The following is a 57671-nucleotide window of genomic DNA, read 5'->3' as shown; positions in this document are numbered from 1 at the left end:
ATCCCCATCGCTTTCAACTCATCCCCATGTGTCTGTACCCAGGTCACGGTCTTCTGCCAGGCATCGGCAATAACCTCCCCGCTCACTTTGTCCCGATCTTCGGTTTCTTTTTCAGTCTTCCAGGTCATCACAGTAACTTCCGGCAAATGGAAATACCCTTCCGTATCGTTCCTGATCCCCAAAGCAACCAATTGCCGGGCTTGCAGCTGTTCCCATTCCGGATCCCGGCTGACCTTATAGAAAGCATAGCGGTCTCCTTCCGTATATAATTCCACCAAAGCTTTCCGGGACGACCAGCCGGGAATATATTGATTACCGTATTTATATTCCATCACCAGGACCGGCATGCCGAGTATATCGCGTTCAAGTGACAGGAAGGCCTGTTTTTCTACTTCCCGGACGATCACGTCGAAACCTTGTACCTCGATCTCTTCATGCCGTACATTTTTCAGGATAAAACGCCGGAAATAGATACTTTCGTTTGCCTTGGGGATCATAATCTCCCTTTTCTGCAAAAAAGGTTGCAAACGCTGCCCGTCGAAATCTTCCGGGAAACGGAATAGCTGCCTGCCTGAAACCACCCGGCAAGGCCGCCGGGTCAGCACCTTCAACGCGTAATCACTGGGATAAAAGGTCTTTTCTCCATCTGTCAAACGCAAAATATAACGGGTAAACTCCCCTGTCCTTTCGAATTTCAACAATGCCCGCAAAGGAACGGATTTAAGCATCAGGCGCTGATTCTTATAAAAATTATCTAAACGACTGGTTTTCAAAAACAAAGGACAACCCGCTTCGGTCAGTTCATCCAGTACCTGTGCGACATACTTATCGATATAAGGCCGGATATCTTCACGGATATACGCTTCCTCCACTTTTTGCAGAAACATACGTTCATCCTTAAATTTTTTCCGGCCAAACTGTTTGAAAAGCATAGGGGTATCGTACTTACGGATCGTTTCCGTAATCTTTCTGACTACAGGCCATACTTCCAGGTCTTCATCCCCGATATACCGACCTATACTTTGAAAAAAATCACCGGCATCTATTGCCCGGTTGGCATACACCATCCAGCAATCCCAACGCTTCTCATATGATAAGATAAAAATAATCCGCTCCATCGCTTAAAAAAGAGAGCGCAAAGATACAAAATTATGTGCCAAACCATACTCCCGTCAACCGCCGAATTCCTCCGACCGCATCACCACCGCTTCGTATGGCCGTAAAGATACTACCTTATCTAACTGAGGCAGATCGCCATAGTTGCACATTAAAATTTCCGCTCCCTGCATATCGATTCCCGGATAAGCCTCAGCCTGTTTGGAAGAGAAATTCAGTACAACAAGATAGTGATATTTTTCTCCTTTACGGAGATAAGTATAGGTCCGGGGATTTTTTGCATCCAACAAGGTATAGCCGGCATAAACAAGATCCGGAGAACTTTTCCGTAAAGCGATCAATTGCCGGAAATAGTTCAATACCGACCAGGGATCTTTTTCCTGGGCCGCGACATTGATTTTCCGATAGTCGGGGTTCACTCCGATCCAGGGCATTCCGGTTGTAAAACCGGCTTGTCCCGAGTTATCCCATTGAAAGGGTGTCCGCGCATTATCCCGGGAAGTCTGTTGCTGCATCTGAAGAAACCATTGCGTATCTCCTTTGCGTTTTTCTATCTGTTTGTATTGGTTCAAAGTCGCAATATCCCGATAATCCCCGATCCGGTCGAACTTCGGATTACACATCCCGATTTCATCACCTGCCAACCAATAAGGAGTGCCCCGCATCGTCAGTAAAAAAGTCGCCAGCATCTTAGCGGCATATACTCTGAATTGCGGGCGGTCATCTCCAAAACGACTCAACATCCGGGGCTGATCGTGATTTCCCAGATAAATGGCAGGCCATCCCTTCCCGACCGCTTTATCCCAACCGGAGAACATTTTTTTCAAAGCGATCAGGCTATAGCCGATACCTGAATCGGGACAATCGGCCGTTGTATAATTCCGGACTTCCGAAGGGCCGAATCCATATAACATATCCAATTCCTGCCGCTCGGGCCCGACAAATTTTTCCACTTCTTTATAAGTAACGGCCGAACCTTCTCCAACGGTCATTATATCGTATTTACTCAATACTTCGCGGTTCATTTCGTGCAAATATTCGTGCAAATGAGGTCCATGTGCATAAGAAGAAAACAAATCCGGATACTTCTTCCGGTCGATAGGCGGGAAAGCCGGGTCTTTAGCGATCAAAGGAATAGAATCCATCCGAAAACCATCGATTCCTTTATCGAACCAAAAACGCATCATATCATACACCGCTTCTCTCACCTCCCGGTTTTCCCAATTGAGATCGGGCTGTTTCCGCGAAAAATAGTGTAAATACCAGGCCCGGGTATGAGGGTCGTAAGTCCAGGCCGACTCCTCGAAATAACTCGGACGCAAGGGAGGAGTTTCCTGTTCCACCGGCCACCAGTGATAATAGGTATAATACGGATTCTTCCGCGACTTGCGGGCTTCCTGAAACCAGGGATGCTCGTCACTGGTATGATTTACGACCAAATCCAGTATCAGTTTTAAATTCCGGGCATGCACTTCCCGAAGTAACAAATCGAAATCTTCCATCGTTCCGAACTCTTTCATAATAGCCCGGTAATCACTGATATCGTATCCATTATCATCATTAGGCGAAGCATAAATCGGATTCAGCCAAATCACATCGACTCCCAGGCTTTTGATGTAATCCAAACAGGAAATGATTCCGCATAAATCTCCGATTCCATCACCATTACTGTCTTTAAAACTACGGGGATATATCTGATAAACCACCGCTTCTTTCCACCAAATTCTGTTATTCTGTTCCATATCTGTTTCGGTTAAAACGAACGGGTTAAATTAATTTATAAAGTTATATACCCTACGAACACTTTTTTACGGCCACAAAATGGCCGATCATGGAGTCCGGTATGAAACTGTCGAATGACACGCCGTTCGATACTCTTTTAACGTCAGAAAAGATCAGAAGTTTCTAAATAATCTTATCATAAGAACTTTATGGCGTAAAATTTCGTTTTAAACAGGAAACCAATACAAAAAAATATGGAAAACGGAGTCATGATGCAATATTTCGAGTGGAATATGCCCAACGATGGGGATTTGTGGAATCAGTTGAAACGGGATGCCTCTCATTTACATGCGATCGGAATTACGGCTGTCTGGATTCCCCCAGCCTACAAAGCCCTGAAACAAGACGATGAAGGATATGGTACTTATGATCTTTATGATCTGGGAGAATTCGATCAAAAAGAAACCATCCGGACAAAATACGGTACCAAACAGCAACTACAGGAAATGATCGACGAGCTGCACAAAAATCAGGTCGGTGTCTATCTGGATGCCGTGATGAACCACAAAGCCGGAGCGGACTATACCGAAAAATTCATGGCCCGGGAAGTAAACCCCGACCAAAGAACAGAACAACTCGGTGAGCCCTATGAAATCGAAGGATGGACCGGTTTCAATTTTCCGGGCCGGGGAAATAAATACTCGGATTTCAAATGGCACTGGTATCATTTTTCAGGCATCGACTGCGACGTAGCTACCGGTAAAAAAGGAATTTTTCAGATTGTCGGTGAAGGAAAAACCTGGAGTGAGGGGGTAGACGACGAAAACGGCAACTACGATTTCCTGATGTTTGCCGATATCGACTTCGATCACCCGGAAGTAGTGGAAGAAATGAAGAAATGGGGGATCTGGGTCAGCCAGGAATTACACCTCGACGGGATGCGTCTCGATGCCATCAAACACATCAACGATCAATTTATCGCACATTTCCTCGAAGCCGTCAGAGCTAAACAAGGACAACAATTTTATGCCGTAGGGGAATATTGGAAAAACGATAAAGACTCGTTGGACAAATACCTTTCCGAGGTTAAATATAAGATAGACTTATTCGATGTCCCTTTACATTATCATTTTTTCCAGGCTTCACAAAAAGGCAGGGACTACGATTTACAAGAACTTTTCAACGACACCCTGGTCAACGACCATCCCGACTTAGCGGTCACTTTTGTAGACAATCACGATTCCCAGAAAAACAGTTCCCTGGAATCTCAAGTCAAAGACTGGTTCAAACCTCTGGCCTATGGCTTGATCTTATTGAGAAAAGACGGGTATCCCTGTATTTTCTACGGCGATTATTATAGCATTAAAAGAAAGCAATCTCCTCACCGTCCGATCCTGGATATTTTATTGGACGCCCGTAAAAAATATGCCCACGGCGAACAGCTAGACTATTTCGATCACCCCAATACAATCGGCTTCACCCGTAAAGGGGATGAAGCCCATCCGCATTCCGGCCTGGCCCTTCTGATCTCGAACGGTGAAGACGGAGATAAAATTATGCAGGTAGGCACAGAACACCAAGGAGAAATATGGCACGAAATTACCGGTAACCGCCAGGAAGAAGTAACCATAGATGAAGAGGGAAACGGTAAGTTTACAGTATCCGGTAGTAAACTGGCTGTTTGGGTCGTAAAGATCTGATCCGGCAGGATAGGCCGGCAATCTCTTTCCTCCGGTATGAGTACAAGACAAACTGTCTGTAAACGATAGCATGCCTTGTACTCTTTTCTCTAGTCATTCCCTGTCCGCCCAACCCCGCCTCCCCCGGTATTGTTATCCCACCGATTTTTTCATCCGATATCCCCGGATATACAGGGAAAAATTTTAATAATTTTTCCTATTTTTGCAATGGTAATTTTACCGGATTTTAAAGGTAGATATCATTCCACGGTTTTCAATGAATACTTCTTTTGCAGACATAGAAAAAAAGGAGAACCGGAAGGACCTGATTATTTCAATATGTGTATTCTTATCGGGGTTCTCCTGTTTTGCCCAGCTCTACTATTTCCAGCCTTTGTTACCGGATTTAGCCAAAGATTTTATTCTCTCGGCCAGCGAAAGCAGTTTCGCTATTTCTTTTTCGACTTTGGGAATGGTCTTCGGTCTTTTTACCACCATGTTCGTGGCCGACCGCATTCCCCGGAAAAAAATGATCGGTACCGGTTTACTCAGTTCGTCGATCTTTTCCGTTGCGGCCTCTTTCTCCCCGACCTTTCTTCCGCTGATTTTGCTCAGTGCTGCCAAAGGTTTTCTATTATCCGGAGCCACATCCGTATCCATGGCTTACATTGCGGAAGAGGTATCGTCCCGCAACAAAGGGAAAATCATGGGCCTGTATATCGCCGGAAACGCATTGGGAGGTATGGCCGGACGAGTCATTTCATCCTGGATCGGAGCCCTTTACACCTGGCGGATCGCATCGGTCAGCATCGGTTTGATCTGCGCCTTATTCGCCATACTGTTCTTACTGTTCAGCCCCCGCTCCACCAACTTTATGCCCCGCAAGGAAAGCTTCCATACCCTCATCATAGCAAATCTCCAACTGATCACCTCAAAAGCATTGATCCCTTTCTACCTGACCGGAGGATTGATCCTGGGGGTTTTCGTCAGTTTATACAATTACCTGGGATTCTATCTGACCAAAGCACCTTTCAATTTCCCGGAACATTATATCCACTATATTTATTTAATGTATATATTCGGTATTTTCGGGTCGATTGCGACAGCCGGACTCACCCGGTACTTCACTCATTTTAAGGTATTAAAAGCCATGTTTTTAGTTTCAGCTGCCGGCATTTTACTATTATACATTACCGACTTCCGGGTCGTGACTTTAGGACTGGCTGTATTTACTTTCAATTTTTTCGTCGTACATGTTTTATGCAACCGTATTGTCAGCGATTACAATCTCTCCAAGCGTTCGGTCACTATCTCTATTTATCTGCTCACCTACTACCTGGGATCCAGTTTGCTGGGTTGGGGTACGGGTGTGATCCTGGACACCTGGGGATGGCAATATTTCCTGGGGAGTCTGATCCTGATCCTCCTGATAAATTACGGTATTGTTATCGGAGGTATAAAGCGCATGCGAGCCGATCTTTCTTAGGCTTCCGGCCCTTCTGCCAAAAGCCGGTTATATATATTGAAGTCCTCCGGCCCGAAACAGACGACAATCACCTGTTCAAAACCGGGATAAACAGCCAAAAAACGAGTGATCTCCCGGAACGCGATCCGGGCAGCCTCAAGTTTGGGATAACGATATACTCCGGTACTGATACAGGGGAAAGCGATGGTTTTCAACCCGTTCTCTACTGCCAGCCGCAAACTGTTACGATAACAGGAGGCTAACAATTCCGGTTCATGATGCCCGCCGTCCCGATAAACCGGTCCTACCGTATGTATCACATGAGCCGCCGGCAAACGATACCCTTTCGTAATCTTCGCTTCTCCTGTCGGGCAACCGTTCAATTTCCGGCATTCCTCCAGCAATTCAGGTCCGGCCGCCCGATGAATAGCCCCATCGACACCTCCTCCGCCCAACAACGAAGAATTCGCAGCATTCACAATCGCATCTACCTTTAAATGTGTAATGTCATCCAAAAGAATTTCCAAACGTTTCATAATCCGATTTAGTTTATAAACTTCACAAACTAAAATTTATCGTACCGATAAATTTTCAGCCCTGTTTCAGGTATCGTGGTGAAAATATCCGCTGTCCCCAAAGTGTTTGCAGGATACCACGCAATGAAAGATATACCAGAAATGCCAACCACAGGATATGATTATCGGTTCCTCCCGCAAAACAGTAATAAATCAGGAAAAAAGCCTCTGCTGCGACTGCCATAGCCCACAGCATCTGGCGGGTAGCCGTAGCTCCGATCAGGATACCGTCCCATAAAAAAGCACTGAAACCTGCTAAAGGAATGGCCAATACCCAATAATAATAATCTCCTGCCACCCGGATCACCTGTTGATCATTGGTCAATAAACTTAAAAAATTTTTCCCTCCTACGCCATACAACAAGGTAAATAAAAGTGACATCCCGACTCCCCAACCGAATAAATTGCGCACCGCATGCCGGAGCTGTTTCAGATCACAAGCCCCGATATACCGCCCGGCCAGCGCTTCAGCAGCATAGGCAAAACCATCCATAATATAGGAAAAAAGGGTAAAAAGCTGCATCAGCAAAGTATTCACTGCGAGAATAGTATCGCCCTGACGTGCACCGGTAGAAGTGAAAAAAGTAGTGACGGCGATTAAGCAAACAGTCCTTAAAAAAATATCCCGGTTAACGGCAAAAAAACGGCGCATAGCCACCGATTGTAAACTATTGCGCAAAACGATCCGGGAACGCAACCACCCGTAACGCTTTCTCCACAATAACAAAGCCATAGCCAATCCCGACCATTCGGCCACCACGGTTCCCAAAGCCACCCCTTCCACCTTCATGCCCAGGACGAACACAAAACAGAGGCTACAGACAATATTGATGATATTGACCGCGATAGCGATATACATGGGGAAACGGGAATTCTGCATTCCGATAAACCATCCCTTGAAACCATACATCGCCAATACAGCCGGAGCCCCCCAAATACACACCCGGAAATAGGTGACGGCATATTGTTCTACCTCCGGGCTGGTATCCAATAAATAAAAGGCCAGCCGTTCGACAGGATATTGCAGGATCAGAATAGCGGCAGCAGAAATCAAACCGACACTGACCGCTTGTACCAATACTTTTACCTCTGCATCGGCATCCTTACGTCCATAGGCCTGAGAAGTCAACCCACTGGTACCCATACGCAGGAAACCGAAATTCCAGTAGAGGATGTTGAACAACAATCCTCCCACCGCAATTGCACCGATATAGGCCGCCGATCCGAGATGCCCGACAATCGTGACATCCACCAAACCGAGTAAAGGGACTGTGATATTAGATACAATAGAAGGTATCGCCAGTTGTAAAATCCGTCGGTTCATCCCATCAATTATTTTCGTATACCGTAGCTCCCCAATCCAAAGTATAATAATAGGTATTCATATCAGACCATTCCGAAAAAGGAATATATGAAGTCAGGCCGCTAAACTTATCGGCAGGCACCTCATCACCGAACAATTTTTCGGTAGCTGCCTTGTAGATCACAACCCGGTCTAGTTGTTTCTTAAACGAGTTATATTCCTCTTCGGTTGTCATCTTCCGGATATAGTCGCCGAAATCGAAAAATACCATAGGCAATCCCCCCTTACTCAGCGGATAATGCCAGGCTCTCACATAGTCGGTCTTCCCGGCTAAAAGAGTGCGTACCTTCGCTACCAAAGGTTCTAATTCTTCGGTCTTTACCAGCCCGACCACCGCCGAACGCCACAGGGAATTAACCTGATATTTATTGTAATGGTTATAATATTCCCGGCAAATCTGTTTCATAGCCTCTTCTCCTCCCCAAAGCAAAGGCATCATTTTTTCATAGGGAAACCCGTCGGAAATCACCTCTGCCGGAGAGGCGATCATATAATCGGTTTTATTTCTCAATTCGTAAGCCACCTCGATACCTCCCATAAAACATACATCCCAAAGGATAAAACTGAAATGTCCGGGCAAGCGGGCAGCCATCTCCCGGATATCCATATAAGCCTTCCCCGTTGTTCCGGGATGTTCGTCTTCGGCATAATATTTCGTCCTCGGCATATCCGAATCAGGCAACCGCATCGCATATCCCCCCGGGAAGGAATATTCCGGCGGCACCCACCCCAGACCATGCGACCACAATACCAACCCATAGGAAGAGGCCGGATATCTTTTTTGCACTTCCTTTACCACCCTTGCCAACACTTCGGGTGAAGCCGAATTTTCTTCTGTATAAGTCTCCAAGGTATCCAGACGGCACCCTTTCCCCCCTTTAACGGTCAGCAGACGAGGCACATCATACCGGGGATCGATATAAATCACCAGCCGTCCTGCCGTTTGTTCCATCCCTTTCAGGATAGACTCTATATTGGTTTCACCGTCTTTATTCAGATCATTATCGGCTGCCATATAAATCAATACGGTACGTTCGCCGTATTCCGGCTCGATCTTATCGGAATCATGGCAAGCGCTAAAGATCATAACGCTATATATCAGAAAGAAAAAACGAATTTTACTAAATACCTTGAACTTCATCGGGCTTTATGCTTTAATCGATATCATTATTTTGCGTGTAAAGATACAAAAAAAAACGATAAAGCATTATATTTGTTCCGTGGAATCGATCGGCACAGAAGTCACCGGCTCCTTGCTTCCCATCGATAAAACCCTATATTTTCAAATTGTAAAAAAATGCAACCTGTCATTTACCCTATCGAGAAAAAGAAGCTTATCGCCGAGCTGACTGAAGAACATTTTATGCGGAAGACGAATAAAGGCGGTAATGAAATATATACCTTCGATGCTCATTCTGCTCCAAACCTGATGCAGGAAGTCGGGCGTATCCGCGAGCTTACGTTCCGTAGTGCCGGAGGTGGTACCGGGAAAGAAACCGACATCGACGAATTCGATGTCGATCCACAAACTCCTTATCAGCAACTGATCGTCTGGGATCCCCAGGAACAGGAAATTATCGGAGGCTACCGTTATATTCTTTGTGACCATCTATCGCTCAATGCCGAAGGAGAACCGAACCTGGCGACAACCGAACTTTTCCGTTTTTCAGATCAATTCAAATCCGATTACCTGCCGAAAATGATCGAACTCGGACGTTCTTTCGTACACCCGATCTACCAGTCGACCCGCATGGGACGAAAATCTGTTTTCGCTCTGGACAATCTCTGGGACGGATTGGGAGCCCTCACGGTAGAACATCCCCAGATAGAATATTTTTTCGGGAAAGTGACGATGTATACCAGTTTTAATATTCAGGCCCGGAATATGATCCTCTATTTTATAGATAAATATTTCAAGGATACAGTAGGTTTAGTGGTTCCCATCCATCCCCTGGATATTCAAATCGACGAGGAGCAGATGAAAAAAATCTTTATCGGTAATAATTATAATGAAGATTACAAGATATTGTCCCATTATGTCCGGGAATTGGGAGAAAACATTCCTCCCCTGGTAAATGCTTATATGAGTCTGTCCCCTTCGATGAAGATGTTCGGAACAGCCATCAACCCCGGTTTCGGCGGAGTGGAGGAATCTGCGATATTGATAAAAATTGCAGATGTATACGAAGCCAAAAAGAAACGGCACATTTCTACTTACATCCCCCGTATTCTCGGAAGACTGAAAGGGAAAAAATGACCGAAAGCGGGACATTCAATAATAACATAAAGCTAGCCAACTGATTCATATTTAAAACATTGTGGATCAGCTGGCTTTTTTGTATCTTTAGATATTCCCCCAAAAATAAGATTCGGTAGCCCAAACGGAAGAAATATCCGGACTAGGATATGGCTAAGATACGGAATACTACAATAAATGGCGTATGAAATAATATCCCGTTCTAGTTTCTCTCTCACTACAAAACTAAATTTACGATACCGAGCAATTCAAGAACCGGAACATACGAAAAATGGAGAGCCTGTTACCTAAAAAATACTCTTCGGGTATATTATAGAATATTAGAATTTTTTTTCTTAAAATAATTTATTTTACTTTATTCCGTTAATACAATGTTTAACCTAGAGAAAATAGGACGATCGACAGACCAACTTTTGACAGAGACAATCTGTCGTCGTCCCACCACTCCCCTAAAAAAGAAAGAGAGGCCGCAATGTACTGATTTTTTCGTATAGTTTCGCTGCAAGGCAGGGAGAATTATAAATCCAATTAAAAATCAAATTGATCCAATTACTTAAAATTTAATATTTAAAAGAATATGAAAAGAAAATTAATTTTTGGAAGTTGCATATGTATTATGTTAACAATTTTCAATTTCATAAACATGTTAAATGTAGATAACTCAAAATTAGAACTTCTCTTCGATAAAGTAGAAGCATTTGCAGCAGGAGAGACTTTACCTCCTGTTGACGTTAATTGTAGCGGCAAAGGATGGGGACGTTGTTATGAACCAATAGGTTCTGCCCACTATTGGTGGTGTAAAGAGACAGGTTTTCTAAGTGATTATTGCGATAAACCTTTCGATTATATGTAAAATGAAAAAGGAATTTGTTTTCATCATGTTTCAACAAAATTTGAAAACAAATTCCTCAAATTATTTATTTAATAACTACCATTGAAATGAAAAATACCATTCTTATATTAGTTCTCTGCCTATTTATCGGCAGCTGTAAAGACTCACTCACCGTTAACGAAGAAGTAGATACTATCACCGCTTCTATCGAACAGGAAGACGAGATATCCCTGTTCGATTTCGTTTCCCAGGTCCGTCTGATTCCTTTGGAAACGACAGATTCTTCATTAGTCGCCCATATTACTAAAATTATTACCTCTAAAGACAAGATTTTTATTTACGATCGTATCCAGAATCAAATTTTCATTTTCAACCGAGAAGGACAGTTTATTTCTAAAATAAACCGAAAAGGGAGAGGACCCGAAGAATATATGTCTATTTCAGATTTAGCCATAAATCCTTTCAACGGATGCCTGGAGATACTCGATCCCTGGGGAAAACTGCTTGCTTTTGATTTAAACGGTAAATATCTCCATTCTTTCAGGTTACCCAAAGACCTGCATGCATACGATGAATTCATTCCTTTGAGCCGAGACAGTATTGCCTTTTATAGTCTATCAGAACCTTCTACATTAAATATTTATTCCCGGACTACTTCAAAAATCGTTTACAGTGGTTTTAAAAGTTCAAAAAAATTATCCATAAACTCGCCCTTGAGCAGTTTTTACCGTTTCCGAGACACCGTATATTTTTCCCGTTATTTATACGATGATGTATTCGCCATTACCCCGACAAACATAGCTCCTGCCTATCGATGGTTTTTCCCGGGACACAAATACGACCCGAACGAAGTGATTCCCGAATACGACCGAAATAATAGAAAAGATTATTTTGCCATACAGGAATTACTCCCCTATACGCATGTCAATAACCTGGAAACCGATTTATACCGTTATACTTGTCTCTCTATCCGATCCGGCAAAAAATATGTAAATGTTCTACACAATAAAAAGACACAGCGGAATATTGTATTTCACAAAACCAAAGAAGGAGTCATCTTCACTCCCTATGTTCTAAACGATTCCATTGCTCTCGGTCCCATCGAACCCTGGAGAAAAAAAGAAGAATATCTGAATGAACAAGTACTCGACGACGAAAACAATCAAATATTAAATCAGCTGACAGAAGATAGTAATCCTATTCTAATCGAATATATTTTAAAAAAGGAATAGTTATGAAAATGAAATATATTATTATTCCCACAATCGTTTTCAACTTAGTATGTTTATCCATATTTATATCTCGACAATATAAGAAATATCATACTCGGAAATCCAATTATATACACTATATTGAAACAATCAAAGCAAAAATAATCAAAGAAATAGAAAATACCCCCTTCTATACTAGTACAGATCCAGAGATAAATATATCTGCAAAAAATATCTTAGTTTTCCATTTCTCAATGGAAGCTTGTCAACCGTGTCTCGAGGAAATAAGTGAAACCATCAAATCAGAGTTTCCCAACTATACAAAAAATAAATATATTATATTTTTTTCAAATGATATTGAAAACAGATTAAGAAAAAACTTTTTAGGAAAACAAATAACTACTTCATTAAAAAAAGAAAAAATTCCACTAAGCAAATATACTACTCCATTATTGTTTACAATAGATTCAAACAATACTGTACAAAATATTTTCATTCCAGACAAAGACGACACAGAGTCATTGAGAAATTATTTAAAAAAATAAAGAACAATTATTTCAGTAAAATGTAAATACTCAAATTAAATTCAAATTTCCATGAAGGAACTCCTCAAAACCCTTTTCCAATACCTGATGGTAATCGTCCTCTCACTGACAATCACATTGTCGCTGAGGCTTTTGTCGTAGATTTCTATTCGATTTCCGCCTGAATTGGAATATTCGGAAAATGGGACTGCTACATACCCCGACAAGGAAACTATATCGCTCTCGATACGACAGCATGCCGCAAAAATACTCTTCGGGTATATCATAGAATATTAGAAATTTTTTTTCTTAAAATAATTTATTTTACTTTATTCCGTTAATAAATGTTTAAACTATAGAGAACAGGGACGATCGACAGACCAACTTTTGAAAAGACAATCTGTCATCGTCCCCTCACTCTTCTAAAAAAGAAAGAGAGGTCGCAATGTACTGATTTTTTCGTATAGTTTCGCTGCAAGGCAGGGGATTATACAAATTAGATTAAGAAAAATTCATTTTTTATTAAACAACTAGAATTTATAATGATATGAAAAAAAGAACTGTAAAAATAGGTATATTACTTTTCTTTGTAGTATTAGCTACTATCGGGACAAAACTGGCTGACAATGATAAAATTTCGTCCTTTGGATTAATGTTTTCGAACTTGGAGGCATTAGCAAGTGCAGAAGGAGGTTATGATCAAAAAATTTGGGAAAGATTCTATAGACCTGATGGAACGGGATATAACTGTGCACAGCCAGGTAATGAAACTTGTACAGGAAGATAATCAATAAATCTAAGAGGGTGTTAATACCCTCTAAATAAAATCACTATGAAATATTTTTATTTATTATTTTTAATTCTATTGCTCGGGAATTGTACTCCTAAAGAGCAATCACAAGGTACTGTTGTGGATTTTGGAGCATTTACCAAAATTTCCGATAATCAATTATTAGAACAGTATCGTTTTGTTAAGTTGGAAACGAATGAAAGCTGCCTTTTAGGAGCGATAGATCAAATCGAGGTATTCGCAAATAAAATCTATATTTTAGATTCCTATCAAACCAAAAGCATATATGTATTTGACAAAGAAGGAAAATACCTCAATCGTTTGGAAGGCAACCGTCGTGGTCCCGGAGAGTTTTTAATGCCTTTATGTTTTGCCATAGATCCTACAGACAGCGCCCTGATAGTTAAAGATCACCAACAATCGGCCTTATTACGCTATGCTTTAAATGACTTGTCTTTTATCGATAAAATAAAAACGGAAGAGTATCCGATTTCTTTTGGTGTAATACCTGAACAGGAAGCTTTGGCATTTTATTATCCCGACCGAGGAAACAATGACTATCAATTACGGATCACTGACAAAAATGGACAATTTATCAAAGAATTATTACCAGTAGATCCCAAAAGCAAGGTTCTTCATGGTTTGGGACAGAATTTTTATGTATATGATGGAAAACTGAATGTATTTCCGCATTTTTCCAATACTATTTTTTCGATAACTCCCGATAGCACAACACAACGTTACCACTTTTACTTCGGAGATTATCATTTCCCGGACGACGAAATTTTCCAAAAAAAGGAATACAACTCTCAGGCTATCATGAGTGAAATAATGAATAATTCTTATGTAAGATTGATGGCACCCTACGAAACTGACGAGCATCTGTTAGTAAAATATTACGTAAAACGACAAGTTTTGTTAGGAATATACAACAAAAAAAAACATACAGCCATCAATTTGGATCCTGAAATGGTGATAGACTCTCTTCATCTCGGGACCTTCCCTGTGCCCATCGGTTTCAATCATAATGAATTCATCGGTCAGCTTACCTTGGATATACAACAAAAAAATAGAATCATGATTCCAGAACTTCAAAAATTAATGGCAGATTACTCCGAAGACTCTAACCCTATATTAATTTTTTATTCTCTAAGATCATGAAATTTGTCTGTATAATTTTGTTATATATTTTTGTTCTCATATCCTGTAATACACGAAGACAAGCGTTAAAAAAAAATCAATTCCCAACTTATCCTTATCCATTACATACTTTTTTATTAGACCGTAATAATAAAGTATTAGCTATTGGAAATCCAATAAATAATGAATCTATTCGCAATATTTTTGATAAAATTATCAAAAGAGAATAAATATTCAACTAATTAATTTTTTAGAATAGAAAGAAATAATTATTTTATGAGAGAGAGTATATCTCCCTTTATATAAATATGCTGAAAATGAAAATTCTATATATATTATTATTTTTTATTCTTTTATTTTCTTGTAAACAGGAGGCAGACAACGGCATAAAAATCGACCTGACACAAAAGAAGACCAAGATACGCTACTCGGAATTCGTAGATTCCGTAAGTTATCTTACATTATATTCGAACGATTCATGCATCGTTTCCCAAATCCGGCAATTATATGTAGACAGTAGTTACATTATCCTTTCGGATCGAAACGGAAACGGTATATGTGTCTTTCAGAACAATAAACTACTCTGCAACATTGCCCATTATGGACGCGGACCACAAGAATTCATCACTATCACTGGCTTTTGCCTGGATAAAAGTAATAAACACATCTGTATATATGATAACGAGAGCAGAAAATTAGTAAAATACACTTACAACGGAGCGTTTGTCGGCAAATATCCTTTGCCGGATTTAATGCGGTCGTTTACTAACGTTAAAGGAAAATTCATTTGTATCCAACCTGCATATTTACGTAAAATGCGATCCGGGATATGGACTACCGATTCCGAAGGAAAATTCGGGAAAGTACTGGTACCCGAGAACAGCGATAACGTATACGAAGCCCTTTATCCGCATTATTTCAATTATAATGACGAAGGTATTTCTTATTACGACAGGTATGATAACAGGCTCTTTTTTATTACTCCCGATTCCGCCTATCTGAAATACCGGTTCAATTTGATTCCCGCAATGCCGAGAGCTCTGAAAAGAAATGAAGATAAAGGAGTACAGGATTATTTTATGTTGGCTACATGCTACGATTTTGAAAAGTATATACTACTTTTTTATGGCTCGACGAAAGAGTTTTACCAGGTGCTATACAATAAAGCGGATTCCACTTACCGGGTAACGGAAGATCTTGTCAATGATCTGTTACCTGACGACAAGAATGAAGTATCTGAACATTATATCGATCCATATACACTTGCAGTGGAAATGAGCGCTGAGGAAAACGATTATAATCTACATCTACAAATTTTACATATAAAGAAATAAAACCATGAAGTATGTCCTTTTTATATGTCTAACTATCTTATTATTCAATTGCAAAAACACCGACCAAGCATACATACAAACAATCATTCAAGAATGGACCAACAAAAAAATCATTTTCCCTGACGATATTCAAGCAAAAATAGTAGGACGGGATACAAATTGCAATTATTTATTGTTAAAACCGATTAAAATATTGGTCTATGTAGATTCAATAGGGTGTACTGCTTGTAAACTAAATTTTTATGACTGGTATCAAAAAATAAACTCTTTAGGCAAAATAACAGATTTAGCTTTCCTATTTTATGTCAATACAAAAAATTTTAAAATACTTATACACCAGATAATATAATCATTTTCATAACTAGCTATGTAGGGACACTCGGTAAATAAATGGCATATGAAATGATTACAACCGATCATTTTCATATGCCATCTTACTTTATTTAGGTATTTACAGAATCCTCGCTAATCAGCGTCAAAACTTGGGAGTGTATTATTCCATCTCTTTTTCAATTCCGGCAATCTGCTCGACATTCAAATCGCTTTCGTTACTATTGGAAGCGATGTCGTAATGTCTCAGGGGATTCTGGGCTAACTCGGCATTCATCTGCCGGTTATTATACACATCGATAGCCAGATAAAGTGCATTACGCATACCCGATTCATCCGCTATACCCTGTCCGGTAATATCATACGCCATACCATGCACCGTAGAGGTATATACAATAGGCAATCCTGCCAATAACACCGCTCCTTCATTACCCTCTATCGTTTTGAAAGGAATCATCCCCTGGTCGTGATACATGGCCAGAATAACATCGAATTTTTCAAATTCTACACCACTGAACAATCCGTCCGGCGCATAAGGTCCCAAAGCCATGATCCCATTATCCCGGGCTCGTTCGATCGCCGGAATAATCACATTCCTCTCTTCTTCCCCATACATACAGTTCTCGCCGGAATGGGGATTGAGTCCCAATACGGCAATCCGGGGCTTCCGGATGGTAAAATCTTTCTTCAGACAAGCATCCAGCAACTTCAGTTTATAGTAAATATTGTTGACCGTAATATTTCCGGCAATATCCCGGAACGGCAGATGATTGGTAACGAATCCCATCTTCATCTTTTCACCCACCAACAGCGGCATGACATTACGGGTTTCATATCTTTCGCTAAAAAATACCGGACAACTCGCTGCGGGCTTAAAGGAATTGCACCCTTGAGGAGCTCCTACCAGGACATCGATCTCATTCCGGTCCAAAGCAGTCAGAGCAGCCTTCAATGCCAGCACCGCCGCATCGTCCGATTCCGGCGTCTCCTGGCCCAAATCCACTTTGATCGCATCGTCGACACAATTGACGATATTACACCTTTTCGGATTCGCATCACGGGCATTCTGAATACTATTCAAACTGAAATTTTCTATATTTAAAGCTTTCCGATGATAAGCAGCCACCTTCGAGGATCCGAACAATACCGGGGTACATACTTCGCAGATCCGGTTTTCTGCCATCATTTTAATGATCAACTCATAGCCAATACCATTGACATCTCCATGAGTAAATCCCACTGTAAGTCTATTCTCCATATCATACTCTGTTTGTAGCTTACAAATATAATAATAACTGGGCAAACCCGATCGTAGTAATTCCATTTATTTTTGTTTTGTTACAGCGTTCATTCAGGAATGAGTTATTCTCTGAAAAACAACCACCGAATTCAGACATATTGCTTAACTTAGCCCATCGATAAATAAACCTTTTCAGTAACCGGATTTATGGAAATTACAGATAAACACATTGAACAATTCCTGGCAGCTGCACATCAAACCGGCGAACGGCGGTTGACCCGTTGCAGCAGTGGTAATCTATCCTGGCGTATCGGCGAATTCGCCCTGATCTCGGCAACAGGCTCCTGGCTTCCCGAACTGCAAGCCGGCCAAATCTCCATTTGCCGGGTCGCGACCGGTGAAATCACAAACGGTATCCACCCTTCTATGGAAAGCGGCTTTCATTTACAAATCCTGCAAAACCGCTCTGATGTAAATGTCGTATTGCATTGTCAAAGTATTTATGCCACGACGATTGCCTGCATGAAAAAGAAACCCGATAATTTCAATGTCAGTATAGAAATCCCCTGTTATTGCGGGAGAGAAATAGCCATCGTCCCCTACTATCGTCCCGGTTCGGCCGAATTAGCGAAGGCTGTCAGCGAAGCCCTGCTCAATCACGATGCTGCACTTCTGGAAAAACACGGACAAGTATACGCCGGAAAAGATTTGAAAAGTACGATTGAAAAAGCTGAATTTCTGGAAATGGCCTGTGAAATCATGATCCATAGCGGCATGAATTACAACCCGCTCACTTTGCCGGAAATCGAAGAACTGGAGCAATACCTCCGCGGCAAACACCGATAAAAAAACCCGGAACCGAGACTGGTTCCGGGCGATAAATCACTTCGTATCCATTATTCCTCACTACCGGTTTCCTGATTGTCTTCTGTTCTTTCAGGCCGTGATTCACGACGTTCGGGACGTTCACGTCTTTCGCCACGATCGTGTCTTTCCGGACGTTCCCGTCTTTCACCCCGGTCATTTCTATCACCACGCGGACGCTCTGATCTTTCCTGATAACCTTCCGGTTTCGGCAGCAATGCCTTGTGTGACAAACGTAATTTTCCGGTTTTAGGATCCACTTCCAGTAATTTCACCTGAATATGATCGCCTTCTTTCAATACATCCTCTACTTTCTCGATCCGTTTGTAATCAATTTCAGAGACATGCAACAAACCGTCTTTTCCCGGCAGGATTTCAATAAAAGCACCGAAAGGCATAATCGATTTTACAATACCGTCGTACACCTCACCAACTTCCGGTTTAGCGACGATAGCCCGAATCCGTGCCAGCGCCTTATCGATCGATTCCTTATTGGTAGCCGAAACGTCGACAATACCTTTATTACCAACTTCTTCAATATTGATGGTAGCACCTGATTTTTCCTGAATATCCTGGATAATCTTTCCTCCGGGACCAATCAGCGCACCGATCTGATCTTTGTCGATAGTAACGGTAACAATACGGGGAGCGTGCGGTTTCAGGTCTTCACGCGGAGCCGGCATGGTTTCGGTGATGATATCCATGATATGCATCCGTCCTCGTTTCGCTTGTTCCAAAGCCTGTTCCATAATTTCATAAGAAAGTCCGTCTACCTTGATATCCATCTGGGTAGCGGTAATACCGTCACGGGTTCCTGTTACTTTGAAGTCCATATCGCCCAGGTGATCCTCGTCGCCCAGGATATCGGACAATACAGCATATTTAGCACACCCTTTATCGGTAATCAATCCCATAGCGATACCTGTCACCGGTTTTTTCATCGGTACACCGGCATCCATCAAAGCCAGCGTTCCGGCACATACGGTAGCCATGGAAGACGAACCGTTGGATTCCAGAATATCGGATACCACGCGGACCGTATAAGGGAAATCTTCCGGAATCATCCGTTTCAATGCCCGTAAAGCCAGGTTCCCGTGACCGATCTCACGACGTCCTACTCCCCGTGAAGCTTTAGCCTCTCCGGTTGAGAACGGCGGGAAATTATAGTGCAATAAAAATCTTTCTTTTCCCTGAATAGTAGCCTCATCGATAATTTTCTCATCCAGTTTCGTTCCCAGGGTAACAGACGACAAAGACTGTGTCTCACCGCGGGTAAAGATCGAAGATCCGTGAGGTCCGGGCAGATAACCTACTTCACACCAGATCGGCCGGATCTGTTCGGTAGTACGTCCATCCAGACGTACCCCTTCGTCCAAAATCATCCGGCGCATCGCTTCTTTTTCCACATCGTGGTAATAACGTCCCACCAACATGGCTTTTTCGATCTGCTCTTCTTCAGGCAGAGAAGCCAGGTATTCGGCCCGTACATTGTCCAACAATTCGCCACGCAGGTGTTTGTTTGCATTACACTGCCGTGCCACATCATAGGCTTTTTGGTAACACTTGTCCCAAATATCCTTACGCAGTTCCTCATCGTTCACTTCGTGACAATACGTCCGTTTCTCTTTTCCGACAGCAGCAGCCAGTTCTTGCTGAGCTACACACTGTTCTTTAATAGCTGCATGTGCAAACTTGATGGCGTCCAGCATTTCTTTTTCAGAAACTTCGTTCATCTCGCCCTCTACCATCATAATATTTTCATAGGTAGCTCCGACCATGATATCCAGATCGGCCTCTTTCAGAGCGGAAGCCGTCGGATTGATCACAAATTCTCCCTGGATACGGGCAACCCGTACCTCGGAGATCGGACCATGGAAAGGGATATCGCTGACAGCCAAAGCTGCCGATGCAGCGAGTCCGGCCAATGCATCCGGCATCGATTCTTCATCGGCCGAATACAGGGTCACCTGTACAAAAGTCTCTGCATGATAATCGTCCGGGAACAGAGGACGCAATGCCCGGTCGACTAAACGGGATACCAATATTTCGTAATCCGAAGATTTTCCTTCTCTCCGTGTAAAACCTCCCGGGAAACGTCCGACAGAGGCGAATTTTTCTTTATAATCTACAGACAAGGGCATAAAATCTACATCAGGACCTGCATCCTGAGCAGAAACCACAGTCGCGAGCAACATCGTATTGCCCATTTTCAGCATCACAGCACCATCTGCCTGTTTTGCCAATTTGCCGGTTTCCAGCGTAATTACTCTTCCGTCAGCCAGAGTAATGTTCTTTTCAATAACGTTCATAATAACTTAACGGTTAAAAATAAAATGTTTTAACGGAATTCTTTTTCGGAGGGAGGAGGGAGGATAGAAACAAGCCCGGTTGTCGCCGGGCTTGGGAAAACGTATTTTTATTTACGTATATTCAAAGCTTTAATGATAGCACGATATCTTTCAATGTCGCGGTCTTTCAAATAGTCAAGCAATGCCCGGCGTTTTCCAACTAATTTGATCAATGCTTTCTGAGTACCGAAATCTTTGTGATTGGCTTTCAGATGCTCGGTCAAATGATTGATACGGTAGGAAAATAAAGCTATCTGAGATTCCGCAGAACCCGTATCTTTATTAGACTTCCCGTATTGAGAAAAAAGTTCTTCTTTTTTTTCTGCTGATAAATACATGGTTTTTAATTCTTTAAATGATTAATATCGTTAAAACGCCGCAAAGATAGGCTTTATTCCCGGAATTACAAAGAAATGCGACAGTAATTCGTAATAAAAATATAGGTGTTTAGATCATAGAAAGGAATTCTCAAAACGGGGTTGGTACAACTTGAAAATTATTTTTACATTTGTAGGTTTTTATAGCCTATAGGGAAAATCTTCCCTATTTATTGTGTATGAAATTTAGAAGATGATATAAAATTACGACGGATGAAAAGATTTATTTTTTTGTTGGTGGCCCTAATGCCTGTTTTGGTTTTTGCTCAGAAAGCTAAAATCGATTTTACAACAACCTCTCACAATTTCGGTACGATCAATGAAAATGCCGGTAAAGCGACTTTTGATTTTTCATTTAAAAACACAGGAAATGTTCCTTTGATCCTGACCAACGTACGGGCCGGATGTGGTTGTACAACACCGGTATGGAGCAGAGAACCGGTAGCTCCCGGTCAAACAGGCAGCATCAAAGTGGCTTTCGATCCACGCAACCGTCCGGGTGCTTTCGTTAAAAGCATTACAGTCAATTCCAATGCTTCCAATTCGGTCGTATCGTTAACGATACGGGGTAATGTCACCCGGAAACCGTTAGGCCCGTACGATCAGTATAAATTCAATATAGGGGCATTAAAATTAACGAGCAACACGATCAATCTGGGGGCGATCAATAACAACCAGGTACTGGAACGGAAGATAGAGATGATCAATAGTGAAAATAAACCCGCCCGACTTCAGGTAATCAGTGAACATCCCCATCTGACAGTAAGTGTCAGTCCTACGACCCTGACTAAAGATCAAAAAGCCACGATTTCGATCAAATACGATGCCACCAAGAAGAACGACTGGGGATTTGTTACCGATAAAATTCAACTGCAGGTAAACGATAAAACAACCGGAGACATTACCGTTGCAGCAACGATCAGCGAAGATTTCTCCCACTATAACGGTGATTTTGAAAAGGCTCCTGCAATTTCTTTATCGGAAACGGAATACACCCTGAACGATCTGGATAAAAACAGTACCTACACCCATGAATTCACCATTCAAAACATCGGAAAATCGGAACTGGTCATTCGTAAAATAAAAACTTCAGATTCCAATCTTTCGGTCACAGCTTCCAGAGATACGGTCAAACCAGGAAAAAAAATCAAAGTTAATCTGAGTGTAAAAACCGGAAATGCCCAAAAATTAATTAAAATCATCCAGTTCACGACCAACGATCCTCACAATCCGATTATGACTTATAAATTGATCGGTAATCTGAAATAAGAATACTAAAAATCCGAAGTCATGAAATATTTTATTTCACTTATATCCGCTTTATTATTCACGTTTACCGTATTTGCCCAGGGAGTTCTTGAAATAAAGCAATCCCGGCAAACTTTAAAAAACCTTCTGGCAGACGATCAGCCGATGACAGTGGTTTATACGGCTCAAAACACAGGTACTCAACCGGTCATCATTACCCGCGTCACTCCCATGACCAGTTTACTGAAAGCCGATTGGCCCAAAAGTCCGCTTCTCCCCGGTAAAAGTTGTGATATAAAAATCACGTTTATTCCGATGCAATTACTGGAAAATTTCAACATGCGGATTCTGGTTTATTCCAATGCAAATCCAGCACGTAAAGAATTGATTCTGACAGGAAATCTGGTCGATAATCCTTCCAAACCGGAATTATTGTATAAATATAATATGAATGGTTTGAAATTCAAAAACAACAATATCAACTTCAAGAAAGTATATACCTGGCAAGTCGCTACAGATACGCTGGAATATTACAATACCCTCAAAGACGCTGTCAGCTTAGGAGTCATTTATAAATCCAACCATTTGCAGGCCACTTTCGAACCCGCACAAGTAGCTCCGGGCAAAAAAGGAAAGATTATCGTCACTTTCGATGCTCCCAAAGCCAATGACTACGGTTATGTTTACGAAAGCCTCATCTTGTCCGTCAACGGTTCTAAAGAATATAGCAACCGTTTATCCGTTACCGCGGAACTTAGTGAAGATTTCAGTAAACTGAGCCCAAAAGACAAAGCCAATGCGCCGATAGCACAATTCGATAAAAAAGAATGTAATTTCGGAGAAATCAAACAGGGAGAAAAAACCAGTTGTGATTTTACTTTAACGAATGCAGGGAAAAGTATCCTGTTCATCCGGAAAACGAAAGCCAGCTGTGGGTGTACTGCCGTTACCCTGGGACAAAAAGAAATTCAGCCCGGCCAATCGACAACCATCCGGGCCACTTTCGACTCTACCGGCAAATCCGGACGTCAGTATAAATCGATCACAGTCATCACCAACGATCCCTCTCAACCGGAAAACACCTTGACAATAAGCGGAAACGTTAAATAAAGAATAAAATGCACAAAATGGTTTATCCGGAAAATTTCGAAAGCAAGATTAAGTTTGATAAGATCAGGCAATTCGTTCAAAAAAACTGTCTGAGCGATATGGGCAGAGATTTGGTAGAAGCGATGAAATTTTCTACTGAACCGACAGAAATCCGGGAACGCCTGGAAGAGACGCAGGAATTTATGTCTATTCTGGAAGAAGAAGACCAATTTCCCGGTGATCATTTCAGCGACGCCCGTCCCTTTTTGAACAAAGTACGGGTGGAAGGCTTATTTCTGGAAGTGGCTGAAATGGTCGCTCTCAAGCAATCGCTGGAATCCCTGACGGCTATAGTCCGTTTTTTCCACGGCAAAGACGAACGGTATCCGCGTTTAACGGCCCAGGCCGGAGATATCCAATTATTTCCTTATATTCTGCAACGCCTCGATTCCATCGTATCCCGCCATGGGAGCATAAAAGACACGGCTTCCCCTGAATTGGGAGATATCCGCCATCGTCTTCAACGAAAACAAAACGGTATCTCCCGGCGTATGCAGGCTTTATTACAACAGGCTCAGACAGAAGGGTGGGCAGAAAAAGACACTTCCATCGCTATCCGGGACGGTCGTATGGTCATCCCCGTGCCTTCTGCCTATAAACGAAAAATAAACGGTATCGTCCACGACGAATCGGCTACGGGTAAAACCTCTTATATCGAACCGGCCGAGATCGTCGAAACCAACAATGAAATCCGGGAACTGGAATTGGAAGAGAAACGGGAGATCACCCGGATCCTCCGTCGGTTTGCCGAAGACCTGCGTCCCTACGTCGATGATTTGATTCCGGCCTACGATTTTCTGGCTTACATCGATTTTGTCCGGGCTAAAGCAGCTTTTTCACTCTATATCGAAGCAACCGTACCGGCTTTCAGCGAACGTCCGGAAATGTTCTGGTACAGCGCCCGGCATCCTCTTTTATGGCTCAGCCTGAAAAATAGCGATAAAAATATCGTCCCGCTAAAAATAGAGATTGATGAAACCCAACGGATTATCCTGATATCGGGTCCCAATGCAGGTGGAAAATCCGTATGCCTGCAAACCGCCGGTTTATTGCAATATATGTTTCAATGTGGCCTGCCGGTACCGGTCAGTGAAGCAAGCCGGTTCGGTATTTTCAAAAAAATACTCATCGACATGGGTGACGAGCAATCCATTGAAAACGATCTGAGTACCTATAGCTCACACCTCATCAACATGAAAAACTTTCTCCGCTACGGAGATGAAAATACCCTGATCCTGATCGATGAATTCGGCACCGGTACAGAACCCATGCTGGGAGGGGCTATAGCCGAAGCAATCCTGAAAACCCTCAATCAAAAACAGGTGAAAGGGGTAATCACGACCCACTACACCAACCTGAAACATTTTGCAGCGGAAACTACCGGTATTGAAAATGGAGCCATGCTTTACGACAGTCACCGGATGTTGCCTTTATTCGAATTATGCATCGGAAAACCGGGTTCTTCTTTTGCCTTCGAAATTGCCAAAAAGATTGGCCTTCCTAAAGAAATACTGGAAGATGCCGCCTCGAAAATCGGTGAAGATCATATCAATTATGACAAACATCTGAAAGACATCGCCCGGGACAAACGCTATTGGGAGGAGAAACGCAGACGCATTCACGAAAATGAGAAACGACTCGATGAAGTAGTCGAAAAATATCGTCAGGAATTGACCGAAGCTTCCCGTTTACGCAAAGAAATCATCAAAGAAGCCCAACAAAAAGCTCAGGAAATCATCCATTCGGCCAATAAAACCATCGAACAGACTATCCGGGATATCCGCGAAAATCAAGCAGAAAAAGAAAAGACCAAAGAAATCCGGCAAAAAATGGAGGCCGAAAAAGAACGGTTACTCTCCGAACAAGCCAGCGCTGAAGAAGAACGGATTCGGAAAAAAATGGAAAAACTGCAAAACCGGGAAAAAAATAAAAAGACCAAAAATAAAGCCTCCGCTTCAACTCCGGCTTCCGAGGGCACCACAACCGAACTCCCTTTACAGAAAGGGGATTTTGTCAGTCTGCCCAACAAAGCCATCGGAGAAATTCTTGAAATCAACGACAAAACTGCGGTTATCGCTTTAGGGAATCTGAGAACGACGGCTAAACTTTCCCAACTGAAAAGAGCATCGGCCAGTCAGGCCAAGAAAGTGGCCCGTACCCAGCCCCAAGCCTCGTATGCCAATATCCGGGAAAATATCAGCCAAAAACGTTTCGATTTCAAACCCGATATCGATCTCCGGGGAATGCGCGGAGAAGAAGCCTTGCAAAAAGTGATCACCTTCCTCGACGAAGCCGTTATGCTCAATTACAAAGAAGTAAGGCTACTACACGGCACCGGGACAGGAGCTTTGCGGCAACTGATCCGTCAATATCTCAGCACCAACCCGCTCGTCGCTTCCTTCGGAGATGAACAAATACAACTGGGAGGCGCCGGAATTACAGTCGTAAAATTAGATATATAATATTGGCATTTAATACATGTTTACTCTAAATGTAGGATTATTCTGTTACCTATTCGTCTGCGGTGTTCGTGTTTGGGAACCCGGTCGCTTCTGTCGGTCGTCTAGCCCTTTCTTTCACTGACCGGCGGAACTCCTCACTTCGTTCGTCAGACACCACCGGTCGGGCGTTCAGAAAAAGCAAGACGACACTCGCCAGAGTTCCAATGGTCCCCGAACACGAACACCTTCGACTGACGTTATCACTTCATGGTAAACTAATCAGGACCTGAAAACCATAAAGTTCAAATAACAGAGCTTTTCAAACCTTAAACCAGAATACTATCTATAAATCAATATTTTGTAAAAGTTTATTCCTATAAAGGAGTCAGATATTCCCACTCCGATAGGCTGCCCCGGAATTTAATTGTAAAAACTTCCTTATATTTTCTTTGCCCGGTAGTGCTAACGATAGATGCAGGGTTTTATGTCTGAAGACCATTGGAGCAGTGAACGAGAGTCCGGTTAGGTTTTCCGAACGCCCGACCGGTGGTGTTTGACGAACGAAGTGAGGAGTTCCGCCGGTCAGTGAAGGGAAACCTTAGCGGACCGGTCCAGGCGAACCGGTCTGAGGACATAAAATCCGGAATCGGAATAGAAAGAAAAAATAATTCTACGTTTATAAACGTAAATATGTATATCACTGGCATAATATTTTTAAATTGTCATCGGTTTCTATTCTGTCGCTTTCAAATCCACTTTTAGGCCCCTACGCTCTCTCAAAGTTTGCAATATCTGTTCTTTCACTCTGTCGATCCGATCTTTCTTTACAGACAAATCAACACCGGTATATTGTTTCTGTTTTTCCGCTTCATCCCATCTTTTCCTTTTGGAAAAAACTTCATAATAACCTTCAAAAAACTCTAAAAATAAGTCAATAAAACAGATAGTTGATGAAATACCGTTATATTTGAAACAGAATAAGACATTATTTATGGAAATCGTTATTATTTTAGGATTAATTTTTTTTAACGGCATTTTATCCATGTCGGAAATTGCCATGGTATCTGCCCGTAAAAGTCGTTTAGAAACAGCAGCTAAAAAAGGAAGTAAAACTGCAAAAACCGCCCTGCGTCTGGCCAATGAGCCGGATCGTTTTTTATCCACGATACAAATCGGGATCACCCTGATCGGTATTCTGACCGGTTTATATTCGGGAGAAGCTTTAGCCGGGGATCTGGCCCGTTGGCTGGAAACGATCGGTATCCCCCAGGCCCATAGCCTCACTTTAGCGAAAGGAATCATCGTTATATTAGTCACCTATCTGACTTTAATATTGGGAGAATTGGTACCGAAACACCTGGGTATGAATGCACCGGAAAAAATCGCCCGGTTGATCGCCCGGCCCATGGAAGTGCTGTCCAAAATCGCCTCTCCTTTCGTCTGGTTGCTTTCAGCCAGCACCCAAGCAGTTATCCGGCTCACCGGTCTTCATACCTCTACAGAAAATAAAGTGACCGAAGAAGAAATTAAAGCAATCATTCAGGAAGGTACTGAAGACGGTGAAATCCAGGAAGTAGAACAAGACATTGTAGAAAAAGTTTTCAACCTGGGCGACCGTAAAATCGGTTCTATCATGACCCATCGCAGTGACCTCATTTGGCTGGAAATCGGCGAATCCGCCGAATCGATCCGGAATAAAGTGAAGGAGAACGTGTATACCGTGTATCCGGTAGCCCACGATGAACTGGACCACATCGAAGGAGTGGTGTACCTGAAAGACCTTTTCAGCCATTTGGACGAACCGGATTTCAAGCTGGCCGATATTTTACGTCCGGCTCAGTTTTTCCCGGAAAACCAAAGCGTGTACAATACGCTGGGACATCTGAAATCCGATCACATCAAATACGGATTGGTAACCGACGAATTCGGTAGTATCCAGGGAATCGTTACTTTAAAAGATATCGTAGACGTGTTGCTGGGAGAAATCACCGAAAGCCACGACGAACCTGAAATCATCCGCCGCGACGACGGTTCGCTATTGGTCGACGGCCAATGCTCGTTCTACGAATTTTTGGAATACATCGATATGGAATGCCTGTATCCCGAATACGACTATAACACCATCAGCGGCCTGATCCTGCATCTACTGGAACACATCCCCCATACCGGCGAGAAAATCTCCTGGCACGAGCTGGAATTCGAGATTGTCGACATGGACGGAGCCCGTATCGATAAAATATTAGTATACAGCAAGCAATAAGGTTGTCCCGAAGCAACTTCGGGACAACCTCTTACCGACCTAATACTTCCAGGTCATAGACACGATTTTTCCCGCTATGTGCTCTTTTTTCCGGATAAAAGTCAGGGTATTGTCCAGATTTACCTCAAATTCGAAGACGCTTCCTTCACGCTCCTGCCCAGGCAAACTGACTCCGACAAACAGTTTTACCGCCGATAATACGGTCTCTCCCGGATATTGGGAACTTTCTCCATATTGAGGGACCAAATACAGGGCCGTAATTTCAGCTCCACTTCCAAACTCATTATAACAAGATACAGACCTTCCATTACCGGTATCATAACAATACAGCTCGTTGCCCACACCATAAAATATCGCTGAAGTGGTAAAAGAAACGGCAAAAGGCATATCTTCCTGTACCGCAAAACCGATTTTCTCTTTCTTCAAGGGTTTAAATCCGGACGGGGACATCAACACTTCGACAAAGTAATGGTCAGAAGTAGTCTTTTCCTTAAAAACACAATAATAGTGTGGATAATCCGTTCCGGCAAATCCACGGTCGGCATATACCAGATACAGATCGCGGAAATACCCTTCCGGCACTTCCACTACGCTGAACGAATTGGGCGGCCAACTTGTTTTCTGCAAAAACTGACTATGCTCGTTATCATAGAAGATATACTGCATCATCCCCATAAAAGTATACTCGCTCAACCGATAGTCCTGATCTACCGCATAGGCAGGCTGATACCAACCGACATAAGTCGACCGCTCATGAAGCTGTCCGTTGTTAATGATAAAATCATTGTATAAGTCTCCAAAAGCTGTCTCGTCATAATTAAAATAATTGGAATATCCGTATCCGTCGGGGTGTAATGGGTCGGGAGTCTGATAAAACAGTTCCGCATAATCCTTGAATTTCGTAAAATCTACCGGATTCAAAGCGCATCCGCCTTGTTCGTCATGACACATTACCGTCACAAAAGCCGGAATCGAATATCCTTTAAACATATAACATACCCGATAAGGGTTCCTCCCCAGATGTAAACCCGGGTTCACTTTCTCGTATACATCCTGTACCACTTCTCCCGATCGTTCCCAATAAGCCAGATTCGCATATCCGTTCAAATCACTTAAAACCAGTAATCCCTGTCCCAGTTGACTTTCTACCACCAATTTAAAAGGAACTTTGGTAAATATACCTGTCGATTTCTGAATCACTACAAAATAAGCTTCATATGTATCGGGATACAGATTTACGGGTGTCTGTATATTCAATTCTTGAGACAGGGTATCTATTTTTCCATTTCCCCGGTCGACATACCACAAATATTCCAAATCGTCAGCCGACACAGGCATCGTTTGGTTTATAACAGGCGACATACCCAAAATGGAGAATTGTGTCACCGTCTTGGTAGCCGCAATCCCGGTTACAGAGATTTCGTTGATGTTCCGATAAGTGTAATTTCCTTTGTCTTCCTGACAGGAAGTCAGAGTCAACAACAACAGTCCGATATAAATGATTGATTTCATCGCTTCAGATTTTAATTGATTTACCATGGTTCTATCACCTGATTATGCTCATCCAGTACAGGATAATTCTTAATAAAAAAATTCTTCAACTCCTGTCCCACTCCATAATACCAGAAATTGAAATCATTGTTCAGTTCATCCACCGAGGGGAGATCTTTTCCGGCAATCTGAATCAGACGCTTATGTTTCACCCGGCTCCACTCTCCGAATATCCAATCCTGCCAGGATTCCGGTTTTTCCAGCTGATTGGAAAACAGAATCTTCACAATCTGCCTCTCTTTGTCGCCTAATTCGAAATCGGCACTTTCAACCAGCTTCAAAGCCAATACAAAACTTTTAGACTGTAAATCAGCATCCTGATTGTAAAGTGTCACCGGAAAAACCGCTTCATAAGCATGAGCCGGAAAGATTGCTTCAGAGGGCAAAGAATAATGCTTCTCCGGTACAGCTGTCGTCAAATCATCGACTACTTCAACCCGAAAACGACGTTCATATTCGGTTGCTAAACCGGAACATTTCACCGGAACGTTCACGACAACCTTATCCTCAAAGGAATAAATAAACGAATACAGGATCTCATCAACTTCTTTCTTCTCATCGATATAAAAATACACAGAACCGATAGGATCCTCGAAGTCCTGTAATTTGTCCTCCCGACAAGCAGCAAATACCGGTATCAGGACCAACAGCGTATATAATTTCTTTTTCATAAGCCACTGAATTTAAATAATATTACCGAATTCTTTCTCCATATCCGGGACAGGAACCTGATACACCGGATCGCCGGTCTCCCGGATTTCTACTCCGTTCACCCCCGTAAACGAAGTCATCCCTTTTCTTTTCATGTAAAAGAACAACTGTCCCTCTCCCAAAAAATCTTTCGCATATTCTTTATAAATCTCATTTTCCAAATCGATCTGAGGATCCCGGGAGTCCAATATCGGGATAAACCGATGTCTTCTGACCTCATTCAGATATCCGAAACGGGTTTCAGGCTCTTCAGCACATTCTGCAGCGATATAATACACCTCACTCAAACGAATCAACGGCAAAAGCGAACCCGTGAAATATTTATTCAGAAACACTTCGTTTTCATTTTCCCGGCTTCCGAATTGGTTCTTTTTCCTTAAATCGGTAGATCCCAAAGAAGCGACCTCGAACAAGGTTTCTACTCCCGCCGAGGAGATTTTCAATTTCGTACTTCCGGCATTTTCAGAAAACCATTTTTCCGTTTGTTTTTTCAACAAGGTATTTTTCAGATAAATCCCTGAAATAATTTCTGAATAACACAGCGTGACTCCCATCGCATTCATTTCTTCCTGGGTCGTAAAATGGTAATCGGCCCCGATCACCTTTGTTGCATATTCCAACGCTTTCGATTTATCGCCTTTATAGAGATAAGCCCTGGCCAATAAAGCCGACACCCCATAATAATTCAACCGGTACTCCCGGTTTTGCCTGAAACCATTGGCTGTCATAAAATCAAATTCTCCATCTGGAATCCCTGTAAAATAAGGATCATTTACTTTCAACAAGTCAAAAGCCCTTTCCAGATCACCGATAATCCGCTCTAATGTTTTTTCTACGGTCAATTGAGGAAAAGGAACTGTAACCACAGCATCGACATAAGGAATAGCCGGTTTACTCATTCCTCCGGCCGGTGACGGACCGAACAAGCGCAGCAGATCTAAATGTAACATCGCCCGCAAAGCCCGGGCTTCAGCCTCTACAATCTCATAATTTCCTTCCGGGAAAAGCCCCCGGTTTCCTTCAAGATGTTTCAGTATATTATTACAATTCGCAATCTGAGTATAAGCTTTTTCCCAAAGAGGTTCGAACAAAGTTTTACAATTGTTCCAATCATAACTGACCGCATACAAATAGGCCGATCCTCCTCCCGTCGTATTCGAAATCGAATAAGTCTGTGCCAACACATCGACTAATCCGAACTGTAACTCCCCACCATACAATTCCGGATCACTTAAATTCAGGTATACCCCCATCAAAGCATTATAGAACCCCTGATCTGTCGAAAAGAGTTCCTTTTGTTTGACTTCCGTCTGCGGATTCACATCAAACCAACGATCACAGGCTGTCAGGCAAATCAAAGCCAATATATTCCATATCCATATTCTACCTTTCATCTTATCCTCCTTTCTTAAAAACGAATTTGTAATGAAGTTGTAAATGTCCTTGCAAAGGGATAATCCAATCCCCGTTCAGCTTTCATAGTCGATATCCGGAATAAATCAGTCATGTAGAAAGCCAATTTCAGATACTTGATACGAAGTGGTTCCAATAGCCGGGGATTAAATTCATAAGCAACATTCAAGGACGTCATATTCAAATAATTATTCTTTTGTACAAAACGGGAAGTCGGACGAGTAACCGAAGCATCTTTCACATCTTTAAAAAAAGTTTCGTCCCCCGGCTTATGCCATCGGTCATATAACACCCGCCGGTCACAATTATAATGTTTATCAGCATTTTCCACCCGATCTACCAAAGTTTGATTGTATGCCTTCTCTCCTAAACTATAATTCACATAAGTATTCAGAGAAAAACCACGGTAAAAAATGCCCAAGCCCAGATTTCCGTATAACCGGGGATCGGTCGTTGCCTCGGCAACATAGTCATCTGCATTCCAATCATAGGTTCTTTTGCCATTTTTATCTAAAAACAATTCTTTCCCATTCGCAGGATCGATACCCAATGAACGTACCACCCAAATTGTATTCAGCGATTGGCCTTCGACATAACGGGCCATCACTTTATTCTCTACCTGTTTGTCTTGCTCTTCATTAAAAGCTTTCAGTGAATTAGAGATTTTCTTCAATTTATTATTATTCTGGGCTCCGTTAACACTCAACATAATATTGAAATCTTCTTTTTTCACGACAAATCCCCGGAGAGTAAACTCCCAGCCTTCATTAACCACTTCCCCCAGATTTTCTTTATAAGAAGGAAAACCCAAAGAAGGAGGCAGAGTCACATCGGTAAGACTATTTTCAGACAGTTTGTGATAATAATTGAAAGTCAAGGTCAACCGATCTTTCCACATCCCCAGGTCCAGTCCGAAATTCTTCTGTACTGTACTCTGCCATTTCAGGTCATCGTTTCCTAAAGCCAGCATCTCGGCACCGCTACCGTAGCCATACCATTTGTCGGTAATAAACCGATAAGTCGTCATCGCCTGATAAGGATTAAAATTCTGCCCTCCGGTCACCCCATAGGAAGCCCGGAGCCGAAGTAAACTGACCCATTCCAGCTTTTTGAGAAATACTTCATTATGCAAGTTATATCCGACGCCGGCCGACCAGAAAACAGCCCAGCGTTTGTCGGCTCCGAACCTGGAAGAAGCATCTGCTCTAACCGAAAAGTCGGCGAAATAGCGATTGTCATATGTATAATTCAAATTCCCGAAAAATCCGGCCATTCGGCTCAACTCACTGTTACCGGTCGGTTTCTTTTCAGGATGATAGTCCAATCCGAACCCGGGATCATTCAACTCATCCGCAGGAAAACCCAACACACTATATCCATGCGAACGCAAATCCGTAGAAGAAACGTTATACCCACCGTTAAAAGTAACGTAGTTCTTCTTTACCATTTTGGTATAAGATACACCCAATACAGCTTCATATCCGATGCTTTTAGAGTTCACAACATCGTAAGTTCCCCGCCGGGCCATATCTTTCTCCCGTTTAAAATCCGTATGAAAGGGAGATTTAAATACCTCTTCTTCCTCATTCCTCACAGACACAGAAGCAGAAGCTTTTATCCTTAATGCGTCTGTTACCCACCAATCGATACTGAAATGATCGGTCAGAAGATTATAAACCGACTGATCTTTATTATTCAAAGTAGTATTCCACAAGGGATTATACACATCCACCCCCGGATCGTCCATGATATAAACATATTGTCCCTGATCGTCGCGATAGCGGTAATACGGATTCAATCGGGTATAGGAACTGAAGCTCCCATAAGGTGAATTGAAAGCTTTCACATAATCATACGCCAACTGGTTCCGGAAGGTGAACTGTTTCAACCGGTATTGTAAATCCACATCGATGGCATAACGGTCACGTCCGGATTTTTTCATTACCCCATCCGAAGGGTTCATATTCAGGTGAAAAGCATAGCGAAAAGCTTCGTTTCCTCCATCCAATGTCAGGGAATGCTGATGGGATATTGCATTCTGCAATGGCTGTGACAGCCAGTCAGTATCGTAACCTTGCTGAATATTCTTCAACCGCCGGTTATAAGCCTCATCGAAATATCCAAAATATCCTGCTGCCACCTCCAGGTCCAGTTTTTCGCGGGCATTCAGTAAATCATAATCTGATAAATCAGGTGTCGTCAGGCTCAGATTCAGTGCATAAGCCACATTGATCTTTCCGGGTTCAGGTGCCCGGGTCTCGATCACGACAACACCGTTCGAAGCCCGGGAACCATAAATGGCGGTAGCCGAAGCATCTTTCAGGATCGTCAGAGTTGCGATCCGTCCCGGATCGAGGTCGAACACTTTTTCCACGCTCATCTCAAATCCATCCACGATAAACACCGGCATATTCGGATCCCCCTCATACTCACTTCTGACATCGGGAATACTGGAAGCCCCCCGCAATTCAAACTTAGGCATTACATTGGGGTTAGAACCCGCCTGATTGTTATTCACTAACTTAAAGGAAGGATCCATCGAGGTGATGACCGAGAAAACATTCGTACTACTGATTTTTGCAATCTGATCTTGAGTGATCTGAGTAGCAGAACCTGTATAAGTTTTCTTGTTGGCACTATAATAACCGGTAACGACGACATCGCTCATCATCTCTACCTCATTCTTCATCACAATCTCCAAAAACGGCTGATTTTTATAAGCGATCTCCTGCTGCTGCATGCCCACGAACGACACCACTAAGATCAACGGATCGGTAACGGGAATTTCAAATTTGAAGTTTCCATTCACATCGGTAGCCACGCCAAAGGAGGTGCCTTTCAATTTGATTGTAGCTCCTGGTAAGGCTTGTCCTGCCTCATCTTTCACAATTCCCTGTACAACAATCTTAACTACCTGTTCTTGCTGGAGGTCTGATACAGAACGAATGACCACAAAATCCCGATCGATATCAAAGCGTACTTCCTGCCCGTCAAATATCTTTTTCAATGCTTCTTCAACAGAAACCGATTTCAATTCCACGCTTATTTTTTTATAAACATCGATGGCCGAATTATTATAAAAGAAATTCAAACAAGTCTGATCGGTAATTCGTTGCAATACCTGTTCGATAGTCGAATTTTCCATTTTCAAATCAATCGCGACATGCTGGGAATGAACTTTTGCCGAGACCTGCAACATGCCCAGCAAAACGAGTAATACTGTCCATTTCATTACAAATACCTTTTTTTTCAGCCATCCGTCTCCGAATAACCAGATACAACCTTTTTTTTTCATAACTTTGTCTTTTAGATTTACAATGTTCTTGTTTCATCGCTTACCGAAACAAGAATGAATGTGTGTAACCGGGAGAGTTGTGGGACTTTCCCGGTTATTTATTTTGCCAAAACAACAAAATCTTACCCTCACGCCTGTACTGCACCCGACTCGTCACTTCGATCATGTCCAGCAAATCTTCCAATGGTCTGAATTTCAGGATAGCTCCCGTAAAACACACTTTCCCGATTTCGTTATCAGCAAACTGTATTTCAACATCATACCAACGGGCAATCTGTTTACATATTTCGCCCAGAGGTGCATTTATAAATACAAATTTCCCTTCTTTCCAGGAAATATAGGGCTGTACGTTCACTTGTCTTTTCTGTATTTCGGACGAATCGCTTACAGCCTGTTCCCCCGGATAAAGCATCACCCCCCGATGCAGATAGTCGGAAAAAACCTCTACTTTTCCCTCCACCAGAGTTGTGTATAATTTCAATTCATCCGGATAGGCTTTCACATTAAAAGTAGTCCCCAATACTTTCACTCTCATTCCCTGAGTTTTGACAATAAACGGCAAAGCTGTATCAGGTTTTACCTCGAAGAAAGCTTCTCCGGTAAGTTCCACCACTCTTTCCCTGTCTTGAAAAATTTCAGGATAAGTTAAGCTGGACGCAGCATTCAACCAAACCCGGGTACCATCGCTAAGTGTCAGCCGATATTCTCCCCCTACCGGTACTTCCAATCTATTTTCCCGGACTCCTTCTATTGCTTTTTCTTTTGCCCGGTATCTTAATACCCTATTGGAGTCCAACCAAATATCATTCACTTCCGTACGCTTCAAATAAGTTTCCGCCATCTCCTCGCCCAATACTATTTTTTCCCCGGAAGCTAAATGCAAAATAGCCCGGGAGCTTCCCGCATCAACCCCATCTGTAACCTCGTCCAACCGATCGGCAAACCGGTAAGTTCCATAAATACCGAGCCCCAAAGCCACCAAAATCAAAGCAGCATATTGCCAGATCCTATGCCGTAATCTCTCCATCCTAGCCCGCCGGCTTTTCACCTTTTGCAAAGCCAGTTCTATATCGGGCTCAAAAACGATTTTCGCTTCTTTCGAACGAAGGGATATGGATTCGATTTCCTGAAACAAACTGCGATGTGCCTGATCTTCTGCAAGCCAGCATTGGAATTGTCGTTCTTCGGCCGTTGTCAATTCATGATTTAATTTCCGGACTATAAATTCTATTTCATCTTCAGGATTCCATTTCATACGTTCGACTCTTTTTATAATAGTACTAACGAATCCCAAAACAGGGTGAAAAGATTGATAATTTTAACAAAAAAATATTACACAATACTGAAAAGTAAATGGAGAAAAGCAGTTTATCGGCTGAAAAAATGCCGGCTTAAATAAAAGACGAGCAAGAGAGCATGGTAAGGACGTAATTTTTCTCTCAATATTTTATAAGCTATTTTCATCTGTGTTTTCACCGTATTGACCGAGAGATCCAAATAAGTGGCTACCTCCTGATATTTCATTTCTTCCAATACGACTAATTTAAAGATGACACGACACTGAAAAGGTAACTCTTCGATCATCCGGCGTATAATCTGTAAGCCATCGGAGTCAGAGGATATTTCTTCTGTATATGTTTTTCTCGAATCCACCTCATCCAATTTCACGTGTTCCTTTTTGTTTTTCAAAAAGGTATAACAGGCATTACGTACAGAGACATATAAATAATGATCCAATTGCTGGCTTTCGTCGATAAACTTTTTCCGGGTCCATATTTTTTCAAAAATTCCCTGCACCACATCTTCTGCCATCATCGGATCATTCAAAAAAGAACAGGCAAAACGACATAAATCCTGATAAAACAACCGAAACAAAGAATCGAAAGCAGATTCTTTACCTGCTTTCAATTCCCGTATTAAAATAGAATAATCTTGATTACGCATTATCTTTTCCCCAAGTCAGTACACAAAGATAATGATTTTATCCTATAGTGCTTTCCGGATTCGAACCAATTTCTCCAGCAATCCTTCGAGCAAATCCAGACGCAACATATTCGCACCGTCCGATTTCGCATTTTTCGGATCAGGATGAGTTTCGATAAAGATGCCGTCGGCTCCGACAGCTATTCCGGCTTTAGCGATGGTCTCGATCAACTGAGGTTGTCCGCCGGTCACCCCGCAACTCTGGTTGGGTTGTTGCAAAGAATGAGTAACATCGACAACGACAGGACATTGACATTCTTGCTGCATGATCTTGATTCCTCTATAGTCGACCACCAAATCCTGATAGCCGAAAGTAGTTCCCCGCTCGGTCACCATCACATTCTCGTTTCCGGATTCACGCACTTTATCGACAGCAAAACGCATGGCATCGGGAGATAAAAACTGTCCTTTCTTAATATTCACCATCCGGCCTGTTTTCGCAGCCGCTACCAGTAAATCGGTCTGTCGGCAGAGAAATGCCGGGATTTGAAGGATATCAACATACTCGGCAGCCATAACGGCATCTTCAGGACTATGAATATCCGTCACTACCGGTATTTGAAAATCTTTCCGGATCTTCGCCAATATTTTTAAAGCCTTTTCATCCCCAATTCCTGTAAAAGAATCCAAACGGGAGCGGTTGGCCTTTTTAAAAGATCCTTTGAAAACATAAGGAATCCCCCATTTATCGGTGAGCTCGGAAACATGTTCCGCTATCTTGAGTGCCATCTCTTCGCCCTCGATGACACAAGGACCGGCTAACAAAAAAAACATCTCTTGTCCAGTCATTTCATTCAATATTTTCATACATATAGGATTTTAGGGCCACACACCCATTTCAAGTTAATATTTCTTCTTCCACCAGGCTTTTAGCCGTTCCAATAGTTTCATTTCAGCGGCATTTTGCTGAGGTTTATAAAATATATGCTGTTTCAGCTCCTGCGGCATAAACTCCATTTCTACAAAATTACCCGGATAATCATGGGCATATTTATAATCTTTCCCATAGTTCAGCTCTTTCATCAGTTTGGTCGGAGCATTTCGCAAATACAAAGGAACGGGTAGGTTTCCGGTTTGTCTCACCGTCGCCATCGCTTCATCGATCGCCTTATAAGCCGAATTACTTTTAGGAGAGGTAGCCAAATAAATCACACATTCCGATAAGGGAATCCTGGCTTCGGGCATACCGATTTTATGGACAATATCGAAACAGGTATTGGCCAGCAACATCGCATTCGGATTGGCTAATCCGATATCTTCAGATGCGGAAATCAGCAAACGCCGGGCGATGAACTTAGGATCTTCTCCCCCTTCCAGCATCCGGGCCATATAATACAAAGCCGCATTCGGATCACTTCCCCGGATCGACTTGATCATAGCAGAAATAATATCGTAATGCTGTTCGCCGTCTTTATCGTACATCAACGGATTTTCCTGCAATTCTTTACGCACCGTATCGTTATCGATGAGAATTTCCGGTCCTGGCTGGGCATTCACCACCAATTCCAGGATATTCAACAGCTTGCGGGCATCCCCGCCACTAAAGGAAATCAGGGCTTCCTTTTCCTTGACAACGATATTCTTTTCTTTCAGATAAAAATCTGTCGTAACCGCACGGTCTATCAAGCCTTCCAGATCGGCTTTTTCCTGAGATTTCAGGACATATACCTGACAACGGGACAGTAAAGGCGAAATCACCTCGAACGAAGGATTTTCGGTCGTAGCTCCGATCAGGGTAACGGTTCCCTTTTCGACTGCGGCCAATAAAGAATCTTGCTGTGCCTTGGAAAACCGGTGGATTTCATCGATAAAAAGTATCGGATTAGGCGTATTGAAAAAACGCTGGCTTTCCGCTTTTTGTATCACTTCACGCACATCTTTTACTCCCGAACTAACGGCACTCAGGACATAAAACGGACGTTTCAGCTGTTCGGCGACGATCATGGCCAAGGTCGTTTTACCGACTCCCGGAGGTCCCCACAAAATAAAAGAAGAGACCACCCCGGATTCGATCATCTTACGCAACACTTTCCCTTTTCCTACCAAATGTTGCTGACCGATATAATCATCCAGCGTCTTAGGTCTCAATCGCTCTGCTAAAGGTTTATTCTCCATAAAAAATCCGTATCTTTTTACAAAGATACGGATTAAATCTTTCATTCTCCTGCATCCACTCTCATTTTTTAGAGGTGCCGCTCTCCAGAATACTCACAATAGAGAATAAACAAAAACAGATCGCTCCTAACCCGACCAATACCCGGGCCGGAACAAAAAATGCATTGTCATACAACCCTTCCTCAAACAGAAAGGCAGCTAAAAACAAACACAACAAAGCAGTCAGTACCGGAATCAACGGAATCCGGTTGGCTAAAGCAAAACTCTGTTTCCACACTTTGGCCAACAAAATTACTTTACTGGAGATGCTGAAACAAACCAATCCCAAGCCCATCATGATGAAACCGGTGGTATTGGCCACATTCCCGGCCATAGCAAGAATAACGACCAATCCCCAGATAAAAGCCACCGTTCCCATCACCAAAACCAATTTCGGCCAATTTTTACGGTCACTTTCTCCATAAGTATTCCGGATCTGTTTGGCGATACTGGCCACCAAAGCAATCAGGCTGGTACAAATACAAGCCAATCCTCCCATCACAGTACCGGCTACCAAAAAATAAGCCCCTTCACCGATCCGGGATAACAACACAATCGCCCAAACCCAGGCGGTCAAGGAAAACAATAAAGTCAAACCGATCAATACATTCTGTGTCATTACAGAAAAACCTTCTTTATTGACTTCATTCGTCGCATTAGCCGAATTGGCCGGTATTAAATAAAATTTTGTAGAAGAAGTTGCTGCTGTAGAAACGCAAGCTGTGATCAAACCGACTCCGGCCACGACATGGCCTGAAACAATGAAATTGGAATTTTCAGCAAAACCGAAAATCCAAATCCCCGATGCTATTGTTAAGAAAGCTACAACATATCCGAAACCGGGAATAATATATTTTAAAACCGTATGGAATTTATGGATCAATTGCCGGATAATAGTTGCAGCAGTCGCAAACAAAGCCAGACCAATAGCTCCCAGAAAAAAAACAACAGGTCCGGCAACCTGCCTGGCTCCATCGTCTCCATACAAAAAAATAAACCCGCCGAGAAAAAAACAAATAAATGCCATCACAACGGGAATTACCCGAAACAAAATACTGATACCGTGATTCATAATTCAATATTTGAAAATTAAACTCACACGGTATACGGAAAGCTCCGGATAAAAGTTCTTCGGTTATTTTGTATCGATTTATTAATGAACCGGTTCTATTCCAGCCCATCGCTAAATCGATACCTAAATATCTGATCCAATTTCTTTTATATCAAATCACATAAAGCAGCAGCTCCCGCAATAATTGCAGTCGTTGTATCGGCGACCGTCATGATAGAAGCATTGATCCCGTTGGCTTTCATATATTGACTGATCAAAGGCAGGAAATACTGTTCGGAAAGTACCATACCTCCTCCGATCACCAGCATATCGGCATTAAATCGGGTCATAAAGGGCACCATGATCTCTCCGAAAGAATTCGAAAATTCGCGGAAGACCTGCTCGGTCTCTGTTTTATATTTACCGGCCTGGTATAAATCGATCATTCCTTTCACCCCGTGAATCGCCTCTCCGGTCAATTCGGCAAAACGCTTTTCGAACCAGCGGGTAGAAACATAATCCTCAGCGATCACCCCACGGAACGGATAATTCCACAGTTCTCCTCCGATAGGCACTCCGGGGCCATAAGTAGCATAACAACCGTCTACGATAAAACAAGCTCCGAAACCGGTACCCAAAGTCACTCCGATCAAATGGCGGTCACGGCTTCCGTTCAATCTCCAGGCGCCCATACCGAAAGCAGCGGCATCGTTCGTAAATAAAATAGAAGAAGGCAGGATGCCTGTAACACGGCTCAACTCCTGACGGATATTCAGTCCTTTCAGAGAAGCGAATTTGTGATCGGCCATAGCGATCCCCTGCACAAAATCGAAAGGTGATGGCATAGCGACTCCAATTCCACGGATAATCTTACCTGCCGCTTTACCCATACACTCTTTCAACGCTTTTTCCCAAGCTGCCAGAATAATACCGGCACTTTGATTTTCAGCCACTTTAACTTCGGCATACGTATTTTCGATCAAACTACAGTCGCTCAAATTAACAAGCTGACAAGCAATGTGTGACCCTCCGATATCCACACCCAGCACATAAATATCTTCCATTATCTATTCTTTTATAAGTTTAGTAATTCATTGAAGTACAAATGTGAAAATTTATTTCCACATATCAAATTTCTATCCTTTAAATATTCAGCCGGTAATGATCCACCATTTCCAGCAAGGCAGCCCCATAACGTTCCGCGACCTTTTTCCCGATCCCCGGTATAGCCAGTAATTCTTTCCCTGTTGTCGGCAGCGTGTTGGCCACCCCCAGCAAAGCTTTCTGCTGCAAAACGGTATAGGCCGGCAATCCCAGACGCATCGCTTCCTCCTTCCGCCACAAACGCAAGGCATTGTATAATTTCGGATGCAAAACATCTTCTCCGACCTCCAGTTTTTCGGTGGTCTTCCTGGCCCGGGGTTTCGGTTTTTCCAATACAGCCTTCGCTTTCGCCATTAAATAGGCCTTCACTTCAAACCCTTCTTTCACAGCCTCCAGAGTCTCTATCTTCACCCCCACTTCCAACCTCAATTTTTCCAAAGCTTCCCCGACTGTTTTACGTACGTCTTTATTATCGATTTCGGGTTGTGCACTCTCTAAGAAAGCTACGATATGCCGGCCGGTCTGTTCGCTGAAGTAAGCAACTCCTTTAGCTATCCTTTCCCCGACCTGCCGATCGGTATCGTAATTTGCAGCCCCTTCGATCAGACGCTCCAGCTGCATCTGAAATTTTTCTCCCACCTCCGTCAATTCGCTATGACACAACTCCCTGACCTCCCGGCAACGCTTGGTTAACTCGGGGTATAATTTCCACAAATGTTCTCCGAATACCCAAGCTACATGTTGCAGGCGTTTAAGTACACCACTATAATCGAACAGTTCTTTCAACAACTGTAAATAATAGGCCCTGCGTGCATCTTCCAACTGCATCGGTCCGGGCTGATTCCGGGAAACTTCATCCGTAAAATGCTTCACCACCTGATCGTTGATCAGAGCCTCGGGACGTAAAGGTGTTCCCAAAACCAACCCTTCCAGACTTTTACACCGGCTCAAAGCGACATACACCTGCCCATGCGTAAAGGCAGCTCCCGCATTGACAATAGCTTTTTCGAAAGTCAACCCCTGACTCTTATGAATGGTAATCGCCCAGGCCGTTTTCAAGGGATATTGTTTAAAACTACCTGCGACAGTCTCTGAAATTTCCTGTGTTTCAGCGTTGATACTGTATTTGGTATTGGTCCACTCTTCCCGGGTTACTGTAATCGCGTCCTTTTCGTCCCCGCATCTCACCAGGATATTGTCGGCACTGATCGCTGTAATCCGTCCGATTTTTCCGTTATAATACCGCTTCTCAGCCGACGAATCATTCTTCACAAACATAACCTGAGCCCCTTTTTTCAATACCAAATGCTGATCTGTCGGGAAAGCATATTCGGGAAAATCGTCTTTCACCTCCGCCGAATAGGTATAAGCCCTTCCTTCAAGCGCATCCAGTTTGCGGTTATTGATCTGCTGAGCCTGGTAATTATGAGTTGTCAGCGTAATATATCCTTCGGAATCATCCGGATTGAATCCGGGTATATATCTGCTGTTCAAGGCCTTCAAGGTAGCCAGATCCACCTGGTTATCCCGGATCTTATTGAGTAAATGGATGAATACCGAATCCGACTGCCGGTATACGTGAGTCAATTCGATACACTGATACGCGACCGTCTGCAATGCTTTGCTGCAAAAAAAGAAAGGAGACGGATAAATATGCTTCAATATCCCCCATTCCTCTTCTTTCACGACAGGTGCCAATTGCTGCAAATCGCCGATCATCAACAACTGTACCCCGCCGAACGGTTTGCTCCGGTCTCTGTAGCGGCAGAGCATATCACTCACCGCATCCAACAAATCTGCCCTGACCATACTGATCTCATCGATGACCAGCAAATCCATGCTCCGGATAATATTGATTTTCTCCCGGCCGAATTTATGGTTAAACCGTTTCTCACCCGAGCAGTTTTCTTCGGTTCTACCCGGAACATAAGGTCCGAAAGGCAATTGAAAAAATGAATGAATGGTAACTCCCCCGGCATTGATCGCTGCCACACCGGTAGGAGCGACAACAATCATTCGTTTAGGCGAACGTCGCTTCAACTCCCGTAAAAATGTCGTTTTTCCTGTACCGGCCTTACCGGTCAAAAAAATACTGGTACCGGTATATTCCAGAAAATTAAAAGCAAGCTCTAATTGGGGATTCGTTTCCATATCGACGCAACATCATAGTGCAACAAAATTACGAAATTTAGGGCCATAGCCAAAAATAGTATTTCCAAAAGTGTGTAAATCTCAGTAATTTTTATTTTTGTAATGACGAATTTCAAAATTTCCGACAATTTTACGATAGTGTTCCCCCAATAGCTCATCCCCGTCCCCGTAGGCTATAAAAAAAGCCGGATAATATCCGGCTTTTAAAAAGTGAGCGAAAAACGGGACTCGAACCCGCGACCCCGACCTTGGCAAGGTCGTGCTCTACCAACTGAGCTATTTTCGCATAATTTCAAACAACTGTTTCGTTTTGACGGTGCAAAGATAAGTGGATTTTATATATTTCTCCAAATATTTTGACAAAAAAAATCAACTATTTTTTTATTTCTCTGATTATCAAGAAGCAAAAATCAGCCGATCCTCGTAAGGACCGGCTGACCACTAAAATCAAACTACCTACTTCACCTCAATTTGTCTGCTCACTTTATCTTTCTGCTCCTTTTTCGGCAAAGTCACTTCCAGGATACCGTCTTTATAGGCAGCCTGCGCCTTTGCAACATCATATCTCTCTTCAGGTAGTTCGAAACTCCGATGGAAAGAATAAGAAGTAAACTCCCTTCTCAGATATTTATCTCTGTCCTTCTCCTCTTTTTCTTCATTTTTCTCACCGGATATCGTTAAGATTCCATCTTTATAATCCAGATGGATATCTTCTTTTTTCATTCCCGGAACTCTCAGTTCCAAGGCGAGTTCCTTTTCATCTTCTTTGACATTCAATGCCGGAACACCTCTTCTGTCTTCAAAAGCGGATAATCCGGTATTCAAAAAATCATCCAGAAAATTAGAATAAAACGGTTTGATCTCACTATTTCTTCTTACCATATTCATTGCTTTCCTCCTTTCAATATTCAATTATTTTTCTGATTACACCCTCTTGTACGCCCAATCGATACAGTCAGTTTCGCCCGATTCATTAAATAATCGAAAATTGAAATTGAAAAACTGAAAATTAGCATATTTTATTGCCGTTTTCCTCATTATTCGTAACTTCGAAGCCCGTAACGATTTAAAAAGTTACATTTTAATTTTAAAATAATTTTATTTACAATATGGCTATTATAAAGAAATTAAACGGACATACCCCTAAATTCGGGAAAAACTGTTTTTTAGCCGATAATGCAGCTATTATCGGTGATGTGGAAATGGGAGACGATTGCAGTATCTGGTTCGGCGCTGTGCTACGCGGCGATGTACACTCCATCCGGATCGGTAATAAAGTCAATATACAAGACAATGCCACCATCCACGCCACTTATAAAAAATCGCCGACAAACATCGGAAATAATGTCTCTATCGCACATAATGCCGTCATTCACGGGTGTACGATCAAAGACAATGTCCTGATCGGCATGGGGGCCATCGTGCTCGACGATGCTGTGGTTGAAAGCAATACGATCGTAGCGGCAGGCAGTGTAGTCACTAAAGGTACTGTAGTGGAATCAGGCTGGGTATATGCCGGGACACCGGCCAAAAAAATGAAACAATTGGGGGAAGAGTTATTGAAAGGAGAAGTTGAAAGAATTGTGAATGCTTACTCGATGTATGCAAGTTGGTACGAAGACGAAAATCAGAAGGCCGAATAAAATAAACCATAAAAAACAAAGCATATGAGCGTAATAGTTTCTCCTTCGCTTTTAGCCGCCGATTTTATGAACCTGGGCAAAGACGTGGAAATGGTCGATCGGAGTAAAGCCGACTGGATTCATCTCGACATCATGGACGGCGTATTCGTGCCCAATATATCCTATGGTTTACCTGTTGTATCTCAAATCAAGAAAATAGCCCGTAAACCGCTCGATGTTCATTTGATGATCGTACAACCCGAAAGATATATCGAAGCATTTCACAAAGCCGGAGCCGACATCCTGACCGTTCACCTGGAAGCGTCTACCCATTTGCACCGTACGCTCCAACAAATCAAAGCTTCGGGTATGAAAGCCGGAGTCGCTTTAAATCCCCACACTCCTGTCAGCCTGCTCGAAGACATTATACAGGATATCGATGTGGTGCTGATCATGAGCGTGAATCCCGGTTTCGGAGGGCAATCATTTATCGAACATTCGCTCGAAAAGGTGAAAAAGCTCAAGGCACTCATCCAGGCTACCCATAGCCATACCCTGATCGAAATCGACGGAGGAGTAAATTTCGAAACCGGACGGGAATTGGTTACTGCCGGGGCAGATGCGTTAGTTGCCGGAAGTTTTGTATTCAAATCCGAAGATCCGGAAGCGACTATTGCAGGATTAAAGAACTTAAAAACGGAGTAGGGCTTAGAACACATATTCAAATTTGAACCTAGTATTTCAGTAAGATGGCAGAAAGTATTATTAAAATGGAGGGGGGAGTAATCCGCCAACAAAAAAACACCATACTCAAAAATGTCAATATCGATATCGCAAGCGGTGAATTTGTCTATTTGATCGGTAAAGTAGGCAGTGGGAAAAGTTCCTTCCTGAAAACTTTATATGCAGAATTGCCATTGGAATATGGGAAAGCTGAAGTGGCCGGTTTTCAATTAAAAAAAATCAAAAAATCACAGATCCCCTTGCTACGCCGGAAATGCGGTATTGTCTTTCAGGATTTCAAATTATTGATCGACCGGAATGTATATGAAAATCTGGAATTCGTCTTGAAAGCTACCGGCTGGAAAAATAAAAAAGCCATCAGGGAACGGATTGAAACCGTACTCACGAAAGTCGGTATGAGTGACAAACAAGCCAAGATGCCCCATCAGCTATCCGGCGGAGAACAGCAACGTATCGTACTGGCCCGGGCTTTATTGAATGCCCCTCCCCTGATCCTGGCAGACGAACCGACGGGTAACATCGACCCGGAAACCTCCTATCAGTTGGTGGAATTATTAAAAGAAATCTGTGACACCGGTAAAACGATTATCATAGCTACCCACCAATACGACCTGATCGAAAAATTCCCGGGGCGGGTATTCTGTTGTGAACACGGAGAACTTTACGAAAAGACTCCGGCCAAGGCTTGCGAATGTACAGAGGAAGTGCTTCCCTTACCCCCGATAGAAGAAATTATCCCCGGTCCCTCTTCTGAAGCCGGAACGATTGCCCCCCCCAATACGGAGGAGGTACCTGAAGATACAACTGCGGTAAATAGTGAGCCAGAAACAGCTACGATTGTCGAAGTAACCTCAGAAACGGTCAATCTCACAGAAACGCCCGAACAAGCGGCGTCAGAGATCGAAGATAAAAAAACAACCGAAGATACCACCGGGGATATCATGACCCTCATCGGCAAACTCGACTACCCCGAAATCACCGCCTTCGACTACGAGCTGGAGCATCTGCCCGAGCTCAAACCGGAAGATCAAGAAGTCGCAACCGAAGAAAATACAGACATCCCGGAAATTCAGGAGGAGCTTCCGGAGAAAAAAGGAAAGCAAAACCTGCCTCCGGCATTAGATGTCGAACTTATCGACTGAACAACCACTCCAGAGATTGTCCCGAAGTGAGATTTCCCACTTTCGGACAATCTTTGTTCAGATTTCCATTTTCTTTTTCAACCACGCTCTTACGGGTTCGTCATACAATTTCAGACAGGCATAAGCCATCATCACACAAAACGCTGCAATCAAAATAGTAGAAGGCCATACCGATGTCCAGGGCAAATGTCTCGGTGTAACCCAACTCCAATACAAATAGATAACCGGATAGTGAACGATATAAAGCGGATAAGAAATCTTTCCCATAAAATCACAACCTTTCGAAAACAGACTCCCGGATAACTTTCCGCCTGCTCCGAGCGCTACGATCCAAGGGAAGACAACGATCACACACAGAGCTTCATACAATCCATTCAACCAATAATGGTTTTCTCCTCCTAAACGAGGCATAGCCAGAACGATGAAAAGCAATACGCTACACTTTTCAAAAGCATATTTTGTCCGGATCAGGAAGCCGGTCAATCCCCGGAAACATAGCGTCGCTCCCGAAAAAGAAAAATACAGCTCCGATAAACATCCCCATCACCACCATCGGCTGCAACCGGATCAGACGACGCTTAAAAAAGGCACCGATAGTCATCTTATTCCAACGATCGTCGTAAGCATAACCGACCACAAACCCCGAAAGCACAAAGAAAAAATCAACGGCCAAATAACCATGATTGATCACCTGATCCAGGTGGCCGGACGAATGAGCTTCGAACAAATGAAAAAATACAACCAGAATAGCAGCAATACCTCTTAAACCATCCAGAATTAAATAATGTGGTTTAGCATTCAATTCAGTTCCCATTAAAAATCATTTTTCAATTTACATTTCACCAGCACAGCTCCTCCTTTTCCTCTGGCCGGGAGATACGGCATCCCCCCAAACTATCATTCCGGCCATACCCCAAAACAATGTCCGTATAAGCTTCGAATTTAATCTTCTGTTTTCAGCCGGACTTCGGAATCACCGATCTCGATCAGTCTTTGTTTCAGTAAAGTCCCCAAAGCCTTTTTATAATTTTTCTTACTACATCCGAAGACCTTGTAGATTTCCTCCGGCTCACTTTTATCCGAGAGGTCCAGAATGCCACCGTAATCTTTCAATTTTTCAAGCACCATACCGGCCAAACCTTCTATTTTTGCATATCCGGGCAGCTGCAAGGTTACATCGATTTTTTCGTCTTCCCGCACTTCCTTAATATATCCTTTCATTTTTTGGCCGATCTTCAGCGGCTGAAAAATTTCATTATTATAGATCAATCCCCAATGCATATTATTCACAATCACATTGTATCCCAGATCCGACTTCCGGGCGATCAACACTTCTACTTCCTCGTGGGGTTCGTATTCCGGGAATACCTGATCCAGGTACTTATCGATCTTCGTCGAAGCGACAATCCGGTCGGACGCTTTATCCAGATAAGCATACACCAAATAGGATTTCCCTTCTATCATCGGATCGCGCTGCTCCCGGAAAGGCACCAGCAGGTCCTTCCGCAATCCCCAATCCAGAAAAGCCCCGACAGGACTAAGAGCTACCACTTTCAGGAATGCAAATTCGCCGACCATTACATGGGGATGTTCCGTCGTTGCAACAATCCGGTCCTCCGAATCGAAATAAACAAAAGCCTTCACTTCATCGTCCGGGAAACAATTGGCCGGGACATATTCTTTCGGCATGAGGATCTCACCGCGTTCTCCCCCATCCAAATAAACTCCAAAATCGACGATTTTAACTACCGTCAAAGTATTAAATCTTCCTATTTCAACCATGGCTAAATTAATTGAACGTTTTACTCCTGCTACCTGCGGCAAATATAAAGAATAAAACTCAGAATAATTTAAATCCCCGGAATGTTAATCCGCAGCTCTCCGATATATTTACCGTATATACGAGCAGAACATACGTAAAAAAAAAACCCGACGGTAACACAAACCGAGCGAGAGGAGTGACAAACAGAAAATCCCTACAGGCACCTTTCCGGAGAAGGCTCAGGCCTGATCGGCCGTTGCAGTGACCATAAAAAAGCGCCCGCAGGGTTTATGAACTTTACAGACCTTACAAACTTTTTATTTAAACGCCTTTTCGGATAATCCGGGCCCGTTCAGTTTCAATTTTTCAAAATATTCCGGAACAGGACGTCCCAGCAATTTGTCGACATACATCCGGGCAATATACTGCGAAAGCATGAATCCGTGTCCACGCATTCCGACGAACAGTCCCAATTCAGGATCGACAATATAACGGGGTTCGGTGTAATATCCGGCCCATACCGCTTGTATTCCTACGCCGGCCAAATCGGGAATCCATTCGGAGAACATCTCGCTGACGATTTCCAAAAAAGCTTTTGTATTTACTTTCAGATTCTTATCGATACGCATAGCGTCGAGTTTCGGCGAAGCACAACCGATAATCTGGCCGGTATAGGCAATCTGTTGACCATAAACCGCAGAAAAACCTTTGTAATCCTGCCGGTCGATCAACATATCCAGATTCGTCCCATGTTTACCTAACATCGGTAAACGGCGGGTAATGAAAGCCTGATGGCGTACAGGATACAATCCGGCATCTATTCCCATACTATCGCACAATTTACCGGCTCCGCTCCCCAAAGCATTTACAAAATGTTCGGTACGATACTCCACATATTTTTTATCGTGGGTCTGTACCAAAACACTGGTATATTTCCCCTCCCGGCAAGCTTCGAGCACCCGGCAATCCTCCATGACCGTCCCTCCGGCAGCTATTCCCAGATTACGTACCAGGTCTACTACTTTTCCGGGAGTCGCCTGCCAGCAATCCTCCGATACCAAGGCCGAAATATATTTTTTAGGATTAGCATTAAAATATGGAGAAATCTCTTCCCGGAACTGCTTCGGAGCGATCATTTCCGCTTTCGACCAGGCTTTGCTGGCTTCCAGTGCTTTATAAGTCTCCTCATCGTGCGCAAAACTGATGTACCGGATAGGTTTGTAATCGATATTGGACAGATATTGTAATTCTTTAAAAATATGATGATTCTGAGCCGCTATTTCTGCCAGTTCGGGTAAAGAGAAGGCCGTACGTCCGCCGCCGATATTTCTCCACGACGATCCCCGGTCGGCATTCACCAATATCGGATTCATACCTGCCTCTGCCATATAACGGAACAACGAGCTTCCGGCAATACCTCCTCCGGCAATCAAAGCACTGACTTCTATCTTCTTGAAGGTATCCCGATTGGCTACCAGATAAGTATCTCCTTTTTTAGCAGGTGCGATCTCACCCAAGGTCAATTGATTCGACAGCGGAGCCCGGGGAGTGGCATCTCCGACCAATTCGATTCCTCTGCTGCGAAGCGCTGTCCGCAAACGGGGAATACACCGTTTACCACGGCAGGGCCCCATGCCCAGGTGGGTCGTATGTTTGATTTCATCTATCGAAATAAAGGTCCGGTCCCCGATCACTTGCAATACTTCTTCCAGTTTTACATCATCACAATGGCAAATATAGGTGGGCCCTGCTGTATCTTCCAACAAAGGTTTCGGCTGCAAAGGTTCCGGGTAATTGTCTTTCACAACGAATCCCCTGACCCGCGTCAGGGCATCCCCTTGTATTGTCAGGGATTTTACCCGGGCTACATTCGTTTTATTCGGTTTATGCAGAATCTTTTCGATCTTTCCTTCTCCCAGTATCTCCCCGTTATTGTTCACCAGATAGACTTCCGCCCCTTCATATGCTTCATATTCAATCGGTAAGAAAAGATTGTCTTTCCGTAGATCATAACCGAAAATAGCCAGTCCGGGACACTGATAAACGCATTCCATACAACCGATACACTTATCGTAATCGATTACCGGCACCGTGGAAGTCGAAGTTTTGGTAATCGCACCATGCGGACAGGCAAAGGAACACGGGTTACAAGCAAAGCCATACAGGCAATCCGCCTGTACGAATCCCCGGGCCAGCCGTCTGGATTCTTCCGGCAAACGGGGTTCTTCCAATACTTTCACCGGATGTTGCTGCGAATCGATGTATTCTTTGGACAACAAAAGGTAATCGTCATAATCCAGCCGTACACCTAGTTCCATCATAATCTGCATCGCCGTATGCCGTCCTTTCAGTACCGCACTGGTCCCTTCACCGATCCGGATCGCATCCCCGGCAGCAAAACAACGTCCGCCGAACACCTCTTTTCCTTTGGTGAGCAACTGATTATCCGGGATCAATCCGGTACAAATATTGATAACATCGATTCCTTCGATCACCTTTTCCGTACCCGGAACCGGACGGAAGTTTTCACACCGGGCGATCACCGCACCGACGATACCATTATGTTCTTTATTCGGGATTGCCTTCAACAGCATATGCGAAGTCAGAATCGGAATAGCCAAACGCCTAACCCGGTTGGCCTGAACCGGGAATCCCCCTTCCCGGGGCATCGCTTCCAGAATAGCCTTGACACGCACTCCGGCCTGCATCAGCTGGTAAGAGGTCAGGTAACCGATATTACCGGCACCGATCGTCAGGACGTTTTTACCCAATAAGGTCAACTCGCTGTTCATCATTTTCTGCACGACAGCGGCAGTATATACCCCCGGCAGGTCATCGTTCTCGAAAGCCGGCATAAACGGCACGGCACCTGTTGCAACAACCAGGTAATCCGCATCGACAAAAAATATCTCCTCGGTCTGTATATTTTTCACGGCCACCCTTTTCCCTTCGAGCAAATCCCAAACCGTAGAATTCAGATAAATACCGTCGGTATTTTCTCCGGCCAATGTCCTGGCTATATCGAATCCACGCATCCCACCAAAACGTTTTTCTTTTTCGAAAAAGAAAAACTGATGGGTTTGCATAGTAAATTGTCCTCCTGTCTTATCGTTATTATCGATGACGATATTATCTACACCATATTTATTGAATTCTTCCCGAACAGCAAGTCCTGCAGGTCCAGCCCCGATAATCACCACCGTCGTACGCAAAATTTTCTTTTTATCGGCTACCGGTTGTTTTACCTTTCTGGCCATAAAATCTTCGGTCACTTCCCGCACTTCCTTCACTCCATCCACTTTCGTAATACAAATTCGCCGGATTTTTCCATCCACCAACATTTCACAAGCCCCACATTTACCGATACCGCATTCCAGCGAACGTTCCCGCCCGTCCAGACTATGACTATGCACCGGAAAGCCTGCCCGATGCAATGCCGCAGCTATCGTATATCCCTTCTCTCCTTCTACCTCCTGCCCGTTATATTTAAAGATGACTTTATCCCTCACCGGGACTTCCAACACCGGATGTTTTTTAATTTTTGACATAATAACTGGTTTTAGATTAATAGCATGGGCAATTTAAAAGAAAAGAATAAAAAAAAAGCTGACTTTCGTCAACTTTCCTGAATTTTGTATACCGGTATGACAGGCATTTCAAATTTCCATGGGCAAACTAGTAGCTACTTTTTCAAACTCAAAATATCCTTCCACCCCTTGTCCGTCTTTACTTACTCCTTTAATCGTATTGTCATCGACCAATAGCCCGAACCAATGATCCAACTGATAGGTTATCGGAAACTCCGAATGAATGATGTCGAACTCGACGGCTTCCAGTCGCACTTTACGTCCTTCCAGTTCTCCTTTTAAAAACTCTTGTATCATATAAGAACTCTCTCCTTCGACTTTATCCGTAAACACGATCCTGCCGGCCAGCGTTTGTCCTTTCTGTTTCAGGTAAAGCTCACCTTCAGCGACACCGTAGCCGTAATTCTCGATATATCTCCATTTCCCTGTCAAATCCATCTTTTACCCCCTATTTCTGTTCTCTCCCTTTTGCTTCCTGCCAATAAACCTCCATCTCTTCCAGGCTCATATCCGATAAATTTTTTCCTGTCTCTTTCGCTTTATCTTCCACATAACCGAAACGGCGGATAAATTTCCGGTTTGTCTTTTCCAATGCATTCTCGGGATTAATACCGTATAAGCGGGCTACATTGATAATCGAAAACAAAAAATCCCCGAATTCCTGCTCCATCTTTTCCTGGTCGGCTTTCGCTATTTCTGTCTCGAACTCTTGCAGTTCCTCTTTTACTTTGGTCCATACCTCCTCCTTTTGTTTCCAGTCGAACCCGGCTCCCCGCGCTTTGTCCTGTATACGATAAGCCTTTACCAAAGCCGGCAATGACACGGGAACCCCTTCCAATACCCGGTGTTTCCGCCCTTTTTCCTTCAATTTCAACTGCTCCCAATTTTGCAATACCTCTTCAGCACTATCCACTTTCACCTCGCCATAAATATGAGGATGCCGGTATTTCAATTTCTCACAGATACTATTCAGCACATCGGTGATGTCGAAAGCTTCTTTTTCACTGCCTATCTGGGCATAAAATACGATATGCATCAACAAATCCCCCAATTCTTTCTTCACTTCGGCCATGTCTCCTGTCAGAATAGCATCTCCCAGTTCATACACCTCTTCGATCGACAAAGCCCTCAACGATTCCATCGTCTGTTTTCTATCCCAGGGACACTCGACGCGAAGTGTTGCGATCACTTCCAGTAATTCGGCAAAAGCCTCTTTTTTCTTTTCCAGATCTTCCATAAATAACTAGTCAAAGAGGTTATCTCTACCTCCTTCCGGGACAGCTTACCCGACAGCCTCATGCATTTCTCACCAATTCGTGGCTGCAAAAATAACGTATTTTTGTGATTAAAAAAAATCGGTATCTGCCCTCACATATCATAAAAAAGGTAGTACCTTTGTTATATTTATTGAAGATTGCATGATTGAGAAAAGAATAAGTATAGGGAATATAGATCCCATTGATTTCTACGGAGTTAACAATTCAAAATTCAATCTATTAAAAGAGTATTTTCCCAAACTGAAGATCACAGCCCGGGGAGATGAAATTATTATCCAGGGAGAAATCAACGATATAGAAATTTTAAATACTAAAATCATTGCTTTACTCGAGCACTACCACCGTTATAATATGCTCACGGTAGCGAATCTGAAACGGATCATCCTGGAAGATCATGTTGTCGCCGATCCGGAAGATACCGAATCGGTGATTTTATACGGGAATGCCGGTAAAGCGATCCGTGCCCGTACCTCCAATCAGCGTAAACTGGTAGAACTGGCCAGAACCAATGATTTATTGTTCGCTACCGGTCCTGCCGGTTCGGGTAAAACCTATACAGCGATCGCCCTGGCTGTAAGGGCTTTGCGTAATCGTGAAGTGAAACGGATCGTGTTAAGCCGTCCGGCTGTCGAGGCCGGTGAAAACCTGGGATTCCTGCCCGGAGATATGAAAGAAAAGGTAGATCCTTATCTTCAGCCTCTATACGACGCCCTGTCGGACATGATTCCGCCCAAAAAGCTGGAAGAATATCTGGAATCCGAAATTATCCAAATAGCTCCGCTGGCTTATATGAGAGGACGCACGTTAAACGACTCTTTCGTAATCCTCGACGAAGCCCAGAATACGACCCGCAATCAGTTGAAAATGTTTTTAACCCGAATGGGGATCAGTGCAAAATTTGTAATCACCGGTGATATGAGTCAGATCGACTTACCCCGGCGTGGAGATTCGGGCCTCATTCATGCTTTCAAAATCCTGAAAGACATCAAGGGCATCGCTTTCGTGGAATTTAATTCCGACGATATCGTACGTCACCGGCTGGTGAAGGATATTGTAAAAGCTTACAATGAAGAGCAGGAAGAACGGCAAGGAAAGAATGAAGAATAAATAGATTAAATTTTTAATATAATTTCTATGGATGCTATTGTAAAAACAGATTTCTGTTTCCCGGGACAAAAAAGTGTGTACAAAGGGAAAGTGCGTGACGTATATGATATCAATGATGAATATCTGGTCATGGTGGTTTCAGACCGAATTTCGGCCTTCGACGTCATATTGCCGGAAGGAGTGCCTTACAAAGGGCAGGTATTGAATCAAATCGCATCTAAATTCCTGGATGCAACCGCAGATATCGTTCCGAACTGGAAAATAGCCACACCGGACCCGATGGTTACTGTCGGACATAAATGCGAACCGTTCAAAGTAGAAATGGTGATCCGGGGTTACCTGACCGGAAGTTCCTGGCGGGCTTATAAATCCGGAGAACGTACCCTTTGCGGTCTGCCCTTACCCGAAGGAATGAGAGAAAATCAAAAATTCGACTCTCCTCTGATCACTCCCACGACAAAAGCCGATGAAGGTCATGACGAAAATATTTCCAAAGAAGAAATCATCGCTCAAGGCTTAGTTAGCCGCGAAGATTACGAGCTGATGGAAAAATACACCTATGCCTTATTCCAACGCGGGACAGAAATTGCAGCCGAGAAAGGATTGATTTTGGTAGATACCAAATATGAATTCGGAAAGAAAAACGGTCGGATTTACCTGATCGACGAAATCCATACACCGGATTCTTCCCGTTATTTCTATGCAGAAGGGTATGAAGAACGTTTCGCCAAAGGTGAAAAACAAAAACAATTATCCAAAGAATTCGTTCGTGAATGGTTGATGGATAACGGCTTTCAGGGACAAGCCGGACAAAAAGTACCGGAAATGACTCCCGCAGTAGTTGCCGGAATTACCGATCGTTACATCGAATTATATGAACACATCACAGGCCAGAAATTCGTAAAAGCCGATTCTACCCATGTGCTGAAACGAATCGAAGACAATGTCAACGCTTGTCTGAAAACTTTATAAACCAACCGCTTACCGTCAAAAGAGGGGTTCTGTATGCAGGACCCCTGTTTTACTACCACCGGCCGGGCAAATCACATTATTTCACCACAAAGCCGGAGAAATCGTTGCTCAAAAATTTTTTCAATTCCTCGGGACTCACTTTTACTTTAAAACTTCCGTCTTTAAAGAAAGTGATATTTCCGGTTTCTTCGCTCACGACAACCACATAAGCATCGCTCACCCCACTGAGTCCCAAAGCAGCCCGATGCCGCAATCCCATACTTCCGGGAATATCCCGGCGATCGGAGACCGGAAGAATACAACGGGCGGCTAAAATCTTATTTTCATTGATGATAACGGCTCCATCGTGTAAAGGCGTATTCTTGAAAAAAATATTTTCAATCAATTCATCGGTCACCTTCGCTTTCATCATGACCCCTGTCTGGGCATAATTGTACAATTCGGTATTTTGCTGAAAAACAATCAAAGCCCCCGTCTTCGAAGCCGAAAAATTCACACAGGCCTCGACGATAGCATCCGATACATCTTCCTTGATCACAGGCTTGGCAAACAATTTCTCCAGATTGAAAATATTCTGCAAATTATATTTACTACCCACCAGCAATAAAAACCGGCGGACTTCCTGTTGAAAAACGATCAGCAGGGCGATCATTCCCATACCGAAAAACTGCCCCATAATGGAGGTGATCAGCTCCATATTCAACGCCCTCACCAACAACCAGGCCACATAAAACGTAAAAATTCCGGCAAAGATATTAATCGCTACCGTCCCCTTCACCAAACGATAAATCTGATAAAAAATAAAAGCAACGATCAGAATATCCAGTATATCGAAAAAGCCGAGCTTGATAAATAACAACATAGGTCCTTAAACTTATTTCACCATACAAATCTAAATAAAATTTCAGAATATACGGTACATTCTGTATCTTTGCCGTAATGAAATTACAAAATAGGATCAGAACACATTAAAACTTTTTATTATGCGATATTTTATGACCCTTCTATTTGTGCTCCTCGCTTATGCAGTATTTGCACAAAACGACCCGAAAGCAAAAGAAATATTGGATAAAGCAGCTGCAAAATTCAAAGCTTACCCGGCAGCAGAAATCGACTTTACCCTAACGATGGAAAACCCCAGCGAAAATATCCATGAAATGCACGAAGGAAAAGCCTGGATGAAGGGAAATCTTTATAAACTCAACGTGATGGACGTTGAAAACTATTACGACGGGAAAAATATCTATACCTATATGCCGGAAGTACAGGAAGTCAACATCAAAAATCCCAATGAAGAAGAAGAAGAGATGTTGAATCCGACGACACTTTTCGATATCCACAACCAAGGATTCGACCAAAAACTGGTCAGCACGGGCAACGACATAACCTACATCGAACTTTTTCCTACAGATAAAAGCCGTAACTTTACAAAAATCGGTATCTGGGTAAATCCGGCCACTTCATCGATACAAAAAGTAACCTCTTTCGGCAAAGACGGAAACAATGTCCTGATCACAATCAAATCCATCAAACAAAGTTCACCCGTACCTGCCGATTCATTCTTTAAATTCGACCCGGCTAAACATCCGGAAGTAGAAGTTATCGATCTCAGATAAAAATTTTATCCCATATAAATTACAGTATTTACATATTATTTATACCTATAATTTAGACTTATTTTTTCTATACCGTTCCGATTCTGAACTGCCCCCCCGAAAAGTTGGACAGATTACATTAACCTATTATAGAATCACGGGGACGGGGCAATTGTGCGAAAATT

At 43.0% G+C, this 57671-nt stretch carries 47 protein-coding genes, 1 tRNA gene and 1 pseudogene (1 of these 49 running past the window's edge); 20 read left to right on the top strand and 29 right to left on the bottom strand.

Translation table 11 applies throughout. The features are described 5' to 3' along the window. A protein-coding gene (locus tag AC5RDS_RS14900) for a DEAD/DEAH box helicase (RefSeq protein WP_013610628.1) crosses the window boundary here: on the bottom strand, positions 1 to 1118 show its beginning. 1867 nt of this gene lie to the left of the window's left edge; the window shows 1118 of its 2985 coding nt (coding positions 1-1118); it begins with the start codon at positions 1116 to 1118; the stop codon falls past the left edge of the window. 54 nt (positions 1119 to 1172) lie between these two features. Continuing rightward, positions 1173 to 2858 carry a glycoside hydrolase family 13 protein gene (locus AC5RDS_RS14895; protein WP_013610627.1) on the bottom strand — a complete coding sequence of 562 codons (1686 nt, stop codon included), beginning with the start codon at positions 2856 to 2858 and terminating at the stop codon, positions 1173 to 1175. 234 nt (positions 2859 to 3092) lie between these two features. Between AC5RDS_RS14895 and AC5RDS_RS14890 the strand changes: the two genes are divergently transcribed. Next, positions 3093 to 4538: an alpha-amylase gene (locus AC5RDS_RS14890; RefSeq protein WP_041556248.1), complete on the top strand. Its 1446-nt coding sequence runs from the start codon at positions 3093 to 3095 to the stop codon at positions 4536 to 4538. 256 nt (positions 4539 to 4794) lie between these two features. After that, a complete protein-coding gene (locus AC5RDS_RS14885; protein WP_013610625.1) occupies positions 4795 to 6003 on the top strand; it encodes an MFS transporter in 1209 nt (402 codons plus the stop codon). Here the strand turns inward: AC5RDS_RS14885 and AC5RDS_RS14880 are convergent. The 3 genes from AC5RDS_RS14880 to AC5RDS_RS14870 are packed head-to-tail and all read right to left on the bottom strand — an operon-like array spanning position 6000 to position 9061. Next, positions 6000 to 6518, bottom strand: coding sequence for an O-acetyl-ADP-ribose deacetylase (locus AC5RDS_RS14880; protein WP_013610624.1), 519 nt, complete (start codon positions 6516 to 6518; stop codon positions 6000 to 6002). The genes AC5RDS_RS14885 and AC5RDS_RS14880 overlap by 4 nt on opposite strands. Positions 6519 to 6573: 55 nt before the next feature. Then, a complete protein-coding gene (locus tag AC5RDS_RS14875; RefSeq protein WP_013610623.1) occupies positions 6574 to 7881 on the bottom strand; it encodes an MATE family efflux transporter in 1308 nt (435 codons plus the stop codon). A gap of 4 nt (positions 7882 to 7885) precedes the next feature. Beyond that, positions 7886 to 9061 (bottom strand): clostripain-related cysteine peptidase, encoded by a 1176-nt coding sequence (locus tag AC5RDS_RS14870; protein WP_494222390.1) that lies wholly within the window; start codon positions 9059 to 9061, stop codon positions 7886 to 7888. 156 nt (positions 9062 to 9217) lie between these two features. Between AC5RDS_RS14870 and glsB the strand changes: the two genes are divergently transcribed. The 7 genes from glsB (at position 9218) to AC5RDS_RS14835 (ending at position 16008) form a co-directional block, all read left to right on the top strand. Beyond that, positions 9218 to 10177 carry a glycine N(alpha)-acyltransferase GlsB gene (gene glsB / locus AC5RDS_RS14865; protein ID WP_013610621.1) on the top strand — a complete coding sequence of 320 codons (960 nt, stop codon included), beginning with the start codon at positions 9218 to 9220 and terminating at the stop codon, positions 10175 to 10177. A 577-nt stretch (positions 10178 to 10754) separates the two neighbouring features. Beyond that, on the top strand, positions 10755 to 11030 hold the full coding sequence (locus AC5RDS_RS14860) for a hypothetical protein (protein WP_013610620.1): 276 nt from the start codon (positions 10755 to 10757) through the stop codon (positions 11028 to 11030). Positions 11031 to 11116: 86 nt separating this feature from the next. After that, positions 11117 to 12241, top strand: coding sequence for a DUF4934 domain-containing protein (locus tag AC5RDS_RS14855; RefSeq protein WP_013610619.1), 1125 nt, complete (start codon positions 11117 to 11119; stop codon positions 12239 to 12241). 2 nt (positions 12242 to 12243) lie between these two features. Continuing rightward, positions 12244 to 12765 (top strand): hypothetical protein, encoded by a 522-nt coding sequence (locus tag AC5RDS_RS14850; protein WP_288562030.1) that lies wholly within the window; start codon positions 12244 to 12246, stop codon positions 12763 to 12765. Positions 12766 to 13291: 526 nt separating this feature from the next. Next, positions 13292 to 13531 carry an NVEALA domain-containing protein gene (locus AC5RDS_RS14845; protein WP_013610617.1) on the top strand — a complete coding sequence of 80 codons (240 nt, stop codon included), beginning with the start codon at positions 13292 to 13294 and terminating at the stop codon, positions 13529 to 13531. A gap of 45 nt (positions 13532 to 13576) precedes the next feature. After that, entirely contained in the window at positions 13577 to 14695 is a 1119-nt protein-coding gene (locus AC5RDS_RS14840; RefSeq protein WP_013610616.1) for a DUF4934 domain-containing protein, read from the top strand. Between the two features lie 296 nt (positions 14696 to 14991). Then, the gene (locus AC5RDS_RS14835; protein ID WP_013610615.1) at positions 14992 to 16008 is read left to right on the top strand and encodes a DUF4934 domain-containing protein; all 1017 of its coding nucleotides are present in this window, start codon (positions 14992 to 14994) and stop codon (positions 16006 to 16008) included. Between the two features lie 493 nt (positions 16009 to 16501). Here AC5RDS_RS14835 and AC5RDS_RS14830 read toward each other — a convergent pair whose 3' ends face one another. Further along, positions 16502 to 17596, bottom strand: coding sequence for a PdxA family dehydrogenase (locus tag AC5RDS_RS14830; RefSeq protein ID WP_118112643.1), 1095 nt, complete (start codon positions 17594 to 17596; stop codon positions 16502 to 16504). Positions 17597 to 17785: 189 nt separating this feature from the next. On the opposite strand from AC5RDS_RS14830, the gene AC5RDS_RS14825 reads away from it, so the two are divergent. Beyond that, positions 17786 to 18424, top strand: a complete 639-nt coding sequence (locus AC5RDS_RS14825; RefSeq protein ID WP_087381925.1) for a class II aldolase/adducin family protein — start codon at positions 17786 to 17788, stop codon at positions 18422 to 18424. Between the two features lie 50 nt (positions 18425 to 18474). Here the strand turns inward: AC5RDS_RS14825 and pnp are convergent, their stop codons facing one another. Both pnp and rpsO read right to left on the bottom strand, forming a co-directional pair. Further along, the gene (gene pnp, locus AC5RDS_RS14820) at positions 18475 to 20754 is read right to left on the bottom strand and encodes a polyribonucleotide nucleotidyltransferase (RefSeq protein WP_046402906.1); all 2280 of its coding nucleotides are present in this window, start codon (positions 20752 to 20754) and stop codon (positions 18475 to 18477) included. A gap of 104 nt (positions 20755 to 20858) precedes the next feature. After that, positions 20859 to 21128: a 30S ribosomal protein S15 gene (gene rpsO / locus AC5RDS_RS14815; RefSeq protein ID WP_013610609.1), complete on the bottom strand. Its 270-nt coding sequence runs from the start codon at positions 21126 to 21128 to the stop codon at positions 20859 to 20861. 252 nt (positions 21129 to 21380) lie between these two features. Here rpsO and AC5RDS_RS14810 point away from each other — a divergent pair, with 252 nt between their 5' ends. The 3 genes from AC5RDS_RS14810 to AC5RDS_RS14800 are packed head-to-tail and all read left to right on the top strand — an operon-like array spanning position 21381 to position 26026. Beyond that, positions 21381 to 22436, top strand: coding sequence for a DUF1573 domain-containing protein (locus AC5RDS_RS14810; RefSeq protein WP_494222389.1), 1056 nt, complete (start codon positions 21381 to 21383; stop codon positions 22434 to 22436). A 21-nt stretch (positions 22437 to 22457) separates the two neighbouring features. Beyond that, complete coding sequence (locus AC5RDS_RS14805; protein WP_022160676.1) at positions 22458 to 23525, top strand: DUF1573 domain-containing protein; 1068 nt, start codon at positions 22458 to 22460, stop codon at positions 23523 to 23525. 17 nt (positions 23526 to 23542) lie between these two features. Next, positions 23543 to 26026, top strand: a complete 2484-nt coding sequence (locus tag AC5RDS_RS14800; protein WP_013610606.1) for an endonuclease MutS2 — start codon at positions 23543 to 23545, stop codon at positions 26024 to 26026. A gap of 711 nt (positions 26027 to 26737) precedes the next feature. Here the strand turns inward: AC5RDS_RS14800 and AC5RDS_RS14795 are convergent. After that, positions 26738 to 27064 carry a hypothetical protein gene (locus AC5RDS_RS14795; RefSeq protein ID WP_181990674.1) on the bottom strand — a complete coding sequence of 109 codons (327 nt, stop codon included), beginning with the start codon at positions 27062 to 27064 and terminating at the stop codon, positions 26738 to 26740. Here AC5RDS_RS14795 and AC5RDS_RS14790 point away from each other — a divergent pair. Then, complete coding sequence (locus AC5RDS_RS14790; protein WP_172720206.1) at positions 26997 to 28265, top strand: hemolysin family protein; 1269 nt, start codon at positions 26997 to 26999, stop codon at positions 28263 to 28265. The two genes, AC5RDS_RS14795 and AC5RDS_RS14790, sit on opposite strands and share 68 nt — an antisense overlap. 39 nt (positions 28266 to 28304) lie before the next feature. Here the strand turns inward: AC5RDS_RS14790 and AC5RDS_RS14785 are convergent, their stop codons facing one another. From AC5RDS_RS14785 to AC5RDS_RS14725, 13 genes are all read right to left on the bottom strand, one after another. Further along, the gene (locus AC5RDS_RS14785) at positions 28305 to 29777 is read right to left on the bottom strand and encodes a PKD-like family lipoprotein (RefSeq protein ID WP_022160036.1); all 1473 of its coding nucleotides are present in this window, start codon (positions 29775 to 29777) and stop codon (positions 28305 to 28307) included. A gap of 20 nt (positions 29778 to 29797) precedes the next feature. Further along, entirely contained in the window at positions 29798 to 30487 is a 690-nt protein-coding gene (locus AC5RDS_RS14780; RefSeq protein WP_022160035.1) for a DUF4843 domain-containing protein, read from the bottom strand. 12 nt (positions 30488 to 30499) lie between these two features. After that, on the bottom strand, positions 30500 to 31921 hold the full coding sequence (locus AC5RDS_RS14775) for a RagB/SusD family nutrient uptake outer membrane protein (RefSeq protein ID WP_022160034.1): 1422 nt from the start codon (positions 31919 to 31921) through the stop codon (positions 30500 to 30502). A gap of 14 nt (positions 31922 to 31935) precedes the next feature. Then, complete coding sequence (locus AC5RDS_RS14770; protein WP_046402909.1) at positions 31936 to 35235, bottom strand: SusC/RagA family TonB-linked outer membrane protein; 3300 nt, start codon at positions 35233 to 35235, stop codon at positions 31936 to 31938. Positions 35236 to 35329: 94 nt separating this feature from the next. Continuing rightward, on the bottom strand, positions 35330 to 36490 hold the full coding sequence (locus AC5RDS_RS14765; RefSeq protein WP_087381935.1) for a FecR domain-containing protein: 1161 nt from the start codon (positions 36488 to 36490) through the stop codon (positions 35330 to 35332). A gap of 113 nt (positions 36491 to 36603) precedes the next feature. Beyond that, positions 36604 to 37179 (bottom strand): RNA polymerase sigma-70 factor, encoded by a 576-nt coding sequence (locus tag AC5RDS_RS14760; RefSeq protein WP_087381938.1) that lies wholly within the window; start codon positions 37177 to 37179, stop codon positions 36604 to 36606. A gap of 42 nt (positions 37180 to 37221) precedes the next feature. Next, on the bottom strand, positions 37222 to 38025 hold the full coding sequence (kdsA, locus tag AC5RDS_RS14755) for a 3-deoxy-8-phosphooctulonate synthase (RefSeq protein ID WP_013610604.1): 804 nt from the start codon (positions 38023 to 38025) through the stop codon (positions 37222 to 37224). Positions 38026 to 38061: 36 nt separating this feature from the next. Continuing rightward, the gene (locus AC5RDS_RS14750) at positions 38062 to 39333 is read right to left on the bottom strand and encodes a replication-associated recombination protein A (RefSeq protein WP_046405364.1); all 1272 of its coding nucleotides are present in this window, start codon (positions 39331 to 39333) and stop codon (positions 38062 to 38064) included. Positions 39334 to 39394: 61 nt separating this feature from the next. Continuing rightward, positions 39395 to 40444, bottom strand: coding sequence for a DUF2776 domain-containing protein (locus tag AC5RDS_RS14745; protein WP_087394673.1), 1050 nt, complete (start codon positions 40442 to 40444; stop codon positions 39395 to 39397). A gap of 146 nt (positions 40445 to 40590) precedes the next feature. After that, entirely contained in the window at positions 40591 to 41487 is an 897-nt protein-coding gene (locus AC5RDS_RS14740; protein WP_022161212.1) for an ROK family protein, read from the bottom strand. Positions 41488 to 41566: 79 nt separating this feature from the next. Further along, positions 41567 to 43678, bottom strand: a complete 2112-nt coding sequence (locus tag AC5RDS_RS14735) for an HRDC domain-containing protein (protein ID WP_493592248.1) — start codon at positions 43676 to 43678, stop codon at positions 41567 to 41569. 213 nt (positions 43679 to 43891) lie between these two features. Then, positions 43892 to 43964: transfer RNA gene (locus tag AC5RDS_RS14730), tRNA-Gly, on the bottom strand. Between the two features lie 170 nt (positions 43965 to 44134). Next, positions 44135 to 44560: an Hsp20/alpha crystallin family protein gene (locus AC5RDS_RS14725; RefSeq protein ID WP_228026195.1), complete on the bottom strand. Its 426-nt coding sequence runs from the start codon at positions 44558 to 44560 to the stop codon at positions 44135 to 44137. A 227-nt stretch (positions 44561 to 44787) separates the two neighbouring features. Between AC5RDS_RS14725 and AC5RDS_RS14720 the strand changes: the two genes are divergently transcribed. The 3 genes and pseudogenes from AC5RDS_RS14720 to AC5RDS_RS14710 form a co-directional block, all read left to right on the top strand. Continuing rightward, positions 44788 to 45321, top strand: coding sequence for a gamma carbonic anhydrase family protein (locus tag AC5RDS_RS14720; RefSeq protein ID WP_013610596.1), 534 nt, complete (start codon positions 44788 to 44790; stop codon positions 45319 to 45321). 24 nt (positions 45322 to 45345) lie between these two features. Next, positions 45346 to 46005, top strand: a complete 660-nt coding sequence (rpe, locus tag AC5RDS_RS14715) for a ribulose-phosphate 3-epimerase (RefSeq protein ID WP_013610595.1) — start codon at positions 45346 to 45348, stop codon at positions 46003 to 46005. Between the two features lie 44 nt (positions 46006 to 46049). Beyond that, positions 46050 to 46697, top strand: a pseudogene (locus tag AC5RDS_RS14710) (cell division ATP-binding protein FtsE); the annotation flags it as partial. Positions 46698 to 47243: 546 nt separating this feature from the next. On the opposite strand, the gene AC5RDS_RS14705 reads toward AC5RDS_RS14710, so the two are convergent. The 6 genes from AC5RDS_RS14705 to mazG all read right to left on the bottom strand — a co-directional run bounded on the left by AC5RDS_RS14705 (position 47244) and on the right by mazG (position 53772). Continuing rightward, complete coding sequence (locus AC5RDS_RS14705) at positions 47244 to 47618, bottom strand: acyltransferase family protein (RefSeq protein WP_394370372.1); 375 nt, start codon at positions 47616 to 47618, stop codon at positions 47244 to 47246. 13 nt (positions 47619 to 47631) lie between these two features. Next, positions 47632 to 48000 carry an acyltransferase family protein gene (locus AC5RDS_RS14700; RefSeq protein ID WP_394370371.1) on the bottom strand — a complete coding sequence of 123 codons (369 nt, stop codon included), beginning with the start codon at positions 47998 to 48000 and terminating at the stop codon, positions 47632 to 47634. A gap of 128 nt (positions 48001 to 48128) precedes the next feature. Beyond that, positions 48129 to 48968 carry a CvfB family protein gene (locus tag AC5RDS_RS14695; RefSeq protein ID WP_013610593.1) on the bottom strand — a complete coding sequence of 280 codons (840 nt, stop codon included), beginning with the start codon at positions 48966 to 48968 and terminating at the stop codon, positions 48129 to 48131. Positions 48969 to 49265: 297 nt separating this feature from the next. Beyond that, entirely contained in the window at positions 49266 to 52496 is a 3231-nt protein-coding gene (locus AC5RDS_RS14690) for an FAD-dependent oxidoreductase (RefSeq protein WP_013610592.1), read from the bottom strand. A 108-nt stretch (positions 52497 to 52604) separates the two neighbouring features. Then, positions 52605 to 52973: a hypothetical protein gene (locus AC5RDS_RS14685; protein WP_022160668.1), complete on the bottom strand. Its 369-nt coding sequence runs from the start codon at positions 52971 to 52973 to the stop codon at positions 52605 to 52607. Between the two features lie 10 nt (positions 52974 to 52983). Next, positions 52984 to 53772, bottom strand: coding sequence for a nucleoside triphosphate pyrophosphohydrolase (gene mazG / locus AC5RDS_RS14680; RefSeq protein ID WP_494222388.1), 789 nt, complete (start codon positions 53770 to 53772; stop codon positions 52984 to 52986). A 181-nt stretch (positions 53773 to 53953) separates the two neighbouring features. Between mazG and AC5RDS_RS14675 the strand changes: the two genes are divergently transcribed. Then, a complete protein-coding gene (locus AC5RDS_RS14675; RefSeq protein ID WP_013610589.1) occupies positions 53954 to 54919 on the top strand; it encodes a PhoH family protein in 966 nt (321 codons plus the stop codon). Between the two features lie 27 nt (positions 54920 to 54946). Then, positions 54947 to 55891, top strand: coding sequence for a phosphoribosylaminoimidazolesuccinocarboxamide synthase (locus AC5RDS_RS14670; RefSeq protein ID WP_013610588.1), 945 nt, complete (start codon positions 54947 to 54949; stop codon positions 55889 to 55891). Positions 55892 to 55967: 76 nt separating this feature from the next. On the opposite strand, the gene cdaA is transcribed toward AC5RDS_RS14670, so the two are convergent. Further along, positions 55968 to 56753: a diadenylate cyclase CdaA gene (cdaA, locus tag AC5RDS_RS14665; protein WP_013610587.1), complete on the bottom strand. Its 786-nt coding sequence runs from the start codon at positions 56751 to 56753 to the stop codon at positions 55968 to 55970. 121 nt (positions 56754 to 56874) lie between these two features. Between cdaA and lolA1 the strand changes: the two genes are divergently transcribed. Beyond that, a complete protein-coding gene (gene lolA1 / locus AC5RDS_RS14660) occupies positions 56875 to 57507 on the top strand; it encodes an outer membrane lipoprotein periplasmic chaperone LolA1 (protein WP_022160673.1) in 633 nt (210 codons plus the stop codon). Positions 57508 to 57671 lie beyond the last annotated feature (164 nt).

The organism is Odoribacter sp. (assembly GCF_985060555.1).
The sequence above is the reverse complement of the archived record's forward strand: the minus strand, read 5'-3'. Positions and strand labels throughout refer to the sequence as shown.

Coding starts and splice junctions, on each gene's coding strand:
- AC5RDS_RS14845 (WP_013610617.1), top strand. CDS start 13,292: ATGAAAAAAAGAACTGTAAAAATAGGTATATTACTTTTCTTTGTAGTA.
- AC5RDS_RS14790 (WP_172720206.1), top strand. CDS start 26,997: ATGGAAATCGTTATTATTTTAGGATTAATTTTTTTTAACGGCATTTTA.
- AC5RDS_RS14805 (WP_022160676.1), top strand. CDS start 22,458: ATGAAATATTTTATTTCACTTATATCCGCTTTATTATTCACGTTTACC.
- AC5RDS_RS14760 (WP_087381938.1), bottom strand. CDS start 37,179: ATGCGTAATCAAGATTATTCTATTTTAATACGGGAATTGAAAGCAGGT.
- AC5RDS_RS14810 (WP_494222389.1), top strand. CDS start 21,381: ATGAAAAGATTTATTTTTTTGTTGGTGGCCCTAATGCCTGTTTTGGTT.
- AC5RDS_RS14765 (WP_087381935.1), bottom strand. CDS start 36,490: ATGAAATGGAATCCTGAAGATGAAATAGAATTTATAGTCCGGAAATTA.
- AC5RDS_RS14890 (WP_041556248.1), top strand. CDS start 3,093: ATGGAAAACGGAGTCATGATGCAATATTTCGAGTGGAATATGCCCAAC.
- AC5RDS_RS14870 (WP_494222390.1), bottom strand. CDS start 9,061: ATGAAGTTCAAGGTATTTAGTAAAATTCGTTTTTTCTTTCTGATATAT.
- AC5RDS_RS14850 (WP_288562030.1), top strand. CDS start 12,244: ATGAAAATGAAATATATTATTATTCCCACAATCGTTTTCAACTTAGTA.
- AC5RDS_RS14875 (WP_013610623.1), bottom strand. CDS start 7,881: ATGAACCGACGGATTTTACAACTGGCGATACCTTCTATTGTATCTAAT.
- rpsO (WP_013610609.1), bottom strand. CDS start 21,128: ATGTATTTATCAGCAGAAAAAAAAGAAGAACTTTTTTCTCAATACGGG.
- cdaA (WP_013610587.1), bottom strand. CDS start 56,753: ATGTTGTTATTTATCAAGCTCGGCTTTTTCGATATACTGGATATTCTG.
- AC5RDS_RS14770 (WP_046402909.1), bottom strand. CDS start 35,235: ATGAAAAAAAAAGGTTGTATCTGGTTATTCGGAGACGGATGGCTGAAA.
- AC5RDS_RS14780 (WP_022160035.1), bottom strand. CDS start 30,487: ATGAAAAAGAAATTATATACGCTGTTGGTCCTGATACCGGTATTTGCT.
- glsB (WP_013610621.1), top strand. CDS start 9,218: ATGCAACCTGTCATTTACCCTATCGAGAAAAAGAAGCTTATCGCCGAG.
- AC5RDS_RS14825 (WP_087381925.1), top strand. CDS start 17,786: ATGGAAATTACAGATAAACACATTGAACAATTCCTGGCAGCTGCACAT.
- mazG (WP_494222388.1), bottom strand. CDS start 53,772: ATGGAAGATCTGGAAAAGAAAAAAGAGGCTTTTGCCGAATTACTGGAA.
- AC5RDS_RS14750 (WP_046405364.1), bottom strand. CDS start 39,333: ATGGAGAATAAACCTTTAGCAGAGCGATTGAGACCTAAGACGCTGGAT.
- AC5RDS_RS14885 (WP_013610625.1), top strand. CDS start 4,795: ATGAATACTTCTTTTGCAGACATAGAAAAAAAGGAGAACCGGAAGGAC.
- AC5RDS_RS14860 (WP_013610620.1), top strand. CDS start 10,755: ATGAAAAGAAAATTAATTTTTGGAAGTTGCATATGTATTATGTTAACA.
- AC5RDS_RS14695 (WP_013610593.1), bottom strand. CDS start 48,968: ATGGTTGAAATAGGAAGATTTAATACTTTGACGGTAGTTAAAATCGTC.
- AC5RDS_RS14670 (WP_013610588.1), top strand. CDS start 54,947: ATGGATGCTATTGTAAAAACAGATTTCTGTTTCCCGGGACAAAAAAGT.
- AC5RDS_RS14775 (WP_022160034.1), bottom strand. CDS start 31,921: ATGAAAGGTAGAATATGGATATGGAATATATTGGCTTTGATTTGCCTG.
- lolA1 (WP_022160673.1), top strand. CDS start 56,875: ATGCGATATTTTATGACCCTTCTATTTGTGCTCCTCGCTTATGCAGTA.
- AC5RDS_RS14795 (WP_181990674.1), bottom strand. CDS start 27,064: ATGGCAATTTCCGACATGGATAAAATGCCGTTAAAAAAAATTAATCCT.
- AC5RDS_RS14740 (WP_022161212.1), bottom strand. CDS start 41,487: ATGGAAGATATTTATGTGCTGGGTGTGGATATCGGAGGGTCACACATT.
- rpe (WP_013610595.1), top strand. CDS start 45,346: ATGAGCGTAATAGTTTCTCCTTCGCTTTTAGCCGCCGATTTTATGAAC.
- AC5RDS_RS14800 (WP_013610606.1), top strand. CDS start 23,543: ATGGTTTATCCGGAAAATTTCGAAAGCAAGATTAAGTTTGATAAGATC.
- AC5RDS_RS14830 (WP_118112643.1), bottom strand. CDS start 17,596: ATGGAGAATAGACTTACAGTGGGATTTACTCATGGAGATGTCAATGGT.
- AC5RDS_RS14880 (WP_013610624.1), bottom strand. CDS start 6,518: ATGAAACGTTTGGAAATTCTTTTGGATGACATTACACATTTAAAGGTA.
- AC5RDS_RS14700 (WP_394370371.1), bottom strand. CDS start 48,000: ATGGGAACTGAATTGAATGCTAAACCACATTATTTAATTCTGGATGGT.
- AC5RDS_RS14735 (WP_493592248.1), bottom strand. CDS start 43,678: ATGGAAACGAATCCCCAATTAGAGCTTGCTTTTAATTTTCTGGAATAT.
- AC5RDS_RS14685 (WP_022160668.1), bottom strand. CDS start 52,973: ATGGATTTGACAGGGAAATGGAGATATATCGAGAATTACGGCTACGGT.
- AC5RDS_RS14840 (WP_013610616.1), top strand. CDS start 13,577: ATGAAATATTTTTATTTATTATTTTTAATTCTATTGCTCGGGAATTGT.
- AC5RDS_RS14720 (WP_013610596.1), top strand. CDS start 44,788: ATGGCTATTATAAAGAAATTAAACGGACATACCCCTAAATTCGGGAAA.
- AC5RDS_RS14690 (WP_013610592.1), bottom strand. CDS start 52,496: ATGTCAAAAATTAAAAAACATCCGGTGTTGGAAGTCCCGGTGAGGGAT.
- AC5RDS_RS14745 (WP_087394673.1), bottom strand. CDS start 40,444: ATGAATCACGGTATCAGTATTTTGTTTCGGGTAATTCCCGTTGTGATG.
- AC5RDS_RS14855 (WP_013610619.1), top strand. CDS start 11,117: ATGAAAAATACCATTCTTATATTAGTTCTCTGCCTATTTATCGGCAGC.
- AC5RDS_RS14725 (WP_228026195.1), bottom strand. CDS start 44,560: ATGGTAAGAAGAAATAGTGAGATCAAACCGTTTTATTCTAATTTTCTG.
- AC5RDS_RS14785 (WP_022160036.1), bottom strand. CDS start 29,777: ATGAAATCAATCATTTATATCGGACTGTTGTTGTTGACTCTGACTTCC.
- AC5RDS_RS14895 (WP_013610627.1), bottom strand. CDS start 2,858: ATGGAACAGAATAACAGAATTTGGTGGAAAGAAGCGGTGGTTTATCAG.
- AC5RDS_RS14675 (WP_013610589.1), top strand. CDS start 53,954: ATGATTGAGAAAAGAATAAGTATAGGGAATATAGATCCCATTGATTTC.
- kdsA (WP_013610604.1), bottom strand. CDS start 38,025: ATGAAAATATTGAATGAAATGACTGGACAAGAGATGTTTTTTTTGTTA.
- AC5RDS_RS14835 (WP_013610615.1), top strand. CDS start 14,992: ATGAAAATTCTATATATATTATTATTTTTTATTCTTTTATTTTCTTGT.